The sequence below is a fragment of the Moorena producens 3L genome (genome assembly GCF_000211815.1).
GTDB classification, from domain to species: domain Bacteria; phylum Cyanobacteriota; class Cyanobacteriia; order Cyanobacteriales; family Coleofasciculaceae; genus Moorena; species Moorena producens.
Map to the genome: position 1 here is coordinate 160,234 of NZ_GL890970.1, position 57,671 is coordinate 217,904.

At 43.3% G+C, this 57,671-nt stretch carries 54 protein-coding genes and 2 pseudogenes; 26 read left to right on the plus strand and 30 right to left on the minus strand.

The genetic code is table 11. From position 1 onward, the window contains the following. Together LYNGBM3L_RS45275 and LYNGBM3L_RS29355 are read left to right on the plus strand one after the other, a co-directional pair. Positions 1-181 (plus strand): annotated as a pseudogene (locus LYNGBM3L_RS45275) (hypothetical protein); the annotation flags it as partial. A gap of 190 nt (positions 182-371) precedes the next feature. Continuing rightward, the gene (locus LYNGBM3L_RS29355; RefSeq protein WP_008189993.1) at positions 372-794 is read left to right on the plus strand and encodes a response regulator; all 423 of its coding nucleotides are present in this window, start codon (positions 372-374) and stop codon (positions 792-794) included. 140 nt (positions 795-934) lie between these two features. Here the strand turns inward: LYNGBM3L_RS29355 and LYNGBM3L_RS46200 are convergent, their stop codons facing one another. Further along, positions 935-1,105, minus strand: coding sequence for a hypothetical protein (locus LYNGBM3L_RS46200; RefSeq protein WP_165691818.1), 171 nt, complete (start codon positions 1,103-1,105; stop codon positions 935-937). 319 nt (positions 1,106-1,424) lie between these two features. Here LYNGBM3L_RS46200 and LYNGBM3L_RS29365 point away from each other — a divergent pair, with 319 nt between their 5' ends. Further along, the gene (locus LYNGBM3L_RS29365) at positions 1,425-1,988 is read left to right on the plus strand and encodes a DUF2854 domain-containing protein (RefSeq protein ID WP_008189999.1); all 564 of its coding nucleotides are present in this window, start codon (positions 1,425-1,427) and stop codon (positions 1,986-1,988) included. Positions 1,989-2,135: 147 nt separating this feature from the next. Here the strand turns inward: LYNGBM3L_RS29365 and LYNGBM3L_RS29370 are convergent, their stop codons facing one another. Further along, positions 2,136-2,387, minus strand: coding sequence for a CRR7 family NDH-1 assembly protein (locus tag LYNGBM3L_RS29370; RefSeq protein ID WP_044495296.1), 252 nt, complete (start codon positions 2,385-2,387; stop codon positions 2,136-2,138). A gap of 133 nt (positions 2,388-2,520) precedes the next feature. Between LYNGBM3L_RS29370 and LYNGBM3L_RS29375 the strand changes: the two genes are divergently transcribed. Next, entirely contained in the window at positions 2,521-3,951 is a 1,431-nt protein-coding gene (locus LYNGBM3L_RS29375; RefSeq protein WP_008190002.1) for a protein adenylyltransferase SelO, read from the plus strand. 82 nt (positions 3,952-4,033) lie between these two features. Here LYNGBM3L_RS29375 and LYNGBM3L_RS29380 read toward each other — a convergent pair whose 3' ends face one another. Together LYNGBM3L_RS29380 and LYNGBM3L_RS29385 are read right to left on the minus strand one after the other, a co-directional pair. After that, entirely contained in the window at positions 4,034-4,564 is a 531-nt protein-coding gene (locus LYNGBM3L_RS29380; protein ID WP_008190004.1) for an anti-sigma factor family protein, read from the minus strand. A gap of 207 nt (positions 4,565-4,771) precedes the next feature. Then, positions 4,772-5,425 (minus strand): sigma-70 family RNA polymerase sigma factor, encoded by a 654-nt coding sequence (locus LYNGBM3L_RS29385; RefSeq protein WP_044495298.1) that lies wholly within the window; start codon positions 5,423-5,425, stop codon positions 4,772-4,774. A gap of 185 nt (positions 5,426-5,610) precedes the next feature. On the opposite strand from LYNGBM3L_RS29385, the gene LYNGBM3L_RS29390 reads away from it, so the two are divergent. Continuing rightward, positions 5,611-6,336: a L,D-transpeptidase gene (locus LYNGBM3L_RS29390; RefSeq protein WP_008190009.1), complete on the plus strand. Its 726-nt coding sequence runs from the start codon at positions 5,611-5,613 to the stop codon at positions 6,334-6,336. A 63-nt stretch (positions 6,337-6,399) separates the two neighbouring features. Here the strand turns inward: LYNGBM3L_RS29390 and LYNGBM3L_RS29395 are convergent, their stop codons facing one another. Continuing rightward, the gene (locus tag LYNGBM3L_RS29395) at positions 6,400-6,969 is read right to left on the minus strand and encodes a late competence development ComFB family protein (RefSeq protein ID WP_008190011.1); all 570 of its coding nucleotides are present in this window, start codon (positions 6,967-6,969) and stop codon (positions 6,400-6,402) included. 730 nt (positions 6,970-7,699) lie between these two features. Beyond that, positions 7,700-8,644, minus strand: coding sequence for a M23 family metallopeptidase (locus tag LYNGBM3L_RS29400; RefSeq protein WP_008190014.1), 945 nt, complete (start codon positions 8,642-8,644; stop codon positions 7,700-7,702). A gap of 195 nt (positions 8,645-8,839) precedes the next feature. On the opposite strand from LYNGBM3L_RS29400, the gene LYNGBM3L_RS29405 reads away from it, so the two are divergent. Further along, positions 8,840-9,913 (plus strand): hypothetical protein, encoded by a 1,074-nt coding sequence (locus tag LYNGBM3L_RS29405; RefSeq protein ID WP_229414756.1) that lies wholly within the window; start codon positions 8,840-8,842, stop codon positions 9,911-9,913. A gap of 372 nt (positions 9,914-10,285) precedes the next feature. On the opposite strand, the gene LYNGBM3L_RS29410 is transcribed toward LYNGBM3L_RS29405, so the two are convergent. Next, complete coding sequence (locus tag LYNGBM3L_RS29410; RefSeq protein WP_008190019.1) at positions 10,286-10,507, minus strand: Hfq-related RNA-binding protein; 222 nt, start codon at positions 10,505-10,507, stop codon at positions 10,286-10,288. A gap of 202 nt (positions 10,508-10,709) precedes the next feature. Here LYNGBM3L_RS29410 and dapF point away from each other — a divergent pair, with 202 nt between their 5' ends. Continuing rightward, positions 10,710-11,561 (plus strand): diaminopimelate epimerase, encoded by an 852-nt coding sequence (gene dapF, locus LYNGBM3L_RS29415; protein WP_044495301.1) that lies wholly within the window; start codon positions 10,710-10,712, stop codon positions 11,559-11,561. A 22-nt stretch (positions 11,562-11,583) separates the two neighbouring features. Here dapF and LYNGBM3L_RS29420 read toward each other — a convergent pair whose 3' ends face one another. Beyond that, on the minus strand, positions 11,584-12,957 hold the full coding sequence (locus tag LYNGBM3L_RS29420; protein WP_008190024.1) for a UDP-N-acetylmuramoyl-tripeptide--D-alanyl-D-alanine ligase: 1,374 nt from the start codon (positions 12,955-12,957) through the stop codon (positions 11,584-11,586). A 332-nt stretch (positions 12,958-13,289) separates the two neighbouring features. Between LYNGBM3L_RS29420 and LYNGBM3L_RS29425 the strand changes: the two genes are divergently transcribed. Continuing rightward, a complete protein-coding gene (locus tag LYNGBM3L_RS29425; RefSeq protein WP_008190025.1) occupies positions 13,290-14,576 on the plus strand; it encodes a Sll1247 family protein in 1,287 nt (428 codons plus the stop codon). A gap of 119 nt (positions 14,577-14,695) precedes the next feature. On the opposite strand, the gene pth is transcribed toward LYNGBM3L_RS29425, so the two are convergent. Together pth and LYNGBM3L_RS29435 are read right to left on the minus strand one after the other, a co-directional pair. Further along, entirely contained in the window at positions 14,696-15,340 is a 645-nt protein-coding gene (pth, locus tag LYNGBM3L_RS29430; RefSeq protein WP_008190027.1) for an aminoacyl-tRNA hydrolase, read from the minus strand. A gap of 212 nt (positions 15,341-15,552) precedes the next feature. Continuing rightward, positions 15,553-15,777 (minus strand): DUF2811 domain-containing protein, encoded by a 225-nt coding sequence (locus LYNGBM3L_RS29435; RefSeq protein ID WP_044495303.1) that lies wholly within the window; start codon positions 15,775-15,777, stop codon positions 15,553-15,555. Positions 15,778-16,439: 662 nt separating this feature from the next. Between LYNGBM3L_RS29435 and LYNGBM3L_RS44545 the strand changes: the two genes are divergently transcribed. After that, positions 16,440-16,592: a hypothetical protein gene (locus tag LYNGBM3L_RS44545; RefSeq protein WP_154659953.1), complete on the plus strand. Its 153-nt coding sequence runs from the start codon at positions 16,440-16,442 to the stop codon at positions 16,590-16,592. Positions 16,593-16,618: 26 nt separating this feature from the next. Here the strand turns inward: LYNGBM3L_RS44545 and LYNGBM3L_RS29440 are convergent. Together LYNGBM3L_RS29440 and LYNGBM3L_RS50010 are read right to left on the minus strand one after the other, a co-directional pair. Continuing rightward, positions 16,619-17,332, minus strand: a pseudogene (locus LYNGBM3L_RS29440) (cryptochrome/photolyase family protein); the annotation flags it as partial. Next, positions 17,317-17,514: a cryptochrome/photolyase family protein gene (locus tag LYNGBM3L_RS50010; protein WP_008190035.1), complete on the minus strand. Its 198-nt coding sequence runs from the start codon at positions 17,512-17,514 to the stop codon at positions 17,317-17,319. The gene LYNGBM3L_RS50010 and the pseudogene LYNGBM3L_RS29440, both read right to left, overlap by 16 nt. Before the next feature lie 600 nt (positions 17,515-18,114). On the opposite strand from LYNGBM3L_RS50010, the gene LYNGBM3L_RS37365 reads away from it, so the two are divergent. Both LYNGBM3L_RS37365 and LYNGBM3L_RS44550 read left to right on the plus strand, forming a co-directional pair. Beyond that, positions 18,115-19,675 (plus strand): ISKra4-like element ISMpr2 family transposase gene (locus LYNGBM3L_RS37365; protein WP_193374720.1). Its coding sequence is split into 2 segments (ribosomal slippage): positions 18,115-19,077 and positions 19,079-19,675, totalling 1,560 coding nucleotides; the frame shifts between segments, so codons are not numbered across the junction. Between the two features lie 75 nt (positions 19,676-19,750). Next, positions 19,751-19,903: a hypothetical protein gene (locus LYNGBM3L_RS44550; RefSeq protein WP_154659954.1), complete on the plus strand. Its 153-nt coding sequence runs from the start codon at positions 19,751-19,753 to the stop codon at positions 19,901-19,903. Here the strand turns inward: LYNGBM3L_RS44550 and LYNGBM3L_RS29460 are convergent. The 3 genes from LYNGBM3L_RS29460 to LYNGBM3L_RS44560 form a co-directional block, all read right to left on the minus strand. Beyond that, a complete protein-coding gene (locus tag LYNGBM3L_RS29460) occupies positions 19,854-21,200 on the minus strand; it encodes a serine/threonine-protein kinase (protein WP_008190038.1) in 1,347 nt (448 codons plus the stop codon). The genes LYNGBM3L_RS44550 and LYNGBM3L_RS29460 overlap by 50 nt on opposite strands. Before the next feature lie 188 nt (positions 21,201-21,388). Further along, a complete protein-coding gene (locus tag LYNGBM3L_RS44555; RefSeq protein ID WP_154659955.1) occupies positions 21,389-21,541 on the minus strand; it encodes a hypothetical protein in 153 nt (50 codons plus the stop codon). 162 nt (positions 21,542-21,703) lie between these two features. After that, positions 21,704-22,057: a hypothetical protein gene (locus tag LYNGBM3L_RS44560; RefSeq protein ID WP_008190041.1), complete on the minus strand. Its 354-nt coding sequence runs from the start codon at positions 22,055-22,057 to the stop codon at positions 21,704-21,706. Positions 22,058-22,120: 63 nt separating this feature from the next. Between LYNGBM3L_RS44560 and LYNGBM3L_RS29465 the strand changes: the two genes are divergently transcribed. After that, the gene (locus LYNGBM3L_RS29465) at positions 22,121-22,693 is read left to right on the plus strand and encodes a DUF2996 domain-containing protein (RefSeq protein ID WP_008190043.1); all 573 of its coding nucleotides are present in this window, start codon (positions 22,121-22,123) and stop codon (positions 22,691-22,693) included. Positions 22,694-23,506: 813 nt separating this feature from the next. On the opposite strand, the gene LYNGBM3L_RS29470 is transcribed toward LYNGBM3L_RS29465, so the two are convergent. Both LYNGBM3L_RS29470 and LYNGBM3L_RS29475 read right to left on the minus strand, forming a co-directional pair. Beyond that, positions 23,507-23,842 carry a DUF433 domain-containing protein gene (locus tag LYNGBM3L_RS29470; RefSeq protein WP_008190045.1) on the minus strand — a complete coding sequence of 112 codons (336 nt, stop codon included), beginning with the start codon at positions 23,840-23,842 and terminating at the stop codon, positions 23,507-23,509. 282 nt (positions 23,843-24,124) lie between these two features. Further along, the gene (locus LYNGBM3L_RS29475) at positions 24,125-24,307 is read right to left on the minus strand and encodes a hypothetical protein (RefSeq protein ID WP_008190047.1); all 183 of its coding nucleotides are present in this window, start codon (positions 24,305-24,307) and stop codon (positions 24,125-24,127) included. Between the two features lie 540 nt (positions 24,308-24,847). Between LYNGBM3L_RS29475 and LYNGBM3L_RS29480 the strand changes: the two genes are divergently transcribed. Both LYNGBM3L_RS29480 and LYNGBM3L_RS29485 read left to right on the plus strand, forming a co-directional pair. After that, a complete protein-coding gene (locus LYNGBM3L_RS29480; protein WP_008190049.1) occupies positions 24,848-25,999 on the plus strand; it encodes a pentapeptide repeat-containing protein in 1,152 nt (383 codons plus the stop codon). Between the two features lie 580 nt (positions 26,000-26,579). Then, on the plus strand, positions 26,580-28,880 hold the full coding sequence (locus tag LYNGBM3L_RS29485; protein ID WP_008190051.1) for a pyridoxal phosphate-dependent decarboxylase family protein: 2,301 nt from the start codon (positions 26,580-26,582) through the stop codon (positions 28,878-28,880). 211 nt (positions 28,881-29,091) lie between these two features. On the opposite strand, the gene LYNGBM3L_RS34375 is transcribed toward LYNGBM3L_RS29485, so the two are convergent. Beyond that, a complete protein-coding gene (locus tag LYNGBM3L_RS34375) occupies positions 29,092-30,303 on the minus strand; it encodes an EF-hand domain-containing protein (protein WP_008190052.1) in 1,212 nt (403 codons plus the stop codon). Between the two features lie 621 nt (positions 30,304-30,924). Here LYNGBM3L_RS34375 and LYNGBM3L_RS44565 point away from each other — a divergent pair. The 4 genes from LYNGBM3L_RS44565 (at position 30,925) to LYNGBM3L_RS29505 (ending at position 35,339) form a co-directional block, all read left to right on the plus strand. Next, positions 30,925-31,083 (plus strand): hypothetical protein, encoded by a 159-nt coding sequence (locus LYNGBM3L_RS44565; RefSeq protein WP_154659956.1) that lies wholly within the window; start codon positions 30,925-30,927, stop codon positions 31,081-31,083. Between the two features lie 30 nt (positions 31,084-31,113). After that, entirely contained in the window at positions 31,114-32,190 is a 1,077-nt protein-coding gene (gene acsF / locus LYNGBM3L_RS29495; RefSeq protein ID WP_008190054.1) for a magnesium-protoporphyrin IX monomethyl ester (oxidative) cyclase, read from the plus strand. Between the two features lie 257 nt (positions 32,191-32,447). Beyond that, entirely contained in the window at positions 32,448-33,257 is an 810-nt protein-coding gene (locus tag LYNGBM3L_RS29500; protein ID WP_008190056.1) for a hypothetical protein, read from the plus strand. 630 nt (positions 33,258-33,887) lie between these two features. Further along, the gene (locus tag LYNGBM3L_RS29505; RefSeq protein ID WP_008190057.1) at positions 33,888-35,339 is read left to right on the plus strand and encodes a BCD family MFS transporter; all 1,452 of its coding nucleotides are present in this window, start codon (positions 33,888-33,890) and stop codon (positions 35,337-35,339) included. Positions 35,340-35,771: 432 nt separating this feature from the next. On the opposite strand, the gene LYNGBM3L_RS29510 is transcribed toward LYNGBM3L_RS29505, so the two are convergent. From LYNGBM3L_RS29510 to LYNGBM3L_RS29525, 4 genes are all read right to left on the minus strand, one after another. Next, positions 35,772-36,176 carry a hypothetical protein gene (locus tag LYNGBM3L_RS29510; RefSeq protein WP_008190060.1) on the minus strand — a complete coding sequence of 135 codons (405 nt, stop codon included), beginning with the start codon at positions 36,174-36,176 and terminating at the stop codon, positions 35,772-35,774. Then, a complete protein-coding gene (locus LYNGBM3L_RS29515) occupies positions 36,173-37,570 on the minus strand; it encodes a tetratricopeptide repeat protein (protein ID WP_229414760.1) in 1,398 nt (465 codons plus the stop codon). Before LYNGBM3L_RS29515 ends, LYNGBM3L_RS29510 begins: the two co-directional genes overlap by 4 nt. 722 nt (positions 37,571-38,292) lie before the next feature. Continuing rightward, on the minus strand, positions 38,293-39,627 hold the full coding sequence (locus LYNGBM3L_RS29520; RefSeq protein WP_008190065.1) for a tetratricopeptide repeat protein: 1,335 nt from the start codon (positions 39,625-39,627) through the stop codon (positions 38,293-38,295). Between the two features lie 542 nt (positions 39,628-40,169). After that, positions 40,170-41,516, minus strand: coding sequence for a citrate/2-methylcitrate synthase (locus tag LYNGBM3L_RS29525; protein ID WP_008190068.1), 1,347 nt, complete (start codon positions 41,514-41,516; stop codon positions 40,170-40,172). Positions 41,517-41,812: 296 nt separating this feature from the next. On the opposite strand from LYNGBM3L_RS29525, the gene gntT reads away from it, so the two are divergent. From gntT to LYNGBM3L_RS29545, 5 genes are all read left to right on the plus strand, one after another. Further along, entirely contained in the window at positions 41,813-43,138 is a 1,326-nt protein-coding gene (gene gntT, locus LYNGBM3L_RS29530) for a guanitoxin biosynthesis MATE family efflux transporter GntT (RefSeq protein WP_008190070.1), read from the plus strand. A gap of 35 nt (positions 43,139-43,173) precedes the next feature. Continuing rightward, entirely contained in the window at positions 43,174-43,332 is a 159-nt protein-coding gene (locus LYNGBM3L_RS46205; RefSeq protein WP_165691801.1) for a hypothetical protein, read from the plus strand. 85 nt (positions 43,333-43,417) lie between these two features. Beyond that, on the plus strand, positions 43,418-43,999 hold the full coding sequence (locus LYNGBM3L_RS29535) for a TetR/AcrR family transcriptional regulator (protein ID WP_008190071.1): 582 nt from the start codon (positions 43,418-43,420) through the stop codon (positions 43,997-43,999). A 275-nt stretch (positions 44,000-44,274) separates the two neighbouring features. Continuing rightward, positions 44,275-45,057, plus strand: coding sequence for an SDR family NAD(P)-dependent oxidoreductase (locus LYNGBM3L_RS29540; protein ID WP_008190073.1), 783 nt, complete (start codon positions 44,275-44,277; stop codon positions 45,055-45,057). Positions 45,058-45,473: 416 nt separating this feature from the next. Further along, positions 45,474-45,737: a hypothetical protein gene (locus tag LYNGBM3L_RS29545; protein WP_008190074.1), complete on the plus strand. Its 264-nt coding sequence runs from the start codon at positions 45,474-45,476 to the stop codon at positions 45,735-45,737. 171 nt (positions 45,738-45,908) lie between these two features. Here LYNGBM3L_RS29545 and LYNGBM3L_RS39060 read toward each other — a convergent pair whose 3' ends face one another. The 3 genes from LYNGBM3L_RS39060 to LYNGBM3L_RS29560 all read right to left on the minus strand — a co-directional run bounded on the left by LYNGBM3L_RS39060 (position 45,909) and on the right by LYNGBM3L_RS29560 (position 49,968). Then, positions 45,909-46,139 carry a hypothetical protein gene (locus LYNGBM3L_RS39060; protein ID WP_131826869.1) on the minus strand — a complete coding sequence of 77 codons (231 nt, stop codon included), beginning with the start codon at positions 46,137-46,139 and terminating at the stop codon, positions 45,909-45,911. Between the two features lie 662 nt (positions 46,140-46,801). Then, the gene (locus LYNGBM3L_RS29555; protein WP_008190079.1) at positions 46,802-48,622 is read right to left on the minus strand and encodes an ABC transporter ATP-binding protein; all 1,821 of its coding nucleotides are present in this window, start codon (positions 48,620-48,622) and stop codon (positions 46,802-46,804) included. Between the two features lie 125 nt (positions 48,623-48,747). After that, positions 48,748-49,968, minus strand: a complete 1,221-nt coding sequence (locus LYNGBM3L_RS29560) for an aldo/keto reductase (protein ID WP_044495308.1) — start codon at positions 49,966-49,968, stop codon at positions 48,748-48,750. Positions 49,969-50,294: 326 nt separating this feature from the next. Here LYNGBM3L_RS29560 and LYNGBM3L_RS29565 point away from each other — a divergent pair, with 326 nt between their 5' ends. Then, positions 50,295-50,897 (plus strand): hypothetical protein, encoded by a 603-nt coding sequence (locus LYNGBM3L_RS29565; RefSeq protein WP_008190084.1) that lies wholly within the window; start codon positions 50,295-50,297, stop codon positions 50,895-50,897. A 127-nt stretch (positions 50,898-51,024) separates the two neighbouring features. Here the strand turns inward: LYNGBM3L_RS29565 and LYNGBM3L_RS29570 are convergent, their stop codons facing one another. Then, positions 51,025-51,525: a hypothetical protein gene (locus LYNGBM3L_RS29570; protein WP_008190086.1), complete on the minus strand. Its 501-nt coding sequence runs from the start codon at positions 51,523-51,525 to the stop codon at positions 51,025-51,027. A 447-nt stretch (positions 51,526-51,972) separates the two neighbouring features. Continuing rightward, complete coding sequence (locus LYNGBM3L_RS29575; RefSeq protein ID WP_008190088.1) at positions 51,973-52,485, minus strand: DUF1499 domain-containing protein; 513 nt, start codon at positions 52,483-52,485, stop codon at positions 51,973-51,975. Positions 52,486-53,285: 800 nt separating this feature from the next. Here LYNGBM3L_RS29575 and LYNGBM3L_RS29580 point away from each other — a divergent pair. Next, positions 53,286-54,053, plus strand: coding sequence for a TdeIII family type II restriction endonuclease (locus tag LYNGBM3L_RS29580; RefSeq protein ID WP_008190090.1), 768 nt, complete (start codon positions 53,286-53,288; stop codon positions 54,051-54,053). A gap of 78 nt (positions 54,054-54,131) precedes the next feature. On the opposite strand, the gene dcm is transcribed toward LYNGBM3L_RS29580, so the two are convergent. Continuing rightward, complete coding sequence (gene dcm, locus LYNGBM3L_RS29585; RefSeq protein ID WP_008190092.1) at positions 54,132-55,415, minus strand: DNA (cytosine-5-)-methyltransferase; 1,284 nt, start codon at positions 55,413-55,415, stop codon at positions 54,132-54,134. A 181-nt stretch (positions 55,416-55,596) separates the two neighbouring features. Further along, on the minus strand, positions 55,597-56,487 hold the full coding sequence (gene truB, locus LYNGBM3L_RS29590; RefSeq protein ID WP_044495314.1) for a tRNA pseudouridine(55) synthase TruB: 891 nt from the start codon (positions 56,485-56,487) through the stop codon (positions 55,597-55,599). Between the two features lie 146 nt (positions 56,488-56,633). On the opposite strand from truB, the gene LYNGBM3L_RS42085 reads away from it, so the two are divergent. Further along, positions 56,634-56,834: a hypothetical protein gene (locus LYNGBM3L_RS42085; RefSeq protein ID WP_131826871.1), complete on the plus strand. Its 201-nt coding sequence runs from the start codon at positions 56,634-56,636 to the stop codon at positions 56,832-56,834. Here the strand turns inward: LYNGBM3L_RS42085 and LYNGBM3L_RS29595 are convergent. Continuing rightward, positions 56,806-57,633 (minus strand): DUF8623 domain-containing protein, encoded by an 828-nt coding sequence (locus LYNGBM3L_RS29595; protein ID WP_008190095.1) that lies wholly within the window; start codon positions 57,631-57,633, stop codon positions 56,806-56,808. The two genes, LYNGBM3L_RS42085 and LYNGBM3L_RS29595, sit on opposite strands and share 29 nt — an antisense overlap. Positions 57,634-57,671 lie beyond the last annotated feature (38 nt).

The following is a 57,671-nucleotide window of genomic DNA, read 5'->3' on the forward strand; positions in this document are numbered from 1 at the left end:
ATCTCCCGCTTCTGACGACTCCCGACTCCCGATTCCCAGGGAGTGCGCTTACAGTCGTCGAATTAAATTCGCCACGGGTCGCACCGCTCCCGACTCCCGACTTCCGACTCCCGACTTCCGACTCCCGACTCCCGACTCCCGACTCCCGACTCCCGACTCCCGACTCTTGACCCAAATGTAAAAAACCTACCCCTGTCAGGGTGGCAAGGTTGGGAGTATGTCACATCAGGTTCTACGTATCAATGTAAATTGGTATTGTCGTCAATGTAATAAATTCATGAAATGATGAGTTGATTATCTCGAAAGGTAGATAAAATTTTACAATCTAACTTATTAGACTGAAAAAGTCAAACAATGATCAGCGTCTTCCTATGTTGTCCTGTGAGCATCCTGCCTTGCGAGTTCTAGTAGTTGACGACCATGAATTAACTCGATATAGCCTTCATTTAGCATTTTCGGCTCAGGAGAATATTGAGATAGTTGCTCTTGCTAGTAACGGGAAAGAAGCCATTGATATGGTAGAGTGCCATCACCCGGATGTGATTGTACTTGATCTACAAATGCCTATGATGGATGGTCTAAGTGCAGCCACCCGGATCAAAAGCCTAGAGCCAGACACTAAAATCATTGCCTACTCTTCAGTAGAAGACCCCCAAATTGAAGTGATGAGCCAAACTGCTCCCGTTGATATCTTTTGTAGGAAAGATGTTGCCACTTCAGATCTAATTAATTTAGTTAGGAAAATGGGCAGCAGTAAACTTAACCATCTAGAACCACTAGCTAAAATCAGCTGAGAAACGAAAACTAGAATAACGCGCTGCTAAACTAAGGAATTATGCAATTATTATAGTGGGCTGATTTCCCTATTACCTAATTACCTTCAATTATTCCATTAATCAGCAACGCCAATTGTTTGAGGCATCAGTTAGCCTTTTTATTCCGGGAAAGTACGCTTAAATTCATCGATTAGGTCATCGAGTTCTTCTAGGGCTTGATTAACATCAATTCGGAGGGTTCCCAAATCTGGTTGCTCCAGAAGCCGTAGCAAGGATTCCCGTTTACTGGTGATTAAGGTAATTCGCTCCTTAATTTTTTCCAATTCCATTTTTGGCTGTCTCTTGTCTACAACAATTTTATAATAACGATCAAATTTTCCCATAAAAAGGGGAATAAAGTATGTCAGAGAAAGACTGGGTGCATTTATTACTTCATTCTGACTTAGCCAGAGTCTGGAATATCGGTTAAGTCAGAATGAAGTATTGGGTCAATTTGATGATCTGTCAATGGGGTATAGGGGAAATAGGGGGGATAGGAGTGGAGGAATTTTACTTTAACCCATATATCGGTCATTTTGTCAACTTCTATGACTTGACCAGCGCTCTAGGATAATAAAACTGGAGTTATTTCTGTTACATAGCTAAATAATGTTACCCCGAACTTCCCTAGGAACTTTAGGTCTAGTCATTGGTGGATTACTGACCGTAATCGGCTTTGTTGCCTACGCCACCGATAATGCTACAGTGAATCTAGTGGGATTCTTTTACGGAATTCCAATTCTACTAGGAGGTCTTGCCCTCAAAGCTGCGGAGTTAAAGCCTGTAGAATTAAGCCAACCAACAATTCCTGAAGTCCTGACGCTGCGAGAGGAAACCGCCACCCCAATCCAAAATCAAATTCGCAAAGACGTAACGCGATATCGTTATGGTCAAGAAGCCCATCTAGATAGTTCCTTGGAAAGCCTGGGTTTATCTCCTACTGATGAAGAAAGACCTGTGTTGATGGGTTTACGAGAAACTTCGGTGGATGGTGCTTATGCCTTAATTCTCGAATTTGACTCCCCACTAATTCCTTTTGAGACTTGGCTCAAAAAGCAGGAAAAACTGGAAAAATTCTTTGGACCTGGTATTAAAGTAGATTTAACCCAACTTGAAGAAGACCAGGTGGATGTAGCACTAGTGGCAATGCCCGAAGAAAGCACCAGCGTGTAAAGACCTTACCTTTAAAGCTCCCCGCTGTTACCTAGACGGGGATTCTGATTTCAAACAGTCGGTCATATACCAACCCGTCACGCTGAGCGCCGAGTTCTTGCCTAGACATCGGCGCTCAGCGCTCCTGTTCTGTTGCCGGTATAGTTTCTACAGGCGGACTACATACCACTGTAAATACTCTCCAGGTCCTACATCTAATTCACAGCTGGTCTCCATCAAATACTGTCCTTGCTCCTCCAAAGAGGTCAAATGCTGCAAATCCCTGGGCAAATCATCCTGACGATTTGCCAAGATTGCCATTAACTTTGACTTTAACTCCATTGGAGTCAGAATCACCTCTGGTTGATTCGTTTCGAGAACTACATACCCATCTTCCTGGAACATTATAGAATTAGGCATATCTTAGATCAAATCTGCTTTCTTCCTTCGTTAACAATCTTAGATGGTTTATCATTCTTTGGGTCTTTGTGGTGAATAAAAAAACTATTCCTTTGCCAACCTATTCCCTAAGAGCTAAGAAGCCCTGATCGATATGTTCCTTTCTCTCAACTACGAGCCAGCTTTAGAATCCCTGGGATATGACTATTTTGACGAAGTAGCAGCAGCAGAATTTCCCAGGCATATCCTGCGGTTTCGTAACGACCAATTGCTACCCCGTATTGGGTTAAATCCCCAAGACACTAACGACCAAGACTTTATCCAAGCTTTCGGTAAATTTCAGGGAGTTCGACCCTTTTTAGCCCTGCGCTACCACGGCTATCAATTTGGTGAATATAACCCTAGACTAGGGGATGGCAGAGGTTTTCTCTATGGTCAAGTAAGAGGTATCGATGGGGAACTTTACGACTTCGGTACCAAAGGCTCTGGCACCACACCCTACTCCCGAACTGCCGATGGTAGACTGACCCTCAAAGGAGGGGTGCGGGAAGTACTTGCAGCTGAAGCGTTGCACAATCTTGGCGTTTTGACCTCCCGTTGTCTGAGCCTGATTGAAACTGGTGAGCAACTGTGGCGGGGTGATGAACCCTCTCCAACTCGCTCATCAGTGATAGTACGTTTTAGCCGTTCCCATATCCGGTTTGGTACCTTTGAGCGACTGCATTACTTTAAGCGTCCGGATTTAATCAAAAAGCTATTAGACCATGTGATTGAGCAGTACTACCCAGCCATCATCCCCCTCAGGGAGGATAAGAAACAAGAGCAGTATGCTCAGTTTTACGCCGAGTTGGTGGAACGAGTGGCTCGATTGGCAGCCCAGTGGATGGCAGCGGGTTTTTGTCACGGTGTCTTAAATACCGACAATATGTCGATTACTGGAGAAAGTTTTGATTATGGACCTTATGCCTTTATCCCCACCTATGACCCTAAGTTTACCGCTGCTTACTTTGACTATTACAGGCGCTATAGTTACGGCAATCAGCCTGGAATTTGTCAGTTAAATTTAGAAATGCTTCAGCAACCGTTAGGGATGGTAATCCCAACATCGGAGATGGAAGCAGGTTTAGCCGAGTTTGGGAAACATTATTACCGCAATTATCGGCACTTGATGCTGAATAAACTGGGATTTGAACAGTTGCCAGAATCGGAAGAGTCAGAGTTATTGAGGTTAACGATTCAGTTCCTGCAAGATACTCAGGTGGGTTATCACGCTTTCTTTGCTGAATTAGCCCAACAGTTTGATAAGAGTTGGCGAGATGATGTTAGTAAGATAATGAGCCGAGAATCCTTTTGGGAGTCAGATGCTAAGTATTCCTCCCTAGCAGATTGGCGCAATTTCTACCACCACCTTTTACAAAATTTATCAGTTGATCAGCTCAAGGATATGTCAGCACTTTTGCGAGATAAGAATCCGCAAACTGCTTTACTTAGACCTGTGATTGAGGCAGTTTGGGAGCCAATTACTCAGGAAGATAATTGGGAGCCGTTTTATGAGTTGATCAGCAAACTACAAGCTAAACACTGAAATAGTAAAAACTGAAATAGCGATTAGTTCCAAGCCGAGGCAAGAACCATTTATCCCATTTATTTATCCCATTTAAGTTAATTTAATTCAAATTAGGATTATTGACATTTCCCTTAAGTTCTGGTATAATCCCAGCCGGTCTAGGAGATGACACTGGAGCTTTAGGTATCTCAAGCAGCGGTCGATTCACAGCAATCCTGAGGGGTTCTGTTTGCTCCGCTATCTTTAGCTCTGGTGACGAGCCATTAGGCACAATCATCGAAACTGCACCGACAAACATGGCAGCAAGGGTGGCACCACCCCAAACAAATTTTCGGCGATTCCGGCGGCGGTCAATTTTTGAGAAAACTTGCTGTGCCAGTTCTTGAGCTGGTTGCTCTGTTGGTGGGACGGGCATGGTTCGGAATGCCTGACGTAGCATCACCAGTCGATTGTATAATCGTTTGGCATCTGGGTCAGTTGCCAATAGCTGCTGGACTTCAGAGCGCTCTGCTGATGTTACTTCCCCATCAACGTAAGCACTGATTAATTGAAAGCTATCGCGTTTGAGGGAATCCATATCTTTGGCAGATTCCTGCCCATAATTGTTATCAGGGTTAAATTTAGAGGTCATTTTCTCATCACCAACGAGTCATCGTAAACTCCCCACACTAGATCTCCGATATTTTTTATTTTAAGGGAATAACCAATAAAGGAAATCCGGCGCTTTAGATAAAGATCTGATTAAGCTTGTCTTGTTAAATCCGGCGCTTTAGATAAAGATCTGACTCACGCAAGCCTTGTAAAAATTTGATATATTATTAAGTAACTATACTGATGTTTAGGAATCTAGATAAGCTTGCAGGTGAGATTGCAATCTCGCTCTTGCTCTAGCGATTCTAGACTTAACGGTTCCGAGAGAAGCGCCAGTAATTTCAGCAATTTCTTCATAAGCCATACCTTCGATTTCCCTAAGGATAATGGTAGTACGAAACACTTCTGGCAACTCTGATATTGCCTTGTGCAGTTGCTCATAAAACTCTCTGGTCGTCATATCTTCTTCTGGACCAGGCTCTGCTGAAGCAATTTCCCAATCCATATCGCCATCATCCATATGACGTGGTGCATCCAGAGACAGGGGGTGGGCTACCCGCTTGCGTTTGCGGAGCTCATCATAGAACAGATTGGTGGCAATACGGCTTAACCAACCTTTGAACTTGACTGGTTCATTAAGTCGTTTAATATTACGGTAAACCCTAATCCAGACCTCTTGGGCTAAATCGGAGCGATCTTGCCAGTCTGGTGCTAAGTGATACAAAATCTTGTCCACGTGGGACTGATACCGACGTAGTAGCTCAGCAAAGGCTGTGCGGTCAGGACTCATACCTTCCTGACAGCGTAAAACCAAATCATAGTTAGAGAGTTTCTCAGGTTGCACCGGCACTTGAGGAAGCTTTACCTCTGTTGACCAGGATAGAGAAATTGGTTGGCTCATGATTGGAATAGCTTTTAAAACTTTCTTCCTCTCATTGACTCCCAACTTCTGCGATTGGTTCCCGTTCATCGAGCACTAGTCTATCTTACATTTTCACGCTCGTAGTGGACTGAGCCAGTAAACAGCTAATTAACTATTAAATTAACTAGTCATTACCTATTAATTAACTATTAATTAAATTAATTATGGCCATAATCCACTCAATTAACACCAGCTTAATGATCTTTTGCTTTGGGTCAGCAGGATTGTTAATCTCAGCTAAACTACCACAGCTTAAGCTGAAGCAACTTACACCTGAAATTAGCCAGGTCTTGCCAGCAACCTCTCGGTTGACCATAGCAGGACTCAGTACAGATAAGACGTTGACAAAAACCTCTTCAGTATACCCAGAACTGGAACCGTTGTCATCCGAAAAGACAGCCTCAGATCTGGTAGAACCTCAGGTAACGCCAAAGAGACTGAAATCAAAAATTCCCAAGGTTTTACCAGCCACCTCTTATTTTACTGACGCAATTGCTGCTATTACTTACCAGGTAGTTGTGGATTTGAGTGATACTACGGTTTACTTGTACTGGGGAGAACAATTGCTCCAGAGCCACCCAGTTGCTATTGGTAAACCAGGTTGGGATACACCCACTGGCAGTTTCAAAATTATTCGCAAACAACCCAACCCTATTTGGAAAGAACCGATTACTGGTGAACTCATACCTCCTGGACCTGATAATCCTTTAGGAGAAAGGTGGATTGGTTTTTGGTCTGACGGGCACCATCAAATCGGGCTTCATGGCACTGATGAAGAAGAGCTAATCGGCAAAGCGGTTTCCCACGGCTGCTTACGGATGCTCAACCAGGATATTAAACAGTTGTATGAGCAGGTCAGTCTAGGAACACCAGTCATTGTCAGGAATTAAACATTTCAGTTGTAAAAATTATACTTTAAAATGTTTTTTTAAACATCACATGTTAACAATGACTCAACGTAATCCATGTAATCCATTTGAGCGCTGAGGCTTTGGCTCAAAGCCTGGTGCACAGCCCTCTAACATGTTACTAATCTGTCCCATCAGATCTTTGCTGGTTTGTTTGCGGATTGCTTGGCGATCAGCGCCAAAATGAGGTCGCTCTAGGTATTTGGCTATGGCATCCTTGACTTGATGGTTAATTAAATCCATTAGGTCTTGCTTTGCTCTTTTACGCTGGTATTGAGCACCTTTCTCGGTAGTAGCATAGAGAGGGGGCAGTCTATTGAGGGCATAGGCAGCAATATCTCCTACCTCCAGAAAGCGATCGCTCTTGTCTTCTATCTTGGTAACTTGATCAATTGCTTCGCTTAATACCAACTCTTCCATGACATTGATAAACTGCTTGCGAGCAACTGTAACCACTTCACCAGATAGAAGCGCCCCCATCAGTTTGTCTAATGCCATATATTCTTCAATGGAGAGTTCCGAAGCTGTGTCACAAAGGCGACCGACCTCACTCTCCATCAGGGGAGTTAAGTACCCATCTTTCAAGGCTTTTTCTATAATTTGCTCAATTCTCATGAGTAGATTGAATAGCTATTGGTTTAATGGTTAAAATAATTAATAGTATAATCTAGGAATTTAGCTTCGTCTTGATCTGATTAAGCTGATCCCGATAGATGAATCTGGGGAATTTCGTGAAGGGAAGTGAGTGGTTAGTGGAATTTCCTAGTAAAATCAAAAAAAGAGTAGGAGTAAGTGAGGCATAGGGCTTTAGCCCATGACTAACTGCAAACACGAGGAATTTATTGAGTAATGGTAAATAACGACTAAGTCCTAAAGGAAGGACAAGTTAACAGCTAACTAATTGGGAAAGGGCAAGAGGAAAGAAAATTGTTCGCTCTTGCCGGTTACCTTTAACCTTTAACCTTTACCCTTGATGTTTAGATTTATCTATGATATCAAATGTGCTGGCTTAGTTATAGTATAGGTGATCCAGGTGACATACTCCCGACGCTGACAAGCGCGGTACAGCGCGGGCTTCTTACCAACACCATCCAACGATTCGGTTACACGGGTTACTTTATTAACGACACGGGATGCCCCTCCGCGCCGGAACAATACAACTCGTTCTATGTTTAGCTAGTAGGTGGCGGTTAGCTCTTAATTTGTTTTCCCTACTGTCCCTAGTATAGCCCATTGGCATTTCGACGTTCCGACCCTTGCCCCGCGCTTCCCATACGACACTTACCCAATGAAGGTAAAGTGCGGGGCTTCTCGCGGTTTAGCTAAGTGATGGGCTGGCGGAAAGTCAATTTACACCTTCCCATCTCCAGGGTACTGGGTCAACCGACTGACCGTGAACATAGAGACCCCAATGTAGATGAGGACCAGTGGAAGCACCTGTAGAACCAATGCTACCAATGACCTGGCCAGCTTGAACGAAATCCCCCTCTTTAACTTTAATTTGGCTCAAGTGCAGCATAATACTGAGTACCCCTTGACCATGGTTAATCCCTACGGTGTTACCATGAACCCGGAAACCTTGAGACTCTCGTCCTACTAGTGCTATTCGTCCTGCTGCTGGTGCTACTACTGGTGAACCGAAGCCACCGGCATAGTCAACACCACGATGGTAGTAGTTGTTAGCAAAGACACCGTTGTAGTAGCGACGAATACCGAAAACGCTGGAGACACGAGCATTGTTGGGTCTATAGAACTTACCATTCCAGAATTTTTCTGGTGTCACTAATTTTTTAAACTGGGCAACCCGATTTAATTCAAATTGGGTTGCTGGGGCAGAGGCTTTGCCAGACAGCCAGATGCGTTGGACAGGGAAAGAGCGATTCTTAAGTGGTACAGCTATGTTGTTGACTTTACCATCACCAGCCACCCGCAAAACCAATTTTCCTGGTTTATCTAATGGTGTAGTGGGTACTAAAGCTCGATAACGATTTGTCCCTGTTGCAAAGGTAGGATAGGTCTTTTGACCCATAGAAACGCTCGGTGGTGAACCGACTGTTTCGGTTTGAATTACCACTGACAAAGTATCGCCTAACTGGGGATTGTCTGGTTGAACTTGTACCTGTAAAGCTTGCACTGGTTGGCACAGGGCTACAAAACCCGATGCCAGGGCTATTGCTGTCGTTTTAATCAGACCTTTTGCAAGGTGCTTTGCACTCAGAAGTGGGGTGGGACTAGAAGGAGAATAGTGCTCTAGCCCTGATAGTGAGCCATGAGAGGATAGTGATTTCACTGACTTATACAAATTAGACTAAGATTTTTACTCTTTAGCTACTAGGGCATAGACTATCATTTAGCCCAGTGTGTTTCCAATTCCATCTAGTTTGCAGATGAACGGGACCGGGAATCTTGAGCCAGGTGCCATCATAAAAGGACATCTAACTAAGGTCGATAGTCTATCACACTAACGGTTAGGCTAATTCGGTCGATGGATGCTCTATATCAATCAATACCAAACTATGAAATAGTTTTTTTAAGGGTAACTCACGATTGCCAAACTAAGTCGAGGTTTAAATTAATGGACAGTTGGATCATCAAGCTCCATGATTTCATTGGTGAAATCCCATTCCTGGTGATTTCTTTAATTACAGCCGTAACATTTTGCTTTTGGTTAATTCCCTACACCACTGACTTGATGGTGAGCTGTGCAGCGGGTCTTGCTGGTGACTATTTAGGGCGCGAGCAACGCACCTTGGTGATTAACTCAAGTACCAATAATCCTGAGTTACTTTTAATGCTTGTCTCACTGGGATTAGGTAGGCTAGGAGGGATAGCTACCCCACTAGGCTCCAATTTTGCCAACATTTATCTTATGTTTATTGTTGCTCCATTATTTGTTTTAGTTAAGTGGTTTTTTAAGAGGGATTTCAATAATATCTTAAGTCTACTTACTCTAATGAATAGTGAAAAAAAGTTGGTTGTTTGGCATTCAATCATGTCTTTAACTATGTTTGGATTTGCCAGTGTAGCCTATTGGTGCCTAACGGGAGGGTTTCAGTTTAATTATTTATCAGAAGACATCCCATTGAGAACATGGCACTGGTTATTAATCGGAGTGTTTATCTGTATAATTGGGATCGGTATATTTGTGTATTTTGAAAATAACTTGAAAACTAAGCGCCCAGGATTATTTGAAGATATAACTGAGGAAGATTTTGAGTCAAGTTGGTGGAAGTTTATTTTAGGTACTATATCACTGACGGTATTATGTTATATTTTAAATGCCTTATTTTTGGCGTATACGGAACTCTATAGTTCAGTATTAAGTCAGTGGTTGGGCTCAGCAGTTTTTGTGGGATTACATTATTTTATTGGTAGTCTGATCTCTTCTTTACCAGAAGCTAATGTAGCAATAAAAAACTATGAACGTCTAACTTCACCGGATCTCAATACAGCCCTAGCATCAGCAAGTCAATCAAATATGACTAATCTTGCCCTGGGATGCTTGGGCTGTATTATTGCAACTATATTGTTACTGACTGGACTAAGCTATAAGTTGTAAATCAAAAATAAAGTACGAAGTATGAATGTAGAATGCAGAATTTAGAATGTAGAATTAAGAAGGCAGAATTAAGAAGGTAGAATGGTGAAGGCAGAAGGCAGAAGGCAGAAGGCAGAAGGCAGAAGGCAGAAGGTAGAAGGCAGAAGGCAGAAGGCAGAAGGCAGAAGGTAGAAGCCAGAAGTCTAAATTCTAAATTCTAAATTCTAAATTCTAAATTCTAAATTCTAAATTCTAAATTCTAAAAGGTTGAAGGGTAATGCTTGGTTGTGGATCAAGTTTTTAGTTAACCTTGATCCACCAATAAACCCATTTCAGCCTACCCTAAACCGAAGGCTATCCGGCGAACAGTCTTGAGCCTTGAGCCTTGAGCCTTCAGCCTTCAGCTGCCTCTGGCTTTAGATAAGCGATCGCATGATGAGGGATCATGATGGTCTGCTGATCTTGAGTGATCAGACACAGGCAGTTTTGATCTTGCCAGCACAACTTCCCCCTGAAGGAATCCCCAGTGAGAAGTTTTAGCTCTAGGAGTTGTTGGTCTTTGATATAGCCTTGAATTTGACTAATACTGGGCAAGCCGGTATCGAATTGGGCCATAATCACAAAAAATCGTGGGATGTTTGGGAACCCTACCAATCATAACCAATCATACTTGGCCAGGAGGGTTTTTGGGATTTTGGGCAGCATAATCAGAAAAAGTATTTTAATCAGTCGGTAGCTAAATCGACGAAAATTCGCGAAACTTAAACAAAAGGCTGCAAAAGAATTACCATTGCGCCAGAGCAGATGAATCAGGAGGTTGACTATGGAGTTTACAAAGTACCATGGACTGGGGAATGACTTTATTCTGATTGATAATCGGGATGACCCAAAACCCAGAATAACCTCAGAGCAAGCGCTACAGCTATGCGATCGCAATTTTGGAATCGGTGCAGATGGTGTGATTTTTGCCCTGCCTGGACAAGAGGGTACTGACTATACGATGCGGATTTTCAACTCTGATGGTTCTGAACCAGAGATGTGTGGTAATGGGATTCGCTGTTTAGCAAAGTTTCTGGCTGATTTAGAGGGGGCTAATCACAAAACACACTATCGGATCCATACCCTGGCTGGGGTGATCATTCCTGAACTCAAGGACGATGGTAAAGTCAGGGTGGATATGGGCATGCCCCAGCTTAGTGCAGCTCAAATTCCGACTGTTTTGGCAGAGGCTGACCAAAAGGTAATCAATACCCCGATCGAAATAGCTGACAAATTATGGGAGGTTACCTGTGTCAGTATGGGTAATCCTCACTGTATCACCTTTGTGGAGGATGCGGATGCCATACCTCTGGAAACTATTGGTCCGCTGTTTGAGCATCACTCAGTTTTCCCCCAACGAACCAATACAGAATTTATCCAAGTGGTGCGCCCTGATTATCTCAAGATGCGGGTTTGGGAGCGGGGTGCTGGGGCAACTCTCGCCTGTGGCACGGGGGCTTGTGCTTCTGTGGTAGCTGGTGTGTTAACTCAGAAAAGCGATCGCATTTGTACCGTGGAGCTTCCTGGTGGTTGTCTCGACATTGAATGGTCCGAAACCGACCAGCGAGTTTACATGACTGGGCCAGCTGAGCAAGTTTTCAGCGGTAAACTATCGCCAATCTGGGGATAAGTCCAGATTTGTTGGCTCTGTATCAATCTTGCTTGGAAAATCCTGCTTTAAACTGCTTGACTACCTGATCGAGACCAACGGAATGGGAGGCTTTAAACAATAGACGATCTCCAGGTTGGACAAACTCCAGTAGATGTTCCACTAGAGGATTAGAGTCACAGAAAGACTCAACTGGCACCGAAGTAACACCGGTTGCGATCGCTTCCGCTTCTGGATCACTTTCATCCACCAAAATCCGCAAGCCATCTAGATTTAGTTGCTCAACCTTTTGACCCACTTGCTGATGAAGTTCACCGGATTGGGTTCCCAATTCCTTCATCGCCCCAAGTACTGCTATATGTCGTTTCCCAGGAGTCTGAGCCAGCATTTCGAGAGCAGCTACCATAGATTCAACTCCAGCATTGTAGGTTTCATCGAGAATCACTACATCGTTAGGTAACTCATAACGCTGGGATCGCCCTGGGGGTAGCTCAACGTTTAAACCATTCCTGAGGGTTTCCCAATCCACCCCCAATAATTTCCCAATGGCTAGGGCCGCGAGATAGTTCAGGGCATTGTGGCGACCTGGGAGGGGGATGGGAAACTCCATGCCCTCTACTTTCAGGATTTCCGGTGCAATCAACTGTCCTTGGACATCACCACCCTCTAAACCATAGGTTAAGGTTTGCCCTTGCCAAACCTGAGCTGCGGTGTCAATTAGGCGTTGATTGTCGTGATTGAGAACCGCGACACCGTTGTTGGACATATGGGCTAATAACTCACACTTGGCTTTTGCGATCGCTTCAGTAGAACCCAACAGACCAATATGAGCTGTACCCACATTAGTAATAACCCCCACGGTAGGGTTGGCGATCTCGGTCAACTCAGCAATCTGTCCTGAACCACGCATTGCCATCTCGATTACAGCATAGTCATGGTCTGGTGTCAACTCCAGCAAGGTTTTGGGTACACCGATTTCATTGTTGTAATTGGCCTGGGTTTTGAGTACAGTTCCTTTAGTAGACAAAACTGCTGCGATTAGCTCCTTAGTGGTAGTTTTGCCTACAGAACCAGTGACAGCAATCACCGGAATCTGAAACTGGTCACGCCACCACCGAGCAATTTGCTGGTAGGCTTTGAGAGTATTTTCTACCTGAATCAGGGGCAAACCTTCGAGTTGGCTAGCGTTAGTCGCCTCAGCAATGACCGTTAATGCCCCCTTCTCTACTGCCAGAGCTGCATAATTATGACCATCAAACTTTTCACCCCGCAGTGCTAAAAATAGTTGACCCGGCTCCAGGTTACGGGTATCAGTGGTAATGCCAGTGAATGACTTTTCCAGGATTTTTTCTGGAATGCCTACTGTCTTGGCGGCGAGAATGTCAACTAATTTTCCTACAAGAAGCCGACACACCATAACCTTATTGTTCTCCCAGTGTCCTAATTGTGCTGTTTTCTCTAAACGCTCTATTTTCCAGGTAATTCAATAAATTTCACATTGTTTTTACTTAATTTTCACAATTTCCACTGATTGGCACAATTAGGTAAATACTAGATGAAGATATACTAATACTATAATAGCTCACCTAAAGTTTAGGTGATCATTAGAATATATCTACTGCCGTAGATATATTGTGATACCCCAAACTCTCTTTGTGTTAGCTAAGCCATTTAAAGTTGAATTTTCATCTTCTCAAGCCAACCACCATTGATGAGCCCTAGCTTTAGCACCTAGGAGAGCTACCTAAAGTGACCACCTGGAGAGACTCTAAAGAATCGGAAATTCGACATATTAGCTTGCAAGAGCAGCAAGTTTACAATCACTTACTCCAGTGGGTAAGGGTAGAATCACCCAAGCAATCAATTGAACGCTTCAAAAGGCTCTTCCTGGATGGAGTGGGATACGAAGATTTTGACATCTGGTTGGCCTTGGAAAAGATAGTAATGGATAAACGGGCTCGGACAGAGTTCCGATTTGTGATCAATCGCTGCTGCCATATTCTGATCAATCACTGGCATCTGAAACCAAACACCAGAAGAGCAGTCCAAGAATTGGTAGCTCTGTTTGATCATGTGCCGTCTCCAATGAGGGTTCACTCTCGGGCTCCTAGACGCCTGCGGGAACTAATGCAGCTGTTCAAAAGAACAGAGCAATATCTAACTTTGCAACGTCTATCCATAGTAATGAGTGATACACCTCTATACTCTAATGGTTCTAAGCGAGTGGCAAATTTGATTCAGCGGTATCCCTACTTATATGAACATTGCTTACTCAGTGAAGACAGCTCTCAGGAATATCAGCAAACTGTCCGGCAAGTTCAAGCTAGGGTTCAACGGCGCTTTGAGTGTGATTTATCTAAGTACGTAACCTATCAGGTGCGATGCGCCCATGTCATGCGAAATCGGCAGATCAGGACTCCAAGACGAATTATTCAACCAGTGTCAAATCCCACATTGCTGACCGAACGAGAGTTGGCGAGTGCTCTCAAGCAGTTTTTTGGCAAAGTGCAAGGGTCTTACACTTACCAAGATGTTGCTCGTAGCTTCCATACCCACAGTCAGCACACAGCCTGTTTCAAAGACTTCAAGGACGATTTATATGAATATTTGATTGCCTCGATTGACCCGGCCTATGGGAAGCAACAGTTTAACAAGCGGTTGTATAGTCATTTGCAAAACACCTTGTCTGAATGGGATTACCAAAGGCCAAATGAATTTATGGTGGTGCGCACCTGTAGTCAATTGTTAAATTTTTTGGTGGTGGAAAGCCCTCAGCGCCCCCATCACTATACATTTGTTGATTTGATTGGCAATATAGGAACCACCATTACCACTGGACTATTGCTCAAGATTGTATTGATCTGCCGTAAAGTCAAGCCCTATTTAGAAAAGCGATTTTCGATTTTGTTTAACCACTACGAGTCCCAAACCAGAAACAGCGTACCCTGGTTAGTCCCGTCTCTGGAAAACTTGAATATTGCCTTGAGTGTACACTTTGGCTCAGCTGATATCTCCTGCCTTAATCAGATTATGTAAGTTATTGCGTAGCGCTATAACTATAGCGTTTATCATACCTATGAGGTACACAGAATTTGTTACCACTTCCGACTTCCCTACTCCCTACTCCCTACTCCCTACTCCCTACTCCCTACTCCCTACTCCCTACTCCCTGTTCCCTTTGCTATAGTTGCTAGATTCCGATTATTGTAGAGACTCATTGCTTTTTCCACACCTTGCTTAAGAGACAGTTCAACCGCCTCAACTGCTAGTTGGACTACCTCAGACATTAACTCGGCTTCCTGGGGTGAAAATTTTCCTAGGACGTGGGAGATCGTGTCTGGCTTCTGACTGGATTTGCCGATGCCAATCCGCAGGCGAGGGAAGTTTTGCGTACCCAGATGGGCAATTGCGGATTTCATGCCATTGTGTCCTCCCGCTGAACCAGAAAGGCGCAGACGCAAACGCCCTACTGGTAAGTCCATATCATCATAAATGATCAGGACTGACTCAGGTTTTAGCTTGTACCAATCAGTCACCGCCCGAATTGCTTGTCCAGAGCGATTCATGTATGTCAGGGGCTTGAGCAAGCTTAGCTTATTTCCTTTTAGTCCAATTCCTTGACCAAACCATCCCTGAAACCGGCGATGTTCGCTTCCTGAAATCTGTAATCGACCTGCGATCGCATCTACCACTTCAAAACCGATATTGTGCCGGGTTTTATCATACTTGGGTTCCGGATTACCTAAACCCACAATCAGTTGAGGAATTATAATCTGTCCGGTTGTTTCGATAGTGCTCATGGTCAAAAATCGTTTTGGTAATCGGTAATGGGTAATGGGTAACCCATTACCTACGGTTTATGATCTCGATGTTTCCGGACATCATAAACAGGGGAGTGGGGAATAGGGTGAAGTCGTGCAGGCATGGGTGCTGAACTTGACACGTCATACTTTACATGTTATATTTCACACGTTATATTTAACACGTTATACCTTTCCCCATCCCGGATTAATTAAGCAGGATATTGAAATAAGGATTCCAGATAGACACGAGCACAAGCGCGATAACTCTGGGAGGTTTCTGGGGTCTTACCAATACCATTTTGGAGCAAAAACAGAGAAAGTGCTGCTGTGAAGACCCGGTCTTGGTCCCAGCTAGGATGGGTTTCTAGGTAGCGCTTGAGAGACTCATGCAGGTCTTCGGGGATTTCTGCCAGGATACTTACAGTTGCGTTCATAATCACCTCTTCATATAAAGGTATTTTTGGAAAAAGCCACCTGATTTCAAGCACTTCAGATAACTGCCTTGGCTACAAGAAAGCCAAGACAAGCCAGCACCGAAGCACTGAATTTTGATGCCACCCTTGCTTTAGTTAAGAACTATCCCCAAATCGGCTAGGGTAGTCCGTGCTAACCGCTGCTACTGGGCGTAGGTTAGCTTAGAGCAAATTTTTTTATAGGTTGGTCGCACCATTTTCATCTGAAATGGGGTGGGTTTGTCAATGCTGCGAAATATTACAACTCTTGTTGAAATTCCGAAATGTATACGAAATAATCAGGGTTTGAGGCGCTTTTTTGTTACATAACTTTACATAAACTGCGGTCTTAACTGCTGCGGAATACTAAGTCGGGAAAATCCCCAGTAAAACTGGAATACCTAATGCCACCGTTGAAGCTTGTGGAAAACTATGGGAAAACTGTGGAAAAGCTTGAAGCTCTGTGTGGAAACAGTGGGGAATCTGTGGGGGAAAGTTGGGACAAACGATAAGAATTCTTACAGTTTCGTTGGCGGTGGAAAACTGGTGACCACAGATGGGGTCATTGTATATTGAAACACCTAATTAATTAGTTTACTTTGATTAACAAACTCTTAAGTTGACTCCTTAAGGAAAAAACAGCGATGCAGCGCGGTCTTGGGGAGGCAGCGCGGTCTTGGGGAGGCAGCGCGGTCTTGGGGGTTTCCCCCACTCGCTATTGCCGTGGTTCCCCCCACTCGCTATTGCCGTGGTTTCCCCCACTCGCTATTGCATCAAGACAAGGAAAAAAAATATAACCACTGACTAATTGCTTCTAACCTAATTATGTGATATTGTCAGATATATTGTATCTACGCCACCTAAAAGTTTCTTCACGGATTTGTTGTATGTCTTGATCAGAGATTTTGTTCAAGTGAGACAACACTAAACTCATGCGGCCTTGAGCCTTGAGTTGGTCACGGTGGCGGCAGAGAAAATCCCAGTAGAGGAAATTAAAGGGACAGGCTCCCTCCCCAGAGCGTTTCCGAGGATTGTAAGCACAACTGCTGCAGTAGTCGCTCATTTTATTGATGTAATTAGCTGATGCAGCGTAAGGTTTGGATGCTAGGATGCCGCCATCGGCAAACTGACCCATACCAATCACATTGGTTTGCATGACCCAATCATAGGCATCAATAAAGGCTCCATGAAACCATTCTTCAGGTGCGACCCGTGGCGAATTTAATTCGCCAACGGAAAGCGCACCTAAGATCGATTGAGGGGAAACTCCAACAATTAGAGCAAAATTGCTCAACACCATCAGTCGCTGAATGTGATGGGCGTAACCGGTTCGTTCAACCTGACTCAAAATTTGGAGTAAACAGTTCATGTCTGTTTTCTCGGCATGCCAGTAAAAGTCAGGTAGGGGCTGGGTGTGGTTGAACCAATTGCTTTGGGAGTAGTCAGGGTTCATATAGATATAAATGCCGTGCATATATTCCCGCCAACCCAGGACTTGACGAATAAATCCTTCTGTGCTGCTTAAGTCGAGTTGGTTTTAAAGTGGCCCATGGCTGACCAAATGAATACGAGTTTTTGGCGGTGGTAACGTCTTTGTTGGACGTAGCTTAGGGATTCAATCAGAATTACTGGCGTATTTTGATGGTTTTGTTGACAACTGTTTAGCGCTGATTGTTGAGTCCAAAGTTGATCCCCTAGTACCCAAATCCCGATAGTCATTATGGCTGATGCTTTTTACTGTCTTGATATCATACAATAACCTCAGGGATTTTTGTGTTGAGTTTTAGGAATTAGGGAATCGGGAATCGGGAATCGGGAATCGAGAATCGGGAATCGAGAATAGGAAATATAAAAAAAGTGGAAATTAGATTAATTTTCTCCACTTATTAATTAAAATTTATGGGTAAATTAATCAGAGATTATTAAAAATTATTTTTTTACGGCGGTTTGCATAACTATCAGGTACACAGGATTGTTTTCCCTCTTCCCTCTTCCCTACTCCCTGCTCCGAACGCGCCCCGCGTGGCCCACGGCCTCAGTCCCTGCTCCCTAAAAACCTAGAAATTTGTACCTAATTGAATTGCAAACTGCTGTATATGTTTTTTTAGAAAAATTATCAATCAAACAATAGTTATATAGAGCAGCTATAAATTGGTTTATAACTGCTCTACATATTATTTGGGTGCGGCTCTTTTAAAAGTACGGTAGACTAGATCTCAGTAAAACTGACAAATTAGTCAGAGTAATAGTTTGAGTCAATACCTCCTGGTGGGTGACCAGCTGAAAAAGTCAGCAGTAGTTCAGGAAAAGTTTGGACCTATGCAACCATCGATCTCAAATGAAGACATGTTTTTCTCACAAGCGCGAGAGCTATTTGAAGAAATAGTGGACTGGCTGGGTTCAGATAGTGTTTGCGGTTTACAACATGGGGAATTAGAGAGTAAACTGCTTGAAAACGGATACGAACTATTAAGACGACTGCTGCAAGGTTACTTCGACAGACGAAGTGATGACGAGATCGAAGGAGAATGCTTAGGTAACGACGAAGCCAAGAGAACCCATAAGAAGAGATTTACAAGGAAGCTGACAACAATATTTGGCACGATCATCGCCAATCGAATCGGTTATGGTGGACGAAAAATAACTTCCCTCAACCCACTCGATGCCGAGTTAAACCTACCAGTAGAAAAATACTCCCACGGACTGAGAGAGCGAGTGGCTGTCGAAGTAGCTCGTTCAGGGTTTGGCGAAACAGTCGAAATCATACAGAAAACAACAGCCGCAAAAGTTGGTAAGCGACAAGTTGAACAATTGGCTTATAAAAGTGCTTGTGACTTTGATCAATTCTATGCTCATCAACAAGCACAATCGGTTGAATTGAAGGAGACGGGGGAAATAGTAGTTATTAGTGTGGATGGCAAGGGTGTTGTCATGCGTACAGAAGACTTACGTGCTCCCACGCAAAAAAGAGCGCTGGCAAATAGCAAGAAGTTAAATAAACGATTAACTAAGGGGGAAAAACGCAATTCAAAGCGAATGGCAACAGTGGCTTCAGTTTATACCATCAACCCTTTTGTTCGTACACCTCAACAAATTGTCAGCACAGAAGAAGAACACAAAAAAATCAAACGACCCAAACCAATCGGTAAGCGTGTTTGGGCAAGTTTAGTTAAAGAACCATCACTTGTTATAAAAGAAGCTTTTGACGAGGCATTACACCGCGACCCCAATCAACACAAGCGTTTTTGCGCTCTGGTCGATGGTAACAAGACACAATTATCGCGCTTTGAAAAAATTTGCTCGCGAACACCATCTCAAGTTAACGATTGTCCTGGATATTATTCATGTGATTGAGTATCTGTGGAAGGCTGCATTTGCCTTCTATTCGGACACTAGTCAACAAGCCGAAGTTTGGGTTAGTAAACGTTTACTGCTGATCCTTGAAGGTAAATCGAGTACAGTTGCTGGGGGTATGCGTGGTAGCGCTACAAAGCGCCAACTTTCTGCATCACAACGTCAGCCAGTGGATAAGTGTGCCAGATATTTACTCAACAACGCTGCTTACCTCAAATACCACGATTACTTGAAAGCTGGTCTTCCCATTGCCACTGGGGTTATTGAGGGCGCTTGTCGTCACTTAATCAAAGACAGGATGGACATTACCGGGGCTAGATGGAGTCTTATGGGTGCTGAGGCGGTTTTACGTCTGCGCTCGCTTTATGTTAGCGGTGATTGGCAAGAGTATTGGCCCTTTCACTTAAAGCAAGAGCATAAACGTAATCACTTGTCTTTGTACAAAGATGGCCTTCCTTTGATGAAACGACTAATTCAAGCTCGTTGCTCTATTACTGCTCCTCCTACTCTTCCGATACCTCTCTAAACCTGACCAAACGTCTTTCCAAAAGAGCCACACCCATATTATTTAGCGGTTTTTAGCCTAATCAGGTACACAGTCTTGTTTCCCGATTCCCTACTCCCTACTCCCGATTCCCGATTCCCGATTCCCGATTCCCGATTCCCTAACACCCAGACCGAATTACAAACTGCTATAAACACTGCTAAATACTACATATCTCAAGGCGAGAGAAGAGAGATACGCCACCCATGAAAAAGGCAAAGTATGCCCAACCGGAAAAGAATCCGACATAGCTGACTGGTAGATGCCCCTGGGGAGCATTGAGGGTGAAGGGGAGGTCAACGTAATCTAGCCACTTTTCGTTGGTGTGCCATCCAAGTTGATCGCCAAAGCGACAGTAAGTTTCATAGTCATAATCGGCACCAGGAGTTACCTGCACACTCTCGGTGACTATGCTCTGCCAGATTCGCTTCTGTACACTAAAGCCAAAGCGCCCATGGCTGTACTTTACCCAGAGGCTGTTGAGAGTACAGAGGTCTGTACAAGGAAAGGTGTTGATATCTGGGATGTCAAGCCAGCCTTCTTCTTCTCGTCCTGCTGCTTTGAGCATAACGGCGAGAGTTTCTTGATCTGCCTCTTGCCACTTTCTACGGATTAGTAAATCCCGTAATGGGCGGTAATCTACTCCTACATCAGAACTAAGGTCATCAGCTTCACTCAAAGAGATGAAATAATCGTTTTCAGTCACGGGCTGTAACCATTCGTGGACTGACTGAGGACGGTCTTTTGGCTCTAAGGCCATGCCTTGGAGAATTACTTGATTTAAGCGATCGCTAATACTAGGAACCAGTTGGTTTGGTGGCACCAGCTCTTCACCGTCATACTTGCGGTAAATTGACTCGGTAGGACTTAGCCCGGTTACGGCATGGTACATCGAAGCCGCTAGAGAGTAGACATCCACCGTGGCGTGACGACTGCCTTGGTAGTATAGCTCGTAGGGTCGAAATGGTTTATTGTCAATATGGCTCGACACATTACTATCTCGGAGTATATCCCCAGGAATCCCAAAGTCAATCAATACCGGTTTGCCACTGTTACTGACCACGATATTATGAGGGCTGATATCTAAATGCACCAGCCCTACTCCATGGATTAGATTCAACGCTGACCCAATTTGAGTGATGTACTCTACTGCATCAGTTTCAGGTAATGGTCCTGTGCGTTGTACCAACTTCCACAAACTTTCCCCGGAAATAAAATCCATCACTAGGAAGTAGGTATCTCCTTCTTGAAACAAGTCTCTGACCTGGACCAGGGATTCAAGGTCAGCAGACAGTTGAGCCAGCAGTTGTCCTTGCTTGATAAATTGTTCTCCATAGTTGGGGTAGTCTGGAGCCAATCTCAGGCTTTCGTGTGGTGTTTTAATTACAACATCTTGATTGAGTAACTGATGGACTGCTTTGTAGGTAATTCCAAACGCTCCACGTCCAAGAATTTTCTCGATCTTGTATTTACCACCATGTAACAGCTGTTGCTCTGACCAGACCATATAGATTAGTTGTTAGTTTTTTCTTGTTAGTTGTTTATGATTTGTTTTTCGGTTTAGTAGATTTACCCTGGCTCCAACGGGGATTATCAACAATTTTCAAACACCCTAAATTCAAATACTATTGATAATACAATTAATGCTATAGCATTATTGAGTGAGTATTCAGCTATCAGCGTGTCGCGTATCAGCTAATGCGCTACTTGAGTTGCTACTTGAGGTGCTTTTGAATAAAACAAGTAAGCATTGGAATAATGCTGAGTAAAGTCACCTCCCAGCGTCGTTCGCACAGCGTGGCCATTCGCGTAGCGTGGCCGAAAGGCCAAGGCCAAAGCCTGTGCCACAAAACTGACGGCTGACGGCTGACGGCTGACGGCTGATGGCTGAATGCTTACATTATTGACATGCTATTAAATCTGATAATTAATTTTTTTAGGATTAATTTTCAGTACTCATATACTTTAGTATAATTCCCTCAGCTTTGCCATCCTCTGGAGCATCAGGTGTTAGCGGTTAATTCTCTCCCAAGAGAAAAAAGCTAGCGATAGGGAATCGGGAATCGGGAATCGGGAATCGGGAACAGGCAAGAGGCAAGAGGGAAAAAATCCTGTGTACCTCATTAGGTTAGAAAGCGCTATACTAAAGCTACTGACAAATGCGTTCGCGTAGCGTGGCCTACCGCCAATCGCGTTTAGCTCAAGTCCGGAGAATTCTGCCCATTTCCCGCTTTTCCCGCTTTTCCCGCTTTTCCCGACTCCCGACTCCCTCGGTGCGCTTTCCGTAGGCGAATTAAATTCGCCACGGGTCGCACCGCTCCCGACTCCCGATTCCCGATTCCCGACTCCCGATTCCCGAGGCATCTGTCTAGCCCTTCGCCAGTAAGATAGGATTATCCACAGTAAAGATAACGACTTACGTAAGCTATGGCGGAAGAAACCCAACCCTTGCCTAACCCTGAGGAAGCGAATACTCCTTCTGATACATCAGCAGAAAAACCGCAGGCTAAGGCCCCTGCGGCCAAAAAGCCTGCTGAAAAATCAGAAGAGAAACCAGCGGCTAAGGCTCCTGCGGCTAAGGCCCCTGCGGCTACAGAGGCAAAAGCTAAAAAAGCCAAACCACCAGCAATTGAAAAGAAACCCTTTACTGAATTTGTGGAACAACATTATGTGCCAGCCCTTAAGACTGCTTTTGCCAAACAAGGTATTGATGATGTAGATGTGACGTTTGCTAAACAGAAAATCCCCATTCCGAGTTTGAGTCAAATGGATGACTGTTGGCAAGTAATGGGTAGTTGGCAAAATGGGCAACGTAAATTTAACGTTTATTTCCTAGACGAAGATATTAAAAAACAAAAGGCTTTTTCGGCCTCAGCTAATGGTGTTAACCCTAGTACAATCGAGTCTTTTATGATTGATGAACGGAGAGTGACTCTTGATCTAATGGTTCATTACACTATACAACGGCTAAATGCTCAGAAGTGGCTAATGTGGAATTAGTTATTCTTGGATAAAGCTTAGGTAGATTGTAAGCTATCAGCTATCAGCGTGTCGCGTATCAGCTTAAGCGCTAAGCGCACGCTACTTGAGGTGCTTATGCGCGTAGCGTGGCCTTTGGCCAAGGGCTTTTTCCCAGACTTTCAAGTCTCTAAAATAGAGAACTATTAAATTCGGCATTGCTTAACAATGGAATGATTTGAAGAGTTTTGTGGAATGGGCATCTTGCCCGTTACAATTCCCGGGCAGGCAGGATGCCCACCCCACTCATATTCATTCCTTGATTCAGCAACGCCATTTTTTTAGGTTTTTAGAATTGTTTTATAGCACTACCCATTAAGGTTACGACAAGGTTACGACATTGATACAAGCTGAAAAGCTATATACTGAACTTTTGCCTTTTGCCTTTTGCCTTTTGCCTTTCGCGTAGCGCTATATTCCGTAGTTTTACTAGGGCTAAATCTTATAGGGCTGCGCCAAAATAATAGAAAAAAGGGAATGGGTGCTGCATGGCTTTATCATAGCACTAAAAACTACTCCCATAGCTTTATATCATGTCAGGATAATTACCCTTAATAAAAATATCCACCATCTGCCCACACTTCCCTAAGTCTTACTCCTAGTGAAAAATAGGGATTCCCGCAAAAAAATGCGATCGCATCAACCAAAAAAATGCGATTGGCCGTAGGCCACGCTACGCGAGTCACGCGTTCGCAAAGCGTGGCCTACGGCCTCAGCTTCCGCGCTTTTGCGAACGCTTACAGATACTCAATACGCCCAACCATGTCCTCTGGAGTATATACTTCATAAATCCGACTACTCACCCCGAATAGCCCTCAATCGTGATTCTAAAGGAGAAGGGGGACTATTGCGCTTCATTTCTTCCACAAACGCTGCACTTTCTGCGGTATGGCGGTCAATTTCTTCCCGATGATCGTAATAATAGGCCATTGCCGCATAAACCGCTGCCTTAGATAAATTATACTCAGAGGCAATTTCTTCTAAGGATTCTCCCATCTCCAAATACATTTTGGCAATAGTTGCGACAGGCATTATAGTGCCAATAATGCGAGGTTTACCACCACAAAAGTCAGGGTCTATAGCAATATACTCTGTACTGATCTGTTGGATAGACGTTTGTTCAGCATTCATCATCTAAAACCCAAAGATTAAGAACAGGGGTGTATTGATAAGTTTGACATATAATAGGATATCTGAAAAGTTTTTTTATACTTAATTTTGCCCCCCTAGCCCCCCAATTCTGGGGGGAACAAGAATCAATTTTATGGTAAAAGTCCCCCGAGGGGATTGCTCGCTCGGGGGACCAACGGGGGCTTCGATGTAGCAAATAAAACTTCCCAGACAACCTCTAAAAAAGTGTCAGGTTCTGTTCCCTGTTCCCTGTTCCCTGTTCCCTATACTAGCGCTATAACTTTATTTCCCTTTAGACTTAGGTAGTGAAAGTCCCAGATAGCCTCCAAGTCCTATTTTTGCCATATCCATAAACGTGGGGCGGTACTCTTCATCCATGACGGCTAGGGTAAGTGACCCCCCAAGTAATATGGAGATAATAGCAGCTTGAACCATTTCTTTGATTGTCAGAGTTTTATGAGCCATAGGTTTTTGTTGTAACTGGTACGCTTGACTGCTACTTTTAATGGTGACCGACAAAAACTGAAACCTTGACTGGACAATGGATTAGTTGCTAATATGATTTGGCTTTTGTTTGATTGCCTTGTGACTGAGTTGTGATTGCGCTAAAGGTTATGGCGCTGGCGGCAGGGAATAGGAAACTTCAGGTCAGGGAATTATTGAGTTTGGTGATTTAGGGCTGCATCGCTTACTCCATTGAATTATAAAAAAACGGCGTTGCTGATTCTGGATATGATTCCGCCCCCCTAGCCCCCCAATTTTGGGGGGAACAAAACTTTCAAGCGATGCAGCGCGGTCTTGGGGGTTTCCCCCATGAGCGACTGCATCAAGACAAGTCCCCCCGGTGCGCTTTCCAATGGGCGAGTAAATCGCCCTTGGGTCGCACCGCAAAGTTGGGGGATTTAGGGGGCTTTACCAAAACAATACTATCTAAATTAATACTTTAATTCAGCCACGAAAAAAAAATTATAGTTATTACTATATTTATAAATAATTAGCCAGACGATGAAAGATTGTAGCCCAGGTAAAAAAAATAAAAAACTAACTATCACCGCCTCTTCAGAAGGTATAGAAAAAGCGGAAAGCGCTTTAATCAGGCTAGGATTTGAGTCTAAAAGTAAGTTTGCAAAGTCACAACTTATAGGTCGCACTACAGTAACAAAGTTTTTTCAATCCAAGCCAATTCAGCTGGATTCCTTTAAACGGATATGCCAGGCTCTGAAACTAAACTGGAGAGAAATTGCGGAAATAGCAGAGGAAAACCGATCAGAACCGCTAAGCAGAAATGATGGTAGTAGGTCAGAGCTAGTGGAGGGGATGCAGCAAGGGCAAGCACTTAGGCGCAAAGTGACTGTAATCGATAAAAAAAGTCAAACAATTAAAGCTGTTATCGTATTAGAAGGGCATATAGATTCAGTTGAAAATTTAGACTTTATTCAATCTATTTTACGAGCCTATTCAGGAGACAGTATAAACATTATTGATATTGAACCAGGCAGCATCCGATTAATTGTAGAGGGGTCTCCAGAGGATATCGAACGGCTTAGATCTTGCATAGAATCAGGAGAACTCAAAGAATTAAGGGGTTTTCCTGTTCAAGATATTGAAATTTTGAGCACAAGTTCAGAGGATGATCAAAATAACGAGTTTGATCAGAAATGGCGTCTAGTGGAAGAGATTGCTAGCCGTGGAGCTGTGGGTCGAGACTTAAACGGTGTTGACCTGAGTGATGCTGACCTCAGTGATGCCAACCTGATTGGTGCCGACCTCAGTGAAGCTGACCTCAGTAGTGCTGACTTGATTCGTGCTAATCTAAAGGATGCCAACCTGATTTTTGCCGACCTGACTGAAGCGGATCTCAGTGAAGCGGATCTCAGTGAAGCCTACCTGAGTGGTGCCTACCTCAGTAGTGCCAACCTAAGTCATGCCTACCTGAGGGGTGCCTACCTGATTTATGCTGACCTCAGTGATGCCTACCTGATTTATGCTGACCTCAGTGATGCCAAGCTTAGTCGTGCTATCGTGAACAAATCCCGATTTGGAAATAACTTAGGAATTGATGAATCGATGAAACTTGACCTAATTAAACGAGAAGCAATTTTTCATGATTCTTTTCCAGGGGATAGCTCTAAAAGTCTTACCCCTATTAAAAGATAGGGATTACCGAAATTACAGGGTGCTGATAATTTTTTGGAATCCTGTCAGCTTCAATCAAACAAATGGGATCAAAAGAAAGAATGCGATTGGCCGTAGGCCACGCTACGCGAACGCTTACAGATACTCAATTGGAGTAGATAGCGTTTTTAATAGTAATGAACTACACAGGATTTTCTCCCTATTCCCCTAGCAGGGAACGGAGTTTGTAAGGTAGAGATTTTTTCATAATTCATCATCAACAACCCAAAGATTAAGAAAAGGGGTGTATTTCTAGGGTTTATCTTACTTATGAGGTAAACATAATTTTTTCTCTATTCCCTATTCCCTATTCCCTATTCCTTTCCCCCCTTCCGCGCGGGGGGTTAGGGGGGATCCGCTGCTCCCTACTCCCTAAAAACATGTACCTCACCCAATAGACATCTCCAGAAACTCGGTTTTGACCCAGGCAGTGCAAGGGTTTGAGGTTAATTTTTGGAGATGTCTAATTGATAACCGTAAATTTTTATGACTAAAGAATATTCAGTGATTTATTTAACTGTAATATTGACGTGGCATATATCAAAAAAGGCTGATTAACTCAATGGAAAACTATAAAGGGAGCGGATTGAATAAATTACGGAATGTTGTTGGTAAGTTAACGATATTTCGTAAAATCCGTAAGATTCAGGAACGTGTAAAACCTATACGTCAGCGCCTAGAAGAAATGCTCGGTGGTGAGGGTGAAACTAAGCGCAATGTGGAATCTTGGTTTTTAGGACCCAAGGGTGAAAATGCTGCTCTTTTCCAAGAGCTGATTACCCAAGCCCTTTCCGATCACATTGATTGGCGCAACAACTTCCATCCTGAAGATCCTTCCCCAATTCCAGATGAAGTTAAAGACGATCCTGGTTACATAGAAGCAGTAGAGTTACTGCGTACAGAATTGAACGAGCTTCTGAAGGAGCTCCGGAATTCAGGTCCGTTTTTCAGCATGCGCTATCAGGGACACATGCTCTGGGACCAGACTCTAGCCGGAATGGCTGGCTACTTTGCTGGGATGCTCTATAACCAGAACAATACTGCTATTGAAGCGGCCCCCTTCACCACGGTCTTAGAAGTTGAGGCGGCTAAAGACATCTGCGAGATGGTTGGCTATCAATACGATACTGAAGGCATCCCAGAGCCCTGGGGGCACCTGACTTGCGGTGGTTCAACGGCTAATATTGAGGCGCTTTGGGCTGCACGTAACTTAAAGTATTATCCCCTCTCCTTACAAAAGCCCCTCAATGATTCCAATTCGCCTCTTTATGCAGCCCGCGACATGATGGTAAAACTGCCATCAGGAGACGAGGCTAAACTGGCTACCTTAGATCCTTGGTCAACCTTGAACTTGGGGATAGATGAGGTTCTGGCTCTATCAGAGAGATTGCTAAATGAATATCAAATTCAACCAGACACAGTCACAGAAGCCATCTCTCCCTACACTCTCCAAAACCTGGGTTTCGTAGACTTTACCAACATATTTTTGCAAGATACTGATATCCAGACGCCGGTGATCTTTGTACCGGGTTCCAAGCATTACTCTTTGCCCAAGGGAGCAGCCATCCTGGGTGTAGGAGCAAACCAAATGCGGAGCATTCCCCTTGATATCCATGGACGGATGAACTCTACTATTTTGGAAGAACAGATAGATAAGTGTCTAAGCGAAAATCGGCCAGTGATAGCGGTGGTAGCAGTACTTGGTACCACGGAAGAAGGAAACGTCGATCCAATCAAGACAGTTTTGGATCTACGGGACAATAAGTATCACCTCCAAAACATTGAATTCGCTGTACATGCTGATGCGGCATGGGGTGGCTATTTTGCTGCAATGCTGGAAACGAAGGCTGTACCCGTCAGCACAGAGGCTGATGAACCAGTGCCTGTGCTGCCCATGAGCGATTATGTGTATGCACAATACGATAACCTTTACCGAACAGATACAGTTACAGTAGACCCTCATAAGACTGGTTACATGCCTTATCCAGCCGGGGCACTGTGCTATCGGAACATGTTGATGCGGAGTCTAATTGCCTTCGAGGCTCCCTACACCAATACCGGTGAAGGCTCTGAAGGACAAGATGAATATCTTTTAGGAACTTACGGCATTGAAGGGTCGAAACCCGGTGCCGCAGCAGCAGGAGTATACCTAAGCCATAAGGTTATCCCACCAGAACCCTCAGGATACGGCAAAATCCTTGGTCGAACCTTATACAACTGCAAAATGTTCCACTGGAAGCTGCTGGAGCTGAATGAGGATCCAGGCAAAGGCTATGGCGTCTTTCCAGTACCAATAGAAGACCCAGAAGGACCAATTAGCAATTATGCCAGTGAAAAAGAATTCAGAGACAAGCTACGCAGCCTGTTAGCTGGAAAGCGTCCTAAAGAGATCTTGAATGGTGAGGATACCGAAGCCCTAGAATTGCTGAAGGAGACAGGAGCAGACCTGAATATTCTCACTTATGCTTTTAATTTCAAGAACAGTGATGGGAGTTGGAACCAAGACTTAGAAGCAGCGAATGACTTCAATCGCCAGATCTATGATCGGATCAGTTTGAAACTAGTGCTTCCAGAAGAAGAAGGCGAAGATGTTAATGCCCAGTATAATGTGCTAGTTAGCACCACAGACTTTCAAAAAGATTATTACGGAGAAGAGTTTTTCAATAATTACAAACAACGGTTGTTACAACTTCCAGAGCCTGTAAATTCTGAACAAGATAAGGAAATCACGGTGATGCGATCAGTGGTCATGGATCCATGGATTGCTGAAAACTTAGATGGTAGTTGGTTCCTCGATACTATTATTGCGGAGTTAGATAAAGTGGTACTCCAGGTTCTTGCGGAAATGAATAACAATTCGTAAGCATTCAGCTATCAGCCGTCAGCCGTCAGCCGTCAGCCATTCGCGTAGCGTGGCCATAGGCCAAGGCTCACGCTACTTGAGGTGCTTATTTTATTCAAAAGCACCGATTCGCTACGCGCACGCTGCGCGAACAGTAGCCCATAAGCTGATAGCTGATAGCTGATAGCTGATAGCTGATAGCTGAATGCTTACAGCAATTCTTCTGTTTAAACTAGTCGGCTTTTTTAGCTCGGAAAGTAGCTGTGACTGTATAGTCAGAGGTGCGGTAACCGGTGAAGCCGACATGTTCACATTCGACAAATCCAACTGATGCCATTAGTTCTAAGACTTTGGAAATAGGTATAGCGCCTGCTACACAATCGCACCAACTCCCTTCTTGTATTTCTGACTCAGAATTGCCTTGGCGAACTACATCCACCAAATAAAACCTACCCCCTGGTTTCAAGCAATTATAGGCTTGGACAAAAGCACATTTCTTACGAGGTGATAAGTTAAATGTCCCATTGGCAATGACCACATCCGCTACACTTTCGGGAATGTCTTCGTGTTTGCCCATATCAAAGGGTGCTTTAATCACTTCAATAGTCGTGAAGTTACATAATTCGGCATTTTCACGGGCTTTTTTCACCATTGCAGCGGTCATATCTACACCAATGACTTTCCCGGTTTCACCTACCAAACTAGCAGCAACACAAAGGTCAGCACCGGCACCACATCCTAAATCGACAACGGTTTCACCTTGGTTAATCGAGCCAAGGGAAAAAGAATTACCGCACATACAGGAAGACTCCCAAACTTGCTCAGGAAGTTGGGATACGTCATATCCCATTTTGGCGGCATTTTCTTTACCATAGGGTAGGGGATTAATGGTGCCGAACCCTGCTTGAGGATTTTCAGCCAGTTGGGTATACTGCTTTAGAATTTCCTTAAAGGAACGGGTGACACCAACTGTTAACTTGATTTGACTCCAAAGTTCATCACTTTCCAGGAATTCATTGTAGTCAATCACACCATTGTTGTCACTGTCTGCTTTGGCAATGAGTGTCGTCAGTTCATCTTCCCCAAGATTAACCTTCAACGAGTCCAACAATTGACGTAATTCATCGAGTGAGATAGAACCATTGCCATCTAAATCAATCAGGGAAAAGATTTCCCGTAGATCATCTTGGGAAGTGAGGTCTACCTTGTTGACTACCCATTCCGCAAATTCAGGAAATTCGATAGTTCCACTTAAGTCGGCATCGGTCTTGATCAAGACCGCTTCTAGTTCTTCATCGGTTAGAGTCATTCCCAGAGACCCCATAGCATTGGCTAACTCTTCTCTAGTTAGAGACCCATTACTATCAGCGTCAAACAAATCAAATACTTCTTTGAATTCATCACGTTGAGCCGGTGTCAATTGACTTGATTCAATCGCTGACATAAGTTGATTTACCCTTTTTGTTAACTACAAATAACTACAAGTTTTTTGAATTATAATTGAATTATAAAAGTTGTGTATCCAAATTTATCCAGATAAATAATCGAACATTAAAACGGCGGTATAGCGACAATATCTATATTAGTAAGCAATGGAATAAAAATCAATGCTCAATCATTAATAAAATCTAAAATAGATTATCTTAATTGTCAATTATATGGAAGCAATATTTATTAAATGTAACGTCAACATTCAGCATCGGCAAACTTTGGAGCTAAAAAAAAGGGGGAGTCGGAACGGTTCCCCCTTGACAATCCCCATTTTTAGGTCAAAACTATAAAGATGATAACGAAAAAGGTAATAACTTGATTGAATAACTTTATTAAATAACTTTATTAATTAATTATTTTCTTTAAGTTATGTAACAGCTTTTAGACTTCAGGTTTGCTTAAGCTTTCAGGTTTGCTTAAGGGTTCAGGTTTAAGCTACGGCAGGGGCAAAATGTGATAAAACTTTAAATTACGTTGTAACTCTTAACAAAAAAAAGCGCTTGAGATCACCAATACCCTGGTAAACTCAGAAAGCAATATATATATAGCAATAGATAGCAATCGTCATTGATTGGTGAAACTGACCCTGGGACAAGGTGTTGCCTTGTGTTCCCTGTTTGGGGAATCTTTCTCGGTTTCACGAGCTGATCCCGATTGCTATATGATCAGTCTTGGGTTTGGGCGTGGGTTGAGTAACCCGGATATGGCCACACCAGGGCACCGAGAATGGTAAGCAACTATAACAAGCAAGCAAGAGCTTAAGATGGTAGATTCCCTTAAAAAACCTGATTTTGATGAAATCCGACCCGGTATAAAAGTTCCGGCCAAGGACACGATCCTAACTCCCCGGTTCTACACTACTGACTTTGAAGCAATGGCGAAGATGGACCTCTCGCCTAATCAGGATGAACTCGAAGCCATCCTGGAAGAGTTTCGAGCTGACTACAATCGTCACCATTTTGTCCGGGATGAGGAGTTTAATCAATCCTGGGACCATATTGATGGGGAAAAACGCCGGTTATTTGTTGAGTTTCTGGAACGTTCCTGTACAGCGGAATTCTCTGGTTTCTTGCTGTATAAGGAATTGGGACGGCGCTTAAAGAATAAAAATCCTGTGCTGGCAGAGTGCTTTACCCTGATGTCTCGTGATGAAGCACGTCATTCGGGATTCCTGAACAAGGCCATGTCAGATTTCAATCTACAGCTGGATTTGGGATTCCTGACTAAGAGCAAGAAGTACACCTTCTTTCAGCCGAAGTTTATTTTCTACGCTACTTATCTGTCTGAGAAGATTGGCTATTGGCGGTATATTACTATCTATCGCCATTTAGAAGCGCATCCTGAAGACCGGGTCTATCCAATTTTCCGCTTCTTTGAAAACTGGTGTCAGGATGAAAACCGTCACGGGGATTTCTTTGATGCGCTGATGAGAGCCCAGCCGGATACGCTGAATGACTGGAAGGCTAAGCTTTGGTCCCGATTCTTCTTGCTGTCGGTGTTTGCCACTATGTATCTGAATGATGTTCAGCGGTATGGATTCTATGCCTCAATTGGTTTAGATGCTCGTGAGTATGATAAGTATGTGATTGAGAAGACTAATGACACCTCAGGACGGGTCTTCCCAGTTATTTTGGATGTAGACCATCCGGAATTTTATGAGCGTCTAGAGATTTGTGTCCGGAATAATGATAAGCTGAGAGCGATCGCTAACTCAAATACGCCCAAGTTCTTGCAAATATTCCAGAAGTTGCCCCTATACATGTCTAATGCCTGGCAGCTCCTGAAATTGTACCTGATTAAGCCCATTGATATGACGGCTAAACAAGGTTCTATGATCTAAAGTTTGCTCCGCTAACTGTTAGCTTCGTTTTTGTGGTGATTCTACATTAGGTAGGATCACTTTTTTTTTGATTCCCTGCTCCCTACTCCCTACTCCCTACTCCCTACTCCCTACTCCCTACTCCCTACTCCCTACTCCCTACTCCCTACTCCCTACTCCCTACTCCCTATTCCCTTAGATCCGGAAATGATATAAGAATGACAGAAGTTTTATCGGTATAGGTGCGTCAGTTCTGTTAGTGTATTTTTTATTGTTGAGTGTTGAAAAATTTGGGACTTAAGTATCTAAAAACGGGATTACTGGGACTAACGTTTAGCTTCACAGTTGCTTACCGAGCTGGGAGTCAAACCGTGCCAGTACCGGACTCGACTACAGGCAACCAAGAGGAAACCCAGGGGAATCCCCCTGAGCCTAATCCAGATAAGTTACCAGAGTCTCCCCAGTCTGATCCTCCTGGTAATTCAGCAGCCCAGGAGTTGGATTTAAGTCCAGAGGTAATCGAAGGCAGTCCGGTGCTACAGCGTTGGCTAGAGGAGGTGCCCGATGTTTGGCAGAATATTCGCCATCAACCCAGTTTTCGTACTCGGTTGCGGTTGGGTTACTCCCAGTTTCCCTCTAATGGACAAGCAGCAGGGGTGAATGTGGGAGTAGAAGATGTGTTTATTGGTAATTCTGGCTTAACGGTTAGTGGGGATTATCAGGCTTCCTTTAATGGTGAGCGAGAAACCTTTGGGGTAGATTTGCGGTATTATGTGCGGCCCTTAGGGAGTTATTTCAATATTGCCCCGATGGTAGGTTATCGCAATTTGGAGACTGATGGTTACTCTACCGATGGGGTAAATGTGGGAGCACGGTTGCTGTTGGTTTTGTCTCGCACTGGTGCCGCTGATATTTCCTTCACTCAGAGTTTTGTGTCTATTGGCAGTAGTGATGAGGTGGGGATAAGCAAGCTTTCCTTCGGTTATGCGATTACTCCCAATTTGCGGCTTGCTACGGATATTGAGAAACAGAATTCTATCGAAAATAAGGATAGTCGGGTGGGGATTGGGTTGGAATGGATGCCTTGAGATTTTGATAGGGTGGGTAGTGTGGCTTACAGGGGTAGGTTTTTTACATCTGGTTCGGGAGTCGGGAGTCGGGAGTCGGGAGTCGGGAATCGGGAGTCGGGAATCGGGAGCGATCGCGTAGCGTGACCTAGGGTCAATCGCACCAGCGCGGAAGCTTCGCTTCATCCCGTAGCGTGGCCATTCCCGTAGCGTGGCCTTTTGGCCAAGGCCAATCCCATTGATAGCGCTAGGTACAGAGAATAAAAAAATTCCCTGGATCAGGGAATTGAAAAGCAGATCAGCTAAAGGTTTGAGCAATGATTAGTGCCTTGAGTTGGTAAACACAATTACATCAATTGCTATCCCTATTCTATTAAGCTAACCAAGAGCGCGCTCGCGTAGCGTGGCCTACGGCCAATCGCATTTATCGATCCCATTAAGCTAACCCATTTAGGGATTTGATCTAAGCCATTTAGCTATAGCATTTACCTATAACATATCCAAATTGATCATGAAACCCAATGCTGATTTGTCATAACACCAAACAATCCTCGGATCTCTTTCCTACTATTCCCGATTCCCGATTCCCGATTCCCGATTCCCGATTCCCGATTCCCGATTCCCTCTCTCCCCTAAACTAAAACTCTACCGATGAAAACCAGTAATTTAGTCAAGTCTGAGCCTCCCTCCTCAGCAAAGCACCAAACACTTCCCAAGATTAATCTATTTACCATGTTCCGGCTTGGTCTATTCTATATGGGATTAGGGGTCTTGGCAGTGCTCACCCTAGGAGTGCTCAACCGAGTGATGATCGACGAGCTAGGTATTCCAGCCTCAATTACCGCGAACCTCCTAGCCATTTCGCTGTTTGTTGCCCCAGCCCGGGTATGGTTTGGTCAGCTCTCGGATACTAAACCCGTCTTTGGATATCACCGTACTGGTTACCTCTGGATGGGAAGCGGGTTATTTATGATTATCCTATCCTTAGCGGTACAAATCACCTGGCAATTGGGCAATCTCGTCCAAGGGGCTGGAGGTTGGACATGGTCAATTCCAGCCTATAGTTGGGTCGCTCTTGGGGCTCTAGTTTTTGGTCTATACGGTCTAGCCCTAAGTATGAGTTCCACTACCTTTTTTACCTTATTAGTGGATATTTCTGATCAAGACAACCGTGGCAAATTAATCGGTATTACCTGGTCAATGATGACTGTGGGTATTGCGATTGGGGGCATCAGCAGCAAAATTTTGCTGAAGCGATTAGATAATATTGATACATCCCTGGAAGTATTGCGGTCATCGATTACTGGACTGTTTTTCTTCGTACCCTTAATCGTCTTCGGGCTAGCGGTATTAGCCACCTTTGGAATCGAGAAAAAATACTCGCGCTATTCTTCCCGTTCTATCCTAGCGAATCGCGAAGACCAGATTACCTTGGGCCAATCCCTAAAACTATTAACGGCTAGTCCCCAAACTGGCCTGTTTTTCACCTTTTTGGTGATCATGACCATCAGCCTATTTCTCCAGGAAGCGGTGCTAGAACCCTATGGGGGAGAAGTCTTTAATATGTCAATTCCTGAAACTTCTCTACTGAATAGCTTTTGGGGGATTGGGATGTTGATGAGCTTGAGCGCCACTGGCTTTTTCCTAATTCCCAATTTGGGTAAGCGCAAAACCACTCAATTAGGCTGTCTAGCGGTATCTATGTGCTTTATCTTGATTATTATGTCAGGATTTACCGGAAATGCTCAGCTATTCAAGGTAACCTTACTCTTATTTGGTTTATCTACTGGTATCGCCACCACAGGAGCTCTCAGTTTGATGTTAGACCTAACCGCAGCAGAAGCGGCTGGCACCTTTGTGGGGGCATGGGGATTAGCGCAAGCCATGTCACGAGGCATAGCAGTAGCCAGCGGTGGTGTGATCCTTGATGTAGGTAGAGCAATTTTTACTACCCCAGTCTTGGCTTATGGTGTCGTGTTTGCTCTCCAATCGGCAGGGATGATAGTAGCAATTTGGTTCCTAGGTAAAGTGAATTTTCAGGAATTCCAAGATAATGCTAAAGATGCGATCGCTGCTGTGATGGAAGGGGATTTGGATGGTTGAAGGCAGAATTTAGAATTTAGAATTTAGAATGAAGAATGAAGAATGAAGAATGAAGAATGAAGAATGAAAAATCTAGAATTCTAACTTCTAACTTCTAACTTCTAACTTCTAACTTCTAACTTCTAACTTCTAAAATGCGATCGCTTTCTTGGTGCGCGTTCCCTATTGAGGTAAAAAGTCAGCTCAGATGAATTGTAGGGTGGGCAAAAACATTTTGGTTCACATCAGTCTTCTAGATAAGATAACTTTGCCCACCCTACTTTAATTGGTATTTTTTTTATAAGCAAGTCCCTAAAAAGTCAGCTCAGATTAATTGTAGGGTGGGCAGTGGGTACTTTGGCGATGGCAAGCACATGACTCGGTTTGATGCACTGCCCACCCTACATCTACTGTATGCACTATATGGTACAGTTCCGCTTAGGAAAGCTCGGGTTACCTGTGACCAGCACCCCTCCTCCTGCCAGGACCAAATGGATCAAGAGCATCATCAGGAGGGTAGAAGCCAGGCTTCTCCGGAGGGTTGCTAAATCGGCTGATTGGTTTCCCACAACCATTATTCACGCCCACCCAAATACCTTCAGGTATAGTCCATTTGTTGTTGTTGTGGCACTCAATGACTACATAAGCTCCCTTAGCTATTCTTAGGAAGTCACCAGGATAAAGTTCTTCACCTATCGATACAGGAATGGAAACGTTTTCAGGTAAGCGGAAGATCTTACCCACTCCCTGAGCTGTGTCCACAGTTCCTACAGGTAATTGATCGGCAATAACTTTATTGGTAAAACCTTGTGCAACGGTAATACCAACGATTGTCAAAGCAGCTACTATGTGTTTCATTGTTTATTGGGCAACTGTTTAGTTAAGCCAGTTTCTAAGCGCTGTCTAGCTTGGTCAATCCATTTGTCTTGATCTATATTATAACTGGAGGAATATCCCAGGCAAGATGCCCAATTATTCATGATTATTGCAGTATTATTGTCACCTGCTTCTTCTAGTACCTGGGCTAGCAAACAGTAAGCTGGTGCCTTTTCCTTATCTAAAGTAATAGCATCCTGGAGATGACGTTTTGCCTCAGCATAGCGATTTTGTTTTAGCCGAGCCCACCCCAGGTTTTTAAGCAAATAGTATTTCACTTGCTCATTGTCAGTATTCTCAGTTAGGTATAGACCTCTTAGTAACAAGGAACTAGCCTGATAATATTTTTTGTCGAGAATATACATTCTTCCTAAGTTATTATAAGCAACTTCAAAGTCATCTTGTACAGCAATTTTGTATTCAGATAAAGCCTTTTTATTTTCTTGTAGTTCCTCATAAACTAATCCTAATTTATAATGAGGTTCAACGTAGTCAGGATTTAGTACTAGTGCTCGTTTGTAGCTTGATATAGCAGCAGCAAATCGCGGAGGACTATTTTCATCAAAAATATATCCATCACCAATATTTTTGTAAACCACTGCAATGTGAGGTAACGACAAACGAACGGTAACAGAAACTAGTAAAAGACTGAAGGCAATACCACAACTTACTTCTTCCCACAAATATTTAGGAATATTCAAACGGGTAAGAGCACGTTTGATTGAATCCTGTCCAGCTTTTGTGAGAGCGCTTCTACCGGCCAATAGTGTTAAGACGCTTTGAGTAGCAGTAACAAAAGCCCCTACGGTATCTGGTCCACCAGTCAGAAAGCGTGAGGAAATGTCTACGGTTAAACTCAACGACGATGTTAGAAATACAACTGTCAGTATTTTCCCTAGCCAGTCAAGATAATCCCATCGATGCTTTGGAGGTTTGAAGAACCACCACCAAGCGTCTACTTTAGGGTTCAAAATAGAATGCCATTCAGTTAGATCTACTACTGTGGTAATCTTATTAGTCTCTTGCTTTAATCGGTTATCTAGATCGTTAACCTTAATCAAGCTTCCTGTAGGAATCTGTGATTGATTGCTTAATTCTGCTTGAACCGTATCACGAGCAGTCAAAACTTCTAGAACTATTTCTTTTGATGGCGAGCGGAAGGATCCCACTTTGGAAGAAACATACCGCATTAAGCTGTATGATCGTGATTCTACCGCCCACTTAAAAAGATATATTTGCCAAAATGGGATGCTCCCTGACGAGCTAGTGTCTTCAAGTTTAGTCAGTGCATCAGTATAACGTTGAATAGCAGACTCTAACTCTGACATAGCAGAATTATTATTAGGAGTTTCTCCTGGCATAAGCTGACTTGACATTTGATTTCCCTCTAATTTCAGCCTCCCGTTCCACCAACCTCCTCTCAAATTCAGCCATTGTCTGAATGATGGGAATGTTTTCAGCACAGCCAGGTATAAGCGCGATCGCATCAACAATCACATCAGTCTTTGACCTGCCAGTTTGCTCAACCTAGCAGCTATTGAGTTATGGGAGAAGGGTTGAAGGAATCCTAATGGCGATTTGAGGTTTAGTAATAGCATAAATCTAAAGTAGCGCTATTATACCAATTGTATGACTAAGTGTTGCTATTGCTGTATTAATTCTTAACATTACGGTAAATCACCTCTGGAGGTGTTTCTGCTCACCGACATCAACTAGTCCGTTGGTGGGCAGTGCTTAGTCAGGCGATTGACCGTAGGTCACGCTACGTGATCGCAAACAAATGAATCGGTGTGATGCACTGCCCACTGACATGAACTAGTTAGTTATCAGTGGTGAGTTACCGATTACTGTCAATCGTAAGGTGGGCAGTGTGTACCAACCCGATGGCAAGCAAATGACTCTGTGTGATACACTGCCCACCCTACATCTAAATGATAGATTTACTGTGGCCAAGGGAGCAGGGAGCAGGGACTGAGGCCGTAGGCCACGCGGGGCGCGTGAGGCCGTTGGCCACGCTGCGCGAACGGAGCAGTGGAAAGAGGCAGTATTCAGAAAATTTTGTTAGTTGAATAGCCTCATTTCCCTTTTACAGTAAGCTTTATGAGTTTTTTAACTGGAAATTTAGCATAGCAGGTACTGAAGAACCATTTAACGGAGTTTTTAAGTGCTGTCTAGCTTGATAAAACCATTTGTTTTCATCTATATTATTAGTATTGGCATACTCATAGCAATATCCCCAATTATTAATTATTTCCGTGTTTTTTGTTTCCGTATTTTTTTCATCTGCTTCGTTTTTTTCAGCTTCTAATACCTGGGCTAGCAAACAGTAAGCTGGTGCCTTGTTATTATATAACTTCTTAGCATTCTCGAGATTATATTTTGCCTCATCATAGTACTTTTGTTCTAGCATAGCCCACCCCAGGTTTGTCAGCAAATTGTATTTCACTTCTTTATCATTGTCTTTATCATTTTCAGTCTCCTCATTAATTAGGTCTAGACCTCTTCGTAACCAAAAACTAGCCTGAGCATATTTTTGATCGATAATATACATTCTTCCTAACTTATTATAAGCAGGAATGAAGTTATCTTTCACAGCAATTTTGTATTGAGATAAAGCCTTTTGATTTTCTTGTAGTTCCTCATAAATTGTTCCTAAGTGATAATGAGATTCAGCGTAGTCAGGATTCAGGGCGACTGCTCGTTTGTAGTCTGATATGGCGGCAGCAAATTTCGGATGATTATGTTGAATGTCTTGATCACCAAGATGGTTGTAAAAATCGGCAATCTTAGGTAACAAAAAATAAACTATAACACAAATGAGGAAAAGACTGAAGGCAATACCACAAATTACTTCTTGCCAAAAATAGTTAGGAATATTCAAACGGGTAAGAGCATTTTTGATTAACTCCTGTCCAGTTTTTGTGAAAGCGGTTCTACCAACCAGTAGTGTTAGGACGCCCTCACTAGCAGTAACAAAAACCTCTAAGGTATCTGGTGCTCCACCACTCAGAAAGTGTTCCGAAATATCTACCGTTAAACTAAAAGACAATATGAGAAATACAATTGTCAGTATTTTCCATAGCCAATCCAGATAATCCCATCGATGCTTTGGAGGTTCAAGAAACCACCACCAAGCCTCTACGTTAGGGTTGAAAATAGCATGCCATTCAGTTAGATCTACTGTGGTAATCTTATTAGTATCTTGCTTTAATCGGTGATCTAGATCGTTAACCTTAATCAAGCTTCCTGTAGGAATCTGTGATTGATTGCTTAATTCTGCTTGAACGGTATCACGAGCAGTCAAAACCTCTAGAACTGTTTCTTTTGATGGCGAGCTAGCGTCTTCAAGTGTAGTAAGTGCATGAGTATAACGTTGAATAGCAGACTCTAACTTTGATATAGCAGAGTTAGTCTTAGGAGTTTCTTCTGGCATAAGCTGACTTGACGTCTGATTTCCCTCTAATTTCAGCCTCCCGTTCCACCAACCTCCTCTCAAATTCAGCCATTGTCTGAATGATGGGAATGTTTTCAGCACAGTCAAGGTAATTAGCGATCGCATCAACAATCACATCAGTCTTTGACCTGCCAGTTTGCTCAACCTAGCAGCTATTGAGTTATGGGAGAAGGGTTGGAGGAATCTTAATGGCAATTTGAGGTTTAGTAATAGCATAAATCTAAAGTAGAGATATTATACTACTTGTATCACTAAGTGTTGCTATTGCTGTATTAATTCTTAACATTACGGTAAATCACGTCTGGAGGTGTTTCTGCTCACCGACATCAACTAGTCCGTTGGTGGGCAGTGCTTAGTAAGGCGATTGACCGTAGGTCACGCTACGCGATGCTCCGTAGGAGCCGCTAAAAGCGATCGCAAACAAATGAATCGGTGTCATGCACTGCCCAGCCTACATTTACTCCCGGGTTTATTTTAAGGATTAGGCTGACGGCTGACAGCTGTTCGCGTAGCGTGAGCTTTTAGCTCACGGCTGAATGCTTAAGAGCAGGGAATAAGGGAATCACTCCTGAAGTGCTTGGCTCAACATCATTAAAGAATAAATTTGTTTTTCCTACATAAGCTTGATTAGGGAAAACAATAGTAGATTTTTCGGTAGCTAGGCAAATATTAGCAATGTAGCCAGCAATGCGACTGCAATAGAACATAACTGTCATCAGTTGATCAGGAATTCCTAGGTTTTTCCATAAAACACCAGAATAAAAATCTACGTTTGGTTTAATCTTATCGAAGTAAGGAATAGTATCTATTTGCTTATGCATTTCCCTCGCAATATGCATGAAAGTATCTCCCTTTCCTTCTTCAACCATTTGGTTGCAGATTTTGCTGAGAATTCTGGCTCTAGGGTCTATCCCTTTGAATTCAATATGTCCTAACCCAGGGATTTTCTGTTTTTGAGCCAGGGATTGCTGGATATAATTTCTGATCTTGTCTTCTAGGTCTCCATCAGCAGCAGCAATTTCCTGAAACATCTGCAACACCCTGAAATTAGCGCCCCCATGTTTGTCTCCAGACAAGGCGTTTAAGGCGGAGATTAAACTTCTCCACATTCCCGTACCATTGCTAATATTTTGTTTAGCAGCAAATGTTGAAGGACTCAAGCCAGCGTCTGCATGCAACACCATCAGTGTATCCATCAAAGAGCGTTGCTCATCGGTTACTTTACCGAAACCGCAGATCATCCCCAGGAGATTATTGATATAATCATAATTTTGTCCATAACAGCCAACGTCTTGGGGCAATACCAAAGGCTGCTGTTTGACATGTTGTAGGATCATCCCTACCAGAATAGGAGTTATGGCAAGAGCCTTCAATATTGCTTCCAACTGTTCGCCTTGATTCCGTAAAGGCAAAGAACATTCTCCGGAAAGATAGGATAATCCAGAACTTAGAATAGCGACGGGATTAGCATGGGGAGAAAAGGAAGAGATTACACTCTTGAGTCCCTTAATAATTTTCTGATCCAGAAGAGAGTTTTTGGCCAGTTGCTCCTTAAACCATTGTTTTTCCTCTTGGCTGGGGAGATGTGATTCATATAACAAAATAATGGTATCTAAGTAATCGCAATTATCGACTACTAATTGGATCGGAATCCCCCGGTAGTATAATTCTAGAGCTCCGGCATCTAAATAACTTAGACTGGCTAATTCAGTAGTTGTGTGCCTGAGTTCGGAATCGTAAATTTGATAGCCTGTAGTTTTTGCTACTGTTTTCCCACAGATTAGTGTTTGTCCTGTCTTGGTCAAGTATATGGGAATAGGGTGAGATGAACCATCGGGTAAGATGATAGTGAGATGAGAATGTTCCATTTTTACAATCACCTAATAATCCTATCGATCAGCTAACTTCAGAGCTATCAAAAAACATCTCAAAATGGATCCAAAAGCCCACAAATTAGTATGGGTTTATACTAACTTATAGATTCTTGGTATCAAGAGATACAAAGTTTTGCTATAACTAGCAACTTTTGTGATTAGCATCCACTCCAAATATAGCATATTGTAAACAAAAATAAACACGATCAGCCAAAAATTGTTTATGGTGAGAATAAAAGAAAATTTTACAGTCAACAATTTTGGCTAGATTTTGGTAATTAAGACCCCTTATGTCCAAAGACAATACGGAAACGTTTCATCTTCGCTTTCTGCGATTAGCTACTGTCAATATCCTCTCCAACATCGCGATTCCCTTAGCAGGGTTAGTAGATACCGCATTTTTGGGACACTTAGCAGATATTAACTATTTAGCTGGGGTTGCTCTAGCTACAGTTATCTTCAACTTGGTGTATCGCAACTGTAACTTTCTGCGGATGGGAACTACCGGCCCAACGGCTCAAGCGGAAGGACGCTTTGACCAAGATGGAATTACGTTAGTACTTCTACGTAATGGTTTAATTGCTTTAACCCTCGGAATACTCATTATCTTGTTGCAATATCCCCTTAGAGAAATTGGCTTTAGCCTACTCAGCGCTGCACCTGAGGTTAAAGCTGCTGGACAAGATTACTTTAATGCTCGGATTTGGGGAGCCCCCGCAACCCTACTCAACTTGGTCTTAATCGGCTGGTTTCTAGGCCGGGAAAAGAGCAGCAAAGTATTGGTGTTGTCAGCTATTGGCAATGGAGCGAATATCATACTCGATTACCTGCTGATTATCCGTTGGGGCTGGGCAAGTGCAGGGGCTGGATTTGCTACGGCGGCTGGCCAGTATCTAATGTTACTAATGGGTCTGATTTTCATAGCTACAGAAAATGGCTATCCTCAAATGCTAGCCCTAGTAGACAGGATTTTCGACCTAGAGGCCATAAAATCGACCTTTAAGTTGAATGGAAATATCTGGATACGCTCTATTGCTTCAACCATCACCATTGCTGCCTTTACTGATTTGAGTGCTTATTTGGGCACGATGGTGCTAGCTATCAATACTTTACTGTTGCAGGTGATGATCGTGACCTTCTACTTTATTGAAGGATTATCCTTTGCGACGGAAAGTATAGCAGGGAACTTTCGCGGTCAAGGCTTGACCAACAAATTTCCTTCTCTGTTGCGCCTATCTGGAGCAAGCAGCCTCGGCATAGGACTAACCATAGCTTCCTTATTTGTCCTCCTGCCAGATCCTCTGTTTGGGTTGATGACCAATCATGGAGAGGTAATTGACGAACTTCACCATTATCTTCTGTGGCTACTTCCCTTTCTAGGACTGAGTTCTATGGCTTTTATGTTAGATGGGTATTTTTTGGGCTTAACTGAAGGAGCTCTGCTTCGCAAAGGTGTTGTAACCGGTAGTCTTGTTGGTTTTCTCCCTGTAGCTGTAGCATCTTGGTGGTTCCACAGTAGTCAAATCTTATGGCTGGCTATGTGTTGTTATATGGGAGTAAGAGCCTTAGCCCTGGCAGTTCAAGTCCCAAAAACCATGAGGTCTGAGAATATTTAATCCCAGGAGTGTTGAATAGGGAAGAGTGTGGGGAGATGGGGAGATGGGGAGATGGGGAGATGGGAAGATGGGGAGATAGGAAAGATTTTGATAGTGTTTATCATAGTTATGAGGTACAGGAAGTACAGTCAAGTGTCTTACCCCGATTCCCGATTCCCGACTCCCGACTCCCGACTCCCGATTCTAAATTCTAAATTCTAAATTCTAACTTCCCTACTCCCTACTCCCTTTCCAAAAAAGTACTTGACAAATCTACCTAGTAGTAGGTAGTATAAAGTCATGAAACAGAAAACTGCTCAACAAATCCTAGACGTAGCTCAATCAATGGTGCGCAACCGAGGCTACAGCGCCTTTAGTTACGCCGACATTTCCAAAGAAATAGGTATCCGTAAGGCTAGTATCCATTACCATTTTCCTTCTAAAGATGATTTGGTAAAGGAATTAGTAAAACGATACCAAAAAAACTTCGCACGGAAATGTGTTGAGATTGAGCAACAACAAACAACACCTCAAGCACAATTGAGAGAGTTTGTGAATCTCTACCGAGATGGTTTGCAAGACAATAAAATTTGTTTGTGTGGAATGTTGACAGCAGATTTGAGTGTTTTAAATTCCGAAATCCAAGCAGAGATCAGAAGTTTCTTTTCTGTCACTGAATCTTGGTTAGCTAAACTATTGCACCGTGGCTGTGAAACCCAGGCTTGGCAGTGTAGCCAATCGCTGGAAGTAGAAGCAAAAATGCTACTTTCTATGTTACAAGGAGCGCAATTATTAGCCCGGGTAGCGGAAGATAGTAGTGTTGCTTTTGATCAGATTACTGGTGCATGTCTGGAAGATAAGCTATCAGCGGTCAGCGATTAGCTATCAGCTATCAGCCATTAGCTATCAGCGGTCAGCTTATGCGCTACGCGCACGCTACTTGAGGTGCTATCAGCCATTAGCTATCAGCCATTGGCTAAGCTACTTGAGGTGCTTTTGAATAAAATAAGCTGACCGCTAACCGCTGACCGCTGACCGCTGACCGCTGACCGCTGACCGCTGACCGCTGACAGCTAATCAAGGAATAATTTTTTTTATTCCAATATCTACCTTCTAGTAGGTAACTAAAATAAAATCAATCAATTAAGGAGATAATCATGACACAAGCATTTGCGGGACAAAAAATCATTGTTGTTGGTGGCACCAGTGGTATGGGTAAAGCGGTTGCTCAATTAATTCTTCAGCAGGGTGGTGCTGCGGTTTTAATTGGCTCACGTCAGCCTAAACTGGAAGAAGCAGTAACGGAACTTAGTCACTATGGAACGGTAGTTGGTGAGTTAGCTAATATCTCTGATCCAGAGATGAGAAATGCTTTAATTGATCGTTTAAATGTCAATCATAGTGATGCCACATTACTAGTCAATGCAGCAGGAGTGTTTCTCCCTAAACCGTTCATTGAGTATGAAGAAAAGGATTATGACCTCTATTTGGATATTAATAAAGGAACCTTTTTCATCACTCAGGGGATTGTCAAAAATATGATTAAGAATGGCAAGGCTGGTGCGATCGTTAATATTGGCTCGATGTGGGCGAAACAAGCGATAGAAGCTACTCCGTCTTCTGCCTATTCTATGGCTAAAGCTGGTTTACATTCCCTAACCCAACATTTAGCAATGGAACTAGCCAACTATAATATTCGAGTTAATGGGGTATCTCCTGCGGTAGTAGAAACTCCCATTTACGAAGGTTTCATCCCCAAAGAACAAGTCCATTCTGCCCTAGAAGGATTCAATAGTTTCCATCCCATTGGCAGAGTAGGAAAACCTACAGATATTGCTGAAGCTGTGGTTTATCTACTTTCTGAGAAAGCCAGTTGGGTGACTGGCGCGGTCTGGGATGTAGATGGTGGTGTGATGGCTGGACGCAATCAGTATAACTAGGCTTAATAAGGGTGCATCTCATATTTATAAAAAAAGGGGAGATGGGGAGATAAGGAGATCAGGAGATCAGGAGATAAGGAGATAGGGAGATCAGGAGATAGGGAGATCAGGAGATAGGGAGATGGGCAGATTTTTATTAAGGGTATAATTGATAATTAATCTAGGTAAAAGTAAAGTAAAAAAAGCGATAGCGTAGCGGCTATTTCAGAGGCTATCTTAATATTTATTACCTCTTAAAAAAGTTTTTACCTCTCCCCACACTCTTCTTATTTATTTCCTATAACCATACTTCAAAATTTCCTCACAATATTATAATATTCTGACACTTTTATACCTATTTTATTAAAAACAAATATAAAACCTCTTGACAAAAATAATTATAATAATTATGATTATAATATGCAAACGAATTCAAGTTGTTAATCAGGTTTACAGACTTTGTTCCGAATCCTGACAATAATCCAGAGTATCTAATTCCGGGGAATACTTCTCAGATTTTTTTCGGGAAGAAAGAACCGGTTGAGCACAGGCTTAAGGGCTCCCGTAAGGCAGTAATGAATACTATCTATTCCCTGTATACCCAGGGCTACGCACAACTTTATGAGTGGACTCCTCTTGAGCCGAGTGGCATTCCTGGAGAAGTGATTAGTACTTTGACCAGGTACCTAATTCTGGATTAAGATTTTAAGCAGCTGGGGGGTTTTCCCCCTAGCTATAAGACCAGGTCTAATCAAGTAGGATAAGGATTGGACTGGTCATGGAACAAAGTCACATAACATAAGTAGTGAAATCGACTTACTGTGGATTTCCGCCAGCCGTGGAAATAATTTCTACGGCTATTTTTTTTATGGTTAGCAGAAGGTTAGCAGGTTGAAGGTTAGCAGGTTGAAGGTTAGAAGGTTTAAGGTTAGGAGTTTGTTCGCGAAGCGTGGCCTTTTGGCCAAGGTTAGGATGTTGAAGGTTAGAAGGTTGAAGGTTAAAAGGTTGAAGGTTAGCAGGTTTAAGGTTAGGATGTTGTTCGCGAAGCGTGGCCTTTTGGCCAAGGTTAGCAGGTTGTTCGCGAAGCGTGGCCTTTTGGCCAAGGTTTACTGTTGAAGGTGATCAGAATCTACATTCCGCACTTCAAAATCTAGTATCAAAGAAATCTAAAAAAGACTCCCAACTAATGACTAACCACAATCCTAAATTACTGGAAAGCAAAATAGCAGAAGTCAAGCGGCTCCTTAAAGAGAGGATTCAACTACACGTAAACGATCCCAGAGTCACCGATTACGGGGAAAATTAACCGAGGTAATTGGTTCGGATCTTATAACGGCTAAGGCTATACTCAATGCCTGTGACCAAGAGGAGCTGTTCTGGGTCAGTGAAGTCTTCGAGGATATCTCTGCCAAGCTTCAATCCCGCTCCTTTGTACTATTCTTGATGGAACTGGATGAGAAATACCCAGACATACATATGGAAGGAGAAATCAAGTACGCCAAATTAGTCATTGGTTGGAAAGACTCTTAACATGCATAAAGTGCGCCTTAGCCTGTAGGTTTGGTTGAGGTACCAAACCCAACATTTGCACTAGCTTTGTTGGGTTTAATTAATTACAAAGCGTCAGTAGTCAGGGGCGAAATTTGAAGAAGGTGGGTTACGGTGCGGATAAAAACTGATTGGTAATTCCTCAAAATCATGGCCGCACCTAACCCACCCTACGAACTTAATAAAAATCTCCCCATCTCCCCATCTCCCCACACTCCTATTTCTTCACTCCAGACTGCACCCGCCACAGCATGGCATAAATTCCCTGTTGCTCTAACAACTTTTCATGTCGTCCTTGCTCTACTAATTTGCCTTGGTCGATTACATAAATACAATCAGCATTGCGGACTGTGGACAACCGATGAGCGATCGCAATGGTTGTGCGATTTTGGGTAATCTTTTCTAGGGAGCGCTGAATGGCGGCTTCGGTTTCATTATCAACGGCGGAGGTGGCTTCATCTAGAATCAAGATTGGGGGGTCTTTCAATAGTGCTCGTGCGATCGCAATTCGTTGCTGTTGTCCTCCAGATAGTTTCTGACCCCGCTCTCCCACAATGGTGTCATAGCCTTGGGGCAGCTCCATGATAAATTCATGGGCTTCTGCGGTCTTAGCGGCAGCAACTATTTCCTCGGTGGTGGCATCAAAGGTGCCATAGGTGATATTCTCTTCTACTGTGCCGTGGAATAAAAATACATCCTGGCTAACTAGACCAATGGCATGGCGTAAGTCTTTGAGCTTGAGCTGTCTGATGTCAATTCCATCAAGGGTTATCGAACCTGCTTGGATTTCGTATAGTCTTAATAACAGTTTCACTAAGGTACTTTTACCAGACCCTGTGGAACCTACTATCGCGATAGTCTCAGTGGCTGGAATGTGGAGGGAGAGATTTTCTACCACAGGGGGGCGATCACGGTAGGCAAATGTAACATTATTTAATACCAATTCCCCCTTAACCTCGGACCTAGGCAATGGTGTATCGCCAGAGTGCATGGCAATTGGGGTATCCAGCAGATTCATTACCCTAGTGGTGGATGCCATGGCTCGTTGATACTGATCGAGGGTGTTACCCAGTCGAGTTAATGGCCACAGCAAGCGCTGAGTCATGAACACTAAGACACTGTAGGTGCCTACAGCTAGTTCCCCGGCTGCTGCGGACTTACCACCGTAGAGCAGAATTCCGGTAAACCCAAATAGGATTAACATCCGAATCAAAGGGACAAAGGCAGCAGAAAATGCGATCGCTTTCTGGTTAGTGTACTGATACCCTAGACTTTGTCTCTCAATCCGCTTAGTTTCATACTCTTCCGCTGTAAAGCTTTTAATGGTAGTAATCCCAGTTAGATTATTCGCTAACTGTCCATTGAGTAACCCTACCTTTTCCCGCACTGCTGCATAACGAGGAGCAAGCAGACGTTGAAAGGTAATCGAACCCCAGAGGATAAAGGGGATAGGGATCACAGTTATCCATGCCACATTGGGAGCCAGGATAAAGAAGCCCGCACTGACAATAATAATGGTTGTGGATATCTGGAGAATTTCGTTGGCACCAATATCCAGAAAGCGTTCTAGTTGGTTGATATCATCACTCAGGATAGACATCAATCCCCCTGTACTACTATCTTCAAAATACGCTAGTTCCAAGGATTGCAGATGAGAGTAAGCATCTAGGCGCAATTCGTGTTGAATGGTTTGAGCCAGATTCCGCCACAATCGTTCGTAAGCATATTGAAAGGCAGATTCCAATCCCCAAACAATAAAGCTCAGGAATGCCAGCAATACCAGTTGGCTAAAGATATCCGTTACTCCTAGATGGGCAATCAAGGAATCTTGTTGTTTGACCACCACATCCACTGCCATCCCGATCAAGACCGGAGGGGCTAGGTCAAAGATTTTGTTGAGGATTGAGCATGCGATCGCTTTCCAGATTAGGGAACGATGGGGCTGAGCGTAACCAATCAGCCGCTGGAGGGGAGAGTTAGAATGCTTACGCTGATTTGGTTTTGACGTTAACCTTGAATTGAAAACGGTAATTAACACGACTTGGCAAGAATTAGAGGATTTTAGCAAAAGTGAGATACACCCTGCTAGAATACCCTAGTCGATTATCCAGGAGAGAAGTGTTTACTATATAACTCAGGTTTTGGGATACCAGTTCATTCCCTCTAGCTCCATACTTGCTTTGTGCGGGACTTGCCGCCCCCCAAGTCGCGAGACAACTTTTGAACCGGTTCACCTGCCAAGCGTTGATGGGCATCGTCTAAAAGAGCAGGAATTTTATCCGCGTGAGGGCTATGGCGCAAACAGTCGCTTAAATCAATTTCCTTGATATTTTCAGCCCTAGTACCGGGATGCCAGAAATCGGCATAGCCAAGGAGGTTGTACCGCATTTTTGCATATTCAACCAGGTCATAGGCGATCGCCAGATTTCTTAACCACAGAATCATCGGTATATTAATCCCTTTGGGAGTTTTATGATGAGGAGGCAAACCAATATGCCAGGTACGCCACCACTCTTCTCCCAAACGAGCGATCGCCGCCTTCTCCAAACGCTCCACAATGGGTGGTAAAATTTCCTCTGCCCGATCTAACAAATCCAATACCTGAACATGTGCGTCAAAATCCGACGGCCGTGCAGCCCCCAAACTCAGCGTCTTGACCTGATGATGCCTCAGACAAAACAGATCGTTAAACATCATAGGATGAAGGGGATGGCACAATTCTACCAAACGCTTGGGTGGAGTATGCAACATTCCCCCTTTATCCGAGGGGCTAATAATAAATACCCCCATGTCATGACGATCGGCAGCTTCGATGGCTGGCCAGTTGAATTGATTGATGTAGTACCAGTGCAGGTTAACGTAGTCAAAGCGATCGGTTTCAATGGTTTTAACAATTAGCTCGGTTGGAGCATGAGTTGCAAAGCCGATATATCGAGCCTTTCCTTGTTTTTGTAGCTCCCGCGCCCGATCTAGGCACCCTCCGGGACACAAGCTATCTTTGAAGGCTTGGGGATCATTGATTCCATGTAGGGTCAGCAGGTCAAGATAGTCTACCTGCAAAAGAGATAAAGATTTTTCAACTTGACGCTGAAATTCTTGGGAATCTGAAATGGGGGTAATTTTCGTTTGAATTAGCACTTGGTCTCTAGGTAACTTAGAAAGCGCCCATCCCAACTGCATTTCAGAGGTTCCATAGGTACGACTTGTTTCAAAATGATTAATTCCCACTTCGAGGGAACGACGAATAATAGCTTCTAAATTTATCTGATTTTTTTCGGGAATTTCTGAGGGAGAAAGCTCATCCCAGGTGCAGTGAAACCGCATGCCGCCGCAGGAAAAAACGGGCATTTGCAACTCAGTTCGCCCAAATCTTCGATATTTCATCACTCGCTACTCAATTTCAATTCTTATAATTAAAAGATTTGGCATCCTTACCAGTATAGTTCATAACGATATCAGCCTAAGCGCAAGAAAAAATGGCTCATAATATGCATTGGACTAGATATCGGTTGATCGTGGATCGAAACCCCTATAATCTCGTAGGACTTTAGAAGCAACAGAGTTAATTTGTTAATAGTTTCTCGGTTTTTGTATCAATAAGCCTAGGCTTATTGATGCTTGGGCTTACCCGTGAGGGATATACTTTATTTTTTAATCAACAGACTCTAACTATAATATCCCTAGACTATAATTCATCAACAAACTAACCATTGAATACTCCTAGCCACGCCATTATTAACCTTGCTGTTTTGAATCACCAGGCTCAAATTCAGGCAGCTTTACCCATTACAATTGGTGCTATCTTACCCGATGCACCAATTTTTATCCTTTATATCTGGGCAAAATTAATTCGTCGTCAACCAGAGTCCCAGATTTGGTCACAAACCTACGAATTACCCTTTTGGCAAAACCTTGTTGCTACCTTTCATTCCCTGCCCCTAGCCCTGTGTGGAGTGATGATCAGCCATTACTGGGGATGGCAACTTTGGGAAATTCTTTGTTGGAGTATGATACTGCACTCCTTATTAGATTTACCAGTTCACAACGATGATGCTCACCGGCACTTTTTTCCTGTTAGTAACTATCGTTTTATTAGTCCTTTCTCTTACTGGGACCCCAAGCATCATGGTTATACCGTATCCACAGTGGAAAAATTGTTGGTGTTAGTAGCAACAATTTTTACTTTCTCTATAATTCACTCTTGGATAGGTAAAAGCTTACTAATTGTTGTGAATGTGTTGTACCTGATAGCATTTTTATATTTAGTTAAGTCCAAAGTCGTAGAATTGCTATATCCATCAATTAGTAGTTAATCTACCCAAAAAATATATCCCACATTCCTCACGAAGTGAAGAATGTGGGTTCAGATTCAAACGGTAAGCAATAGCCTACCCTAGGTAATCAAAATTCCACTAATGCCTAGTGCCTAGGGCCTAGTGCTTAGTAGCCGATGTACAACTTGCCAGTATTATTGTCGATTACAAGAGTTTTCAAATCTGCACTAGCAGGAGCAGTAGAAGCATCAGGAAGCTCAGTGATATGAATGGTAATTGGATTATTTGAAGTAGAGTGGATTTTCAGAGGGCGATTCTTAGTATCGATATTATTGATATTGTCGTATGCTCCTACAATCATGTACCTTGTAGGATCTCCATTTACACCAAAGTCAACACGTGGTCCTGTACCTGTAGCTCCAGAGTGAGAGAATCCTGCATAAGCATTGGCTGGGGATGCAGCACCAACTAAGGTAAAACATACCAACAATAACGAAACGAAAAGAGATGCAACCTTTTTCATGATGATTTTCTCGGTTTTTTTGATGGCGTACCTAACGGTAATTCTTACCAGTTCGGCTTCGCCGAAAACTATATATTGGGATATATCCAGAAATAGTTTTGGGAGTATTTCGATGCCACCACTGGTTAGATAATTAACCGCCAAAACCAGACTATACCATCAAAGCCTAGAGAGTATGTCAAGTTAATAATAAATTAACTATTGGTTAATTAAACTTTAAAATTTAGTTATTTTAAATAGATGTAGGGTGGGCAGTGCTTTAGACAGATAAAATAAGCAAGTAAATCCCGTTGCTAGGCACTGCCCACCAACGGGATTGTAATAAGTAATAATTAAAGTAAATCATTAACCATTACCAAAAAAATTAGGAATGATTAATCTTAGTATTAGACCTTTTGCCCAAGTAGTTTAAAGTTAAGCATTCAGCTATCAGGTATCAGCCATCAGCCATCAGCTATCAGCTATCAACCATCAGCCATCAGCTATCAGCTATCAGCTATTGGCCTATGGCCAATGGCTTTTCCCCACACTTTCAATTTTATTATAAGCTGTCAGCTGACAACTGACAGCTGACAGCTGAATACTTACAAGTTAGCTCAATTCCGCTCGAATTGTTTCCACCCGTTTCCGATTAACTCCCAAATCGGATTTTCCTAAACGGGAGGCGGAGCGAACATGGATTACCTTAGCACTGTCATCCAACAAAAATTCTACATCATCCACAAACCCCATTAAAGGAGTAGTGAATTGTGCGTAAAGATAGTTGTCTGTTTCTTCAATAATTTGTGTTCGTTCTAGGTTTTGGATCACAGTTTTTAGCTTAGCTATTGCTTCGGTAGGGGTTGAGTTGTAAGCTAAAGGTTCAATACCATGCTCGGCATCTTGGCTATAGCTGCTGACACAGTTAGGGCTATTTGGGCAAGGTGCTAATTGCCCTGAGGACTGAATCCCAATATTGGTGGGTTGTTTTCCTGGAAATTTCATCAACGATTCTCCTGAAAGGGCAAAGGTAGATCCTATGGCAACAATAGCGACTAATACTAACGATATTAATACTACTAGTATTAGTCTCAAGGGTGATAGTTTTTGGCTTTGTACAGTCATAAAGCGTTTGTATCTGGGTTATCAACACAATTGCTGAAAAAGGCAATATAAGCATTCAGCAGTCAGCCGTCAGCCGTGAGCTAAAAGCTCACGCTACGCGAACAGCTTTGTGGCACAGGCTTCTAGTTTGTGGCACAGGCTTCAACGCTGTGACATAACTCAGATTAAACTTTTGCTGACCTGTTTTATTCAAAAGCTGATAGCTGATAGCTGATAGCTGAATGCTTACTAGGCAATATCGGAAAGAGGTCTGGAGTTTGATTGGACAATAAAACAAGACCTCCTAGGTTTACATCTCAAATACAAACACTATAGTGTATTAGTGTGTCTGTATTATTAATATCATATTTGGTTTTGGTTGACTAATTATCCTATTGACTGACAAAACTCCGTAAGCATTCAGCCGTCAGCTATCAGCCTTGGCCTTTGGCTGATAGCTGATAGCACATCAAGTAGCGTGCGCGTAGCGCATAAGCTGATAGCTGACAAAACTCCTAAAACCATTGATGTGACGTAGGAAGCGGTGGAGGGGTAGTGAAGCCCAACAAAACCCTTGCCAGGGTTGGATTTCACTTAAAAGTAACAATTCGATTAATAGCATAACTAATACATCAATTTACTAGTACACTCAGATCAAATGCATAGGGCAAACACCCTCACCACTGCTGTCACCTGGTCTTGCTGGAGAGGCTCTGGATTGTTAATCATTAGCAGACGCTCTAGGGTGCATTGGTGCTCGATTCCTAGTCAGAAGAGATTGTAAGCTGGTTAAAGCGTTGTGTGATAAATAGGGGTCAACTGTGAAGGAAGCCACTAAGCTACAAATCAAAAACCTACTAACGAAAAAAATCAATGAAAAGCTCGACAGATACGCTTCTGAATCAGAATATAAACCATTTGTTGAAGCAATATTTACTAAAGAAAAAATAGTACTCGCATCTAGAATGCATTCACTATATACCTCTTTCGGGATGTCTATCTACGAACAAATTGCCCTAATTTTAGCTGAAAGTGCTGGGTACCAGGTAGAAACACAATATGATTTGTTGGGAGGTATAGACAGAGACACTGAAACCATCATCGATCAAATTTGCTCAGAAATAGAAAAGGAAGAAAGACTGCCTGATAAGACGAATGAAATAAATTTAATTAGGAATAGTATTAAGCCAGTAGAGCCTCAAGCAGACCAAGATAAAAGGGTAGATGTTTTTATTACCAAGCAGAATGGCGAGGAACTATATATAGATATAACTACTGTCAAACCAAACCGAAAAGAGTTTCGGTCACTCAAAAGAAAAATGCTTCGTTGGTGTGCATTACGGTTTAGCCAAAATCTCGATGCTAATGTAAGGACTTGTATTGGCATACCTTACAACCCATATTACCCTAATGATTATCAACGTTGGACTGCTAAAGTTTGTGATGTCAAAAATGAATTATTAATTCAAAATGATTTGTGGAAGGAATTCGCTGGTGAAGATGTCTTTTTAGAACTTCTTGAAATATTTCAAGAAGTTGGTAAAGAGTTAAGGGATAAAATATCAATTTTTTTGGAAGGACGTTTTTGAGTTACAGTCCAATTATCGCTCCTTTTATATCAGCAATAAAACCAAGGTTAGTCAGACTAAGTGGTTCAGCATTTTTAACTATATTGGTAACGATAACTGAATAGCTTTGTCTTGTTCTCTGTGTTCGATTACCATCGTTTCTGAATCGAATTTCCCTTGCAACATCGCAATCAGACATTCTCCAATGCGGTAAGCCAAATTAACAGGGACCGCATTACCGATTTGTCTGTACCTCGATGATAGAGAACCGGTAAATTCCCAATCATCGGGGAAGCTCTGAATACGTGCATATTCCCTAACTGTCAACGGTCGTGTTTCTTCAGGATGACACCGCTCGGTCTGTTTTTGAGCTGGGTTACAGGTTAGAGTAAGGGAAGGTTCTTGCCAAGAAAGCCGCCTAGCCATACCGGTTTTGCCGCCACCGAGATAGAAACTCTTTTTCATATACTCTTTTTGAAGCTCTATTGGTAAGTTCCGCCAATAACCTCCTGGTGGTATTAACTCCATAATTTCTCTCTTGCGGGGAGGGTATTTTGCTCCTATTGATTTAGGGCAATCTTTGAGCACCTCCCTCAGGGAAATAGTGTAGTCCTTTTCCTTAGGAAATATTGCGTTTAGGTCTAAGTCTTTTCTGACCGCAATGATAATTACCCTCTCTCGCTTTTGGGCGACATCTAGAAACTGCGCTCTGAGCAACTTATAGGTAGGGTTGTAGCCTAAATCCTCTAAGGTTCGCAGCATGGTGGATAAGGTTCTGCCTTGGTCATGTTGGATCAGACCTCTAACGTTTTCAAGCACTGCTATTTTTGGCTGTACTTCCTTGACGCATCGTGCAAACTCAAAAAAGAGCGTCCCTCTAGTATCGTCAAAACCTTTACCTAGACCGGCATAGCTGAAAGCTTGGCAGGGCACCCCACCAGCCACAATATCTACATTGTCTTTGTAATTGGTAAAATCAACGTTGGCTATATCCTCAGGTATGATTTCCCAGGAAGGTCTATTCAGCTTCAGAGTGTTTACGCAGTCTTTATCAATCTCCACCAGCAGCTTGGTGGTTAAGCCAGCATTCTCAAAACCCAGTGCCATGCCTCCACACCCAGCAAATAACTCGATTACTCTGAAGCTAGTGGGTTTGCTCTTTAGAACACGAAACTCAACCCCAGTAGCTAGCCCTTGATACTTTCTTTGAATTCGTTTTAACTCTTCAATATCAAAAAAGCGGTAGTTTCGTTCAGACCGCTTTGCCCTCAGCAGCTTTTTCTTTTCCCACCTACGTATGGTATCGGAGGAGACACCCAAGATTTCAGCAGCTTCCTGAACCGTAACTAGGTCTTGAACAGTGCCAGATTTAGTGTTTGCCATACCCAATACGCTCTAATATAACCGTTGCATAATGCAATGGTTACAAAAAACGGGATACAGATCAACTAAATTCCTGAATTACTTTATCCGCCCCCCGCTCCTTTGGTTACGACCTAAACCTAGAACAGCTAATGATATAGCTAGTTACTATGTAAGTCCTGTTCGATTCAATCAACTACCATCAAACAAAAACCATTTGAGGAGCCAGCAATACCCCAGAGGTTGAGGATATCACCTTACCAATACCCAAAAAACTGCCATCTTCGTGATACACTTGCAAAGGAATTGTGGGAGTTTCAAGAGTATCATCCCCAGAGATACGCTGTCCCAAACACCAGCGACGGGCTTGATCAGCGGACAAGGTTACAGAGGGTAAGTGCCCCAAACCTACACTAGGGGACACTGGCTGGAATAGGCTTTGTTCCAGCTGTTCGGTCAATTCTTCTAATGTCAGACTATCGGCTAAATCAAAGCCACTGCTGCGAGTACGAGTCAGAGCGGCTAGCACACCACCGGTTTCAAGGGCATCTCCTAAATCCCGGGCTATGGAGCGAATATAGGTGCCAGGACCACATGCGATCGCTAAATCAATTTCCGGAAATTCCCCCCCACGCCAATCTAAAACCTCGATCTTCTCAACCTCTACAGTTCGTTCTGGTACCTCTACCACTTCACCAGCTCTGGCTAAATCATACAGCCGTTTACCCTTGATCTGAATAGCGCTATACATTGGTGGCACTTGCTGAATCTTGCCCTCAAACTGTTTCAACAAACCCTTGACCAACTCCAGAGTCAACTGGGCTGCAGACTGAGTAGCAATCACCTCTCCTTCCAAATCATCAGTAGTTGTCCTCACTCCCAGTCTCACCGTAGCCTTGTAGGCTTTATCCTGCTGCATATACTGCAAAAGTCGGGTTGCCTTTCCCAGAGCTATCGGTAAAACCCCGGTAGCAGCTGGGTCAAGGGTCCCGCCATGGCCTACTCGCTTCAGCCGTAGCAGACGCCGCACTTTAGCAACGCAATCGTGGGATGTCCAACCTGCTGGTTTGTTTAAGTTTAGAAATCCTTGCACAATACTCAGATTTTGCACCAAGTTTAAAATTTATCTGTAAAGGTAGGGAATCGGGAATCGGGAATCGGGAATCGGGAATCGGGAATCGGGAATCGGGAATAGTAATAAGATTTGATTCTATCTTGATGCACTAGCTCATGGGAAGCATGGCTGTTTTATTTTCCTACTCCCTACTCCCTACTCCCTACTCCCTACTCCCTACTCCCTACTCCCTACTCCCTACTCCCGATTCCCTACTCCCTCGGTGCGCTTTCCGTAGGCGAATTAAATTCGCCACGGGTCGCACCGCTCCCGACTCCCTACTCCCTTCAAACCTAATTACTCAACCACATGTAACCGTCGAGTAATCATAATCATGCCATCCCCCCGAATTAATATAGCTGAAATCCAGCGGTCTTCTGGTAACAGTGGGGCTCGGCCAATCTTAAAAATTCCACCGGCAGCCAAAGATTCCAGGTCAACCTCCGTGGGATTAGTATAGCGCTGTGACCTGACTGATTCTTCTATAGCCACTCCCAGCAGCAAATCATCTCCGAGGGGTTCCTGGACAATGGCATCAAAATTAAATCGCTGACCAATACGCACTTGTTCTGGTAACTTCACCGTTACCTTGGGAGGATTAGCTCCTGATGTGATTTGGGAACGCTCTGCCAAAATGGTGGAATAGACAATTTTTTGGTTTTCAAAGCGCTGACGCGATCGCAAAGTCGATTCAAATTTGGTCTTACTAGCATCCTGTTGGTTACTAGTAATATAAGTCACAGTTTCTGCCACGATCGCGTTGCCCTCTTGCTGCCAATCCGTCAGTTCCGTGCGGTAATTCAACACAGGGTAGCGCTGCCACAATTGAAGCAACGCTTCTCCCATCACATCCCGACTTAAGCCATCGGAGTTAGCAAAATTAGCGCTATAGAATTCCAGCAACCCTTCAACATCCTTGCCATTAGCGAAGCGATCAATTTGGCTGAGGGTATCTTTAAGCTGAGGCGGTGCGGTTTCCGGGCTATCTGCTTGGGCTTTCAGAGGAGAGCCGAGGGTCAACCCTACCGTTAATAGTACAAATACTGACCAGTCCAAAGAAATAGACTTGACTTTAGTAGTAAAAGATTGGGATAGTCGTTGCAGTAAGGTGGCTGGATTGGTCATTGGTAATCGTTAACTGGTAACTGGTAACTGGTAACTGG

Bases quoted from the DNA above. Each gene is read 5' to 3' on its own strand.
- acsF (WP_008190054.1), top strand. From the start codon at position 31,114: ATGGTAGATTCCCTTAAAAAACCTGATTTTGATGAAATCCGACCCGGT.
- LYNGBM3L_RS46200 (WP_165691818.1), bottom strand. From the start codon at position 1,105: ATGGAATTGGAAAAAATTAAGGAGCGAATTACCTTAATCACCAGTAAA.
- LYNGBM3L_RS29420 (WP_008190024.1), bottom strand. From the start codon at position 12,957: ATGGTGTGTCGGCTTCTTGTAGGAAAATTAGTTGACATTCTCGCCGCC.
- LYNGBM3L_RS29485 (WP_008190051.1), top strand. From the start codon at position 26,580: ATGGAAAACTATAAAGGGAGCGGATTGAATAAATTACGGAATGTTGTT.
- LYNGBM3L_RS29525 (WP_008190068.1), bottom strand. From the start codon at position 41,516: ATGGAACATTCTCATCTCACTATCATCTTACCCGATGGTTCATCTCAC.
- LYNGBM3L_RS29540 (WP_008190073.1), top strand. From the start codon at position 44,275: ATGACACAAGCATTTGCGGGACAAAAAATCATTGTTGTTGGTGGCACC.
- LYNGBM3L_RS29365 (WP_008189999.1), top strand. From the start codon at position 1,425: ATGTTACCCCGAACTTCCCTAGGAACTTTAGGTCTAGTCATTGGTGGA.
- pth (WP_008190027.1), bottom strand. From the start codon at position 15,340: ATGAGCACTATCGAAACAACCGGACAGATTATAATTCCTCAACTGATT.
- LYNGBM3L_RS42085 (WP_131826871.1), top strand. From the start codon at position 56,634: ATGGCTGTTTTATTTTCCTACTCCCTACTCCCTACTCCCTACTCCCTA.
- LYNGBM3L_RS29380 (WP_008190004.1), bottom strand. From the start codon at position 4,564: ATGACCTCTAAATTTAACCCTGATAACAATTATGGGCAGGAATCTGCC.
- dcm (WP_008190092.1), bottom strand. From the start codon at position 55,415: ATGGCAAACACTAAATCTGGCACTGTTCAAGACCTAGTTACGGTTCAG.
- LYNGBM3L_RS29575 (WP_008190088.1), bottom strand. From the start codon at position 52,485: ATGACTGTACAAAGCCAAAAACTATCACCCTTGAGACTAATACTAGTA.
- LYNGBM3L_RS44545 (WP_154659953.1), top strand. From the start codon at position 16,440: ATGCAGCGCGGTCTTGGGGAGGCAGCGCGGTCTTGGGGAGGCAGCGCG.
- LYNGBM3L_RS44560 (WP_008190041.1), bottom strand. From the start codon at position 22,057: ATGCCTCGGGAATCGGGAGTCGGGAATCGGGAATCGGGAGTCGGGAGC.
- LYNGBM3L_RS29390 (WP_008190009.1), top strand. From the start codon at position 5,611: ATGGCCATAATCCACTCAATTAACACCAGCTTAATGATCTTTTGCTTT.
- LYNGBM3L_RS29405 (WP_229414756.1), top strand. From the start codon at position 8,840: ATGGATGCTCTATATCAATCAATACCAAACTATGAAATAGTTTTTTTA.
- LYNGBM3L_RS29435 (WP_044495303.1), bottom strand. From the start codon at position 15,777: ATGAACGCAACTGTAAGTATCCTGGCAGAAATCCCCGAAGACCTGCAT.
- LYNGBM3L_RS29355 (WP_008189993.1), top strand. From the start codon at position 372: ATGTTGTCCTGTGAGCATCCTGCCTTGCGAGTTCTAGTAGTTGACGAC.
- LYNGBM3L_RS46205 (WP_165691801.1), top strand. From the start codon at position 43,174: ATGGGGAGATGGGGAGATGGGGAGATGGGAAGATGGGGAGATAGGAAA.
- LYNGBM3L_RS29480 (WP_008190049.1), top strand. From the start codon at position 24,848: ATGAAAGATTGTAGCCCAGGTAAAAAAAATAAAAAACTAACTATCACC.
- LYNGBM3L_RS29560 (WP_044495308.1), bottom strand. From the start codon at position 49,968: ATGAAATATCGAAGATTTGGGCGAACTGAGTTGCAAATGCCCGTTTTT.
- LYNGBM3L_RS29385 (WP_044495298.1), bottom strand. From the start codon at position 5,425: ATGAGCCAACCAATTTCTCTATCCTGGTCAACAGAGGTAAAGCTTCCT.
- LYNGBM3L_RS29470 (WP_008190045.1), bottom strand. From the start codon at position 23,842: ATGAATGCTGAACAAACGTCTATCCAACAGATCAGTACAGAGTATATT.
- LYNGBM3L_RS29510 (WP_008190060.1), bottom strand. From the start codon at position 36,176: ATGAAACACATAGTAGCTGCTTTGACAATCGTTGGTATTACCGTTGCA.
- LYNGBM3L_RS29465 (WP_008190043.1), top strand. From the start codon at position 22,121: ATGGCGGAAGAAACCCAACCCTTGCCTAACCCTGAGGAAGCGAATACT.
- LYNGBM3L_RS29375 (WP_008190002.1), top strand. From the start codon at position 2,521: ATGTTCCTTTCTCTCAACTACGAGCCAGCTTTAGAATCCCTGGGATAT.
- LYNGBM3L_RS29410 (WP_008190019.1), bottom strand. From the start codon at position 10,507: ATGGCCCAATTCGATACCGGCTTGCCCAGTATTAGTCAAATTCAAGGC.
- LYNGBM3L_RS29460 (WP_008190038.1), bottom strand. From the start codon at position 21,200: ATGGTCTGGTCAGAGCAACAGCTGTTACATGGTGGTAAATACAAGATC.
- LYNGBM3L_RS29395 (WP_008190011.1), bottom strand. From the start codon at position 6,969: ATGAGAATTGAGCAAATTATAGAAAAAGCCTTGAAAGATGGGTACTTA.
- LYNGBM3L_RS29370 (WP_044495296.1), bottom strand. From the start codon at position 2,387: ATGCCTAATTCTATAATGTTCCAGGAAGATGGGTATGTAGTTCTCGAA.
- LYNGBM3L_RS29520 (WP_008190065.1), bottom strand. From the start codon at position 39,627: ATGCCAGAAGAAACTCCTAAGACTAACTCTGCTATATCAAAGTTAGAG.
- LYNGBM3L_RS29535 (WP_008190071.1), top strand. From the start codon at position 43,418: ATGAAACAGAAAACTGCTCAACAAATCCTAGACGTAGCTCAATCAATG.
- LYNGBM3L_RS29515 (WP_229414760.1), bottom strand. From the start codon at position 37,570: ATGTCAAGTCAGCTTATGCCAGGAGAAACTCCTAATAATAATTCTGCT.
- LYNGBM3L_RS29475 (WP_008190047.1), bottom strand. From the start codon at position 24,307: ATGGCTCATAAAACTCTGACAATCAAAGAAATGGTTCAAGCTGCTATT.
- LYNGBM3L_RS34375 (WP_008190052.1), bottom strand. From the start codon at position 30,303: ATGTCAGCGATTGAATCAAGTCAATTGACACCGGCTCAACGTGATGAA.
- LYNGBM3L_RS50010 (WP_008190035.1), bottom strand. From the start codon at position 17,514: ATGACTATCGGGATTTGGGTACTAGGGGATCAACTTTGGACTCAACAA.
- gntT (WP_008190070.1), top strand. From the start codon at position 41,813: ATGTCCAAAGACAATACGGAAACGTTTCATCTTCGCTTTCTGCGATTA.
- LYNGBM3L_RS29595 (WP_008190095.1), bottom strand. From the start codon at position 57,633: ATGACCAATCCAGCCACCTTACTGCAACGACTATCCCAATCTTTTACT.
- LYNGBM3L_RS29505 (WP_008190057.1), top strand. From the start codon at position 33,888: ATGAAAACCAGTAATTTAGTCAAGTCTGAGCCTCCCTCCTCAGCAAAG.